The sequence below is a fragment of the Pseudomonas sp. NPDC090755 genome (genome assembly GCF_044769005.1).
GTDB lineage: Bacteria > Pseudomonadota > Gammaproteobacteria > Pseudomonadales > Pseudomonadaceae > Aquipseudomonas.
Genome location: NZ_JBIVXC010000017.1, coordinates 1 through 56,383, shown reverse-complemented (window position 1 = coordinate 56,383; position 56,383 = coordinate 1). Strand labels below are relative to the sequence as shown.

Here is a 56,383-nt window from a genome sequence, read left to right as displayed (position 1 = left end):
TGCACCGAGTAGTTGACTACGGTCATCATCGGCACCACGGCGCTGAAGGCCACCAGCAGGAACACCGGCAGCACCAGCCACCAGGCCTTGTTGTTGGGCACCTTGTTCATGGCCCGGCCTCCAGTAACACGTCATCGGCATAGAGCATCAGCCACTGCGCCGGAAAACTGATCCAGGCTTCCTCCAGCGGCACCACCCGGTCTTCGCCCAGGCGCACCTTGAGCGCCACCCCCTCAAGGTCCAGGGTCAGGATCCGGTAGGTGCCCAGGTCTTCGACATCCACCACCCGGGCCCGGAAGGCATCGTCGAAGGCCGTCTCGCGCACCTGCACGAACTCCGGACGGATGCCGACCTGCAGGCGCGCTGCCGGCGTACTGGCCAGGCGCGCTTGCAGGTCGGCTGGCAACGCCAGGTGGACTGCGGCGAAACCGACCCCGCCCGGCTGCGGCTGCACCTCGATCAGGTTCATCCCCGGGCTGCCGATGAAATAGCCGACAAAGGTGTGCCGTGGACGCTCGAACAGCTCCCGAGGCGTACCGAACTGGACGATCTGCCCGCCATACATCACCGCGATCTTGTCGGCGAAGGTCGAGGCCTCCAGCTGATCGTGGGTGACGTAGATCATGGTGATGTTGAACTGCTCGTGGATCTGCTTGAGCTTGCGCCGCAGCTTCCACTTCAGGTGCGGGTCGATCACCGTCAGCGGCTCATCGAACAGGATCGCCGAGACATCGTCGCGCACCAGACCGCGGCCCATGGAGACCTTCTGTTTTTCGTCGGCGCTGAGGTTGCGAGCCTTTTTCTTCAGCGCCGCCCCCAGCTCCAGCACTTCGGCGATTTCCTCGACCTTGCGGCGCACCTGCGCTTCGTCCAGGCCCTGGTTGCGCAGCGGGAAGGCCAGGTTGTCGAACACCGTCATGGTGTCGTACACCACCGGGAACTGGAACACCTGGGCGATGTTGCGCGCCTGGGGCGACAGCGCGTTGACTTCCTTGCCATCGAACAGCACCTGGCCCTGGGACGGGCTGAGCAAGCCGGAAATGATATTGAGCAAGGTCGACTTGCCGCAGCCCGAAGGCCCGAGCAAGGCATAGGCGCCGCCCTGGGCCCAGACATGATCCAGCTCGCGCAAGGCGTAGTCATCGGCGCCTGCCGGTGTACGGCTGTAACTGTGGGCCAGGTGCTGCAGGCGAATCTCGGCCATCAGGCGACCCTCGCTTCACGGGCACCCGGCGCCTGAACCAGTTGCCCGGCACTGTCGAAGACGAACAGTTTGTGGGTCGGGATGAACACCCGGATCGGCGCATCGACGTTGTACTCGTGCACGCCGGGCAGGTGCAGGATGATGCGAAAGTGCTCGTTACGCACATGCAGGAAGGTTTCCGAGCCGCTGATTTCCGCCAGCTCCACCACCACCGCCAGCTCCAGGTCGTCGTCATTGGAGGGCACCAGGCTGATATGGCTGGGGCGCACGCCGAAGCGGTACTCGCCATCACCGATGCGCTGCAGGTCGGCGTTCATGGCGAAGTGCACGGCGCCGGCAAAACTCACTTCATTGCCGCTGATGCGTCCGGGAATCAGGTTGATCGGCGGCTCGGAGAACAGCTCGGCGGCCAGCACCGAGCGCGGCTGGTGATAGACCTGGGCCGTCGGCCCGCTCTGCACGATGCTTCCTTCATGCAGGATCGTGGTGGTGCCGCCCAGGGCCAGGGCCTCATTGGGCTCGGTGGTGGCATACACGGCAATGCAGCGGCGCTGGGCGAACAGCGCGCGCATTTCCTGACGCAGCTCTTCGCGCAGCTTGTAGTCCAGGTTCACCAGTGGCTCGTCGAACAGGATCAGCTCGGCATCCTTGACCAGCGCCCGGGCCATGGCCGTGCGCTGTTGCTGACCACCGGAGAGCTCCAGCGGCAAGCGCTCAAGAAACGGTTCGATACGCAGCATCCGGGCCGTTTCATGGACTTTGTGGCGGATCTGCTCCTCGCTCACTCGCGCCTGGCGCAAGGGCGAGGCGATGTTCTCGAAGACGCTGAGCGTCGGGTAGTTGATGAACTGCTGATAGACCATCGAGACATTGCGTTGGCGCACCGGCCGGCCGGTCACATCCTCACCGTTCATCAGCACCCGCCCGCGATCCGGGCGGTCCAGGCCGGCCATCAGGCGCATCAGGCTGGTCTTGCCGGACAGGGTCCGACCGAGCAGGACATTGAAGGAGCCTGGCTCGAAACTGAGGGTGGCATCGACGATCCAGTCCTGGTTGTCGACGGTGCGACTGACGTGTTCCAGCGTAAGCGACATGGGCGGCCCTGATTGTGGCTATCGGACAGGCACAGACTTTGGAGCCAGATTCGTGCCAGGGTGGCATCCAATCGCCAAGTCGTTGAAACAGTTACATTTTCGTCTCGCCCATGACAGCCCGTGATTCGCTACTGAACACAAATGAACAAGGTTCGCTGAACAGTTGAACAGCCGTGAATTGACAATGAACAGGACTGAACAACACTGGATCACACAAAAACAACAACACTGCCCCGGCAGAGGACAGGCCCATGGCCGCACCCATCCCGACCCATGCCCAACTGATCCAGGCGTCCTGGGCGCGCTGCCGCGACTATGGGCTGGAGCATCAATCGGCGCCCGACTTCGGCAACCTGGACGGTGCCAGGCTCAGCGAACTGCTCGAACGCCAGCAAACCTTGCTGCACACCACCCGCGACGAGGTCATGCCTCAGTACCAGCACCTGCTGGGCAACTCCAGCTACCTGATCATGCTCAGCGATGAACAGGGCCAGCTCCTGGAAACCTGGGGCACCCGGCGCTTCATCGACCCGCGCCAGCAGCATGGCTTCGAGGCAGGTGCCCGCTGGCTCGAGCAAGGCGTCGGCACCAACGCCATCGGCACCGCCCTGGCCTGCCTTGAGGCCGTGCATGTGAGCCAGGATGAGCACTTCCTCAAGCTCAACCGCTACATGGCCAGCGCAGCGGCGCCACTGTTCGATGCCGAGCGGCGGCTGATCGGTGTGCTGGATGCCTCCAGCGACAGCTACCTGCCCGCCTCGCAGACCCTGGGCATGGTGCGGATGATGAGCCAGAGCCTGGAGAACCACCTGATCCTGACCCGTTATGCCGGGCACTATCGACAACTGAGCTTCAATACCGGCTCGAACAACCTCGACAGCCCATGGGCCGGGCTGCTGCTGTTCGATGACCGTGGCCGTATCCAGGCCGCCAACCACCGGGCCGACAGCCTGCTCGGCAGCACGCCCCTGCAGCAGAACCTTGAGCAGGTGTTCCAGACACCGCTGGCCGAGCTGCTCAAGCATGCCCAGGGGCAGCCCTTCGCCGTGCAGGTGACCGGGCGCAACCGTTTTCACTGCCTGCTGCATGAGCCGCTGGCCCGCCCCTCGTTGCCTTCGCCGCAACGTCCGGCGAGCGACTGTGATCCACGTATCGACAAAGCCCTGCGCCAGGCCCGGCTGCTGCTGGAAAAGGACATCCCGGTGCTGATCCAGGGTGAGACCGGCGTCGGCAAGGAAGTCTTCGTCAAGGCCTTGCATGAAGCCAGCAGCCGCTGCGACCAGCCGCTGATCGCGGTGAACTGCGCGGCCATCCCGGCCGAGCTGGTGGAGTCGGAGCTGTTCGGCTACGAGAAAGGCGCCTTCACCGGCGCCCATCACAAGGGCAACGCGGGGCTGATCCGCAAGGCCGAGCGTGGCATTGTGTTTCTCGACGAGATCGGCGACATGCCGCTGCCGACCCAGGCTCGCCTGCTGCGTTTTCTCCAGGAACGCAGCATCCAGCCCCTGGGCAGCGGCGAGCCGGTCGCGGTGAATATCCGCGTGGTCTCGGCCACCAACCAGGACCTGCAAGCCCAGGTGCGCGCCGGGCTGTTTCGCCAGGACCTGTATTACCGTATCGCCGGCCTGAGCCTGGTGCTGCCGCCGGTGCGCGAGCGCAGCGATCGACGGGCGTTGATCGAACAGTTGTACCAGCGCTATCGCGAGCCGGGACAGCCGAGGGAGCTGAACACGAAAGTGCTTGAGGTCCTGATGCGTCATCCCTGGCCAGGCAACGTGCGGCAGATGGCAAGTGTGCTGCAGATCGCCCAGGCACTGGCAGGCGACCGTGCAGTGGCCCTGGAACATCTGCCGGACAGCTTCTATGCCGAATTGCCTGGAAGTGTGCCCGCAGCACCCACCCCGCCTGCCAGCGATGACCTGCAGGCGCAATTGCGGGCAGCCGACGGCAATGTCTCGCAACTGGCGCGGCAGCTGGGGGTCAGCCGTACCACCCTGTACAAGCGCTTGCGTAGCGTCTGAGGGCGCTGTGGGAGCTGGCGAAGCCTGCGATCGAGCGCATAGCGCTCGCCATCCCTGGGTTGTGTCAGTGCCGCCCTCTCGCCGGCTACACCGGCTCCCACAGTAATCCAATCGCCCCGGCATGCGGCTACGGCAGCAGGGAAATCATCAACAGCCGAATCCGCTGTCAAACCCCGCTTTTCAGCTTTCCCGGCTGGGCGCCCACTGCGCTTCAGCCGGGATTTATCCGCCTTCGCATCGACAATAGTCACACCGCCAACCCCGGATGCGTGCCTCGATGCAAACAACAAATACAGTCTTGATGATCCGCCCGGCGCGGTTCGCCTTCAACCCGGACACCGCCCTGAACAACCGCTTCCAGCAAGCGCTGCTCGACCCTGAACAGGCGCAACACAAAGCGCTGGAAGAATTCGATGGTTATGTCGACACCCTGCGCCAGCATGGCGTCGAGGTGCTGGTGGTGCAGGACACCCCGGCGCCCCATACCCCCGACTCGATCTTCCCCAACAACTGGTGGAGCAGCCACGCCGACGGCAGCCTGGTGCTCTACCCGATGGAGGGCCAGAACCGCCGCCTGGAGCGCAGCAAAGGCGTGCTCAAGGTGCTGGAAGAGCGCTTCGCCGTCCGTCAGACCATCGATCTGAGCCCCCTGGAACAGCAGAGTATGTATCTGGAAGGGACCGGCAGCATGGTCCTAGACCGTGAGCACCGGATCAGCTACGCCTGCCACTCCGGGCGCACCCACACCCAGGCCTTGCGCCAGTTTGCCGAACAGCTCGACTACCGCCTGTGTGTGTTCCATGCCCTGGACCGCCACAAGGCGCCGATCTATCACAGCAACGTGATGATGAGCGTCGGCCGCGGGCTGTCCCTGGTCTGCCTCGATGCCCTGCCCGACGCCGACGAGCGCCGAGCCCTGGAGCATTCGTTGCGCGACACCGGCAAGGACATCCTGGCCCTGGACTTCGACCAGCTCGAAGGCTTCGCCGGCAACATGCTCGAGGTCCACGACAAGCAGGGCCAGCCGCTGCTGGTGATGTCACGCAGTGCCTGGCGCGCCCTGTCCGCCGGGCAGCGTCGGCAAGTCGAGCAGCACAGCCATCCGGTGGTGGTGAACATCGACCATATCGAGCGCATCGGTGGCGGCAGCGCCCGCTGCATGCTCGCCGAAGTGCACTTGCCCGTCCGTCACTGATTACAACAAAGGAGTTCATCATGACCCGCTATATCGACGTTACCGACCTCAGCCACCTGGTCGCGCGCAAAGGCCTGAGCACCTGCATCAGTGAGATGGCCGAGTACATCCGCGAGGACTACCTGCGCTGGCAGGAGTTCGAGAAATGCGCGCGCCTGGCCAACCATTCGCCCGATGGCGTGATCGAGCTGATGCCGGTGTCGGACGCCAACCTGTATGCCTTCAAATACGTCAACGGCCACCCGAAGAACACCAAGCGCGGCATGCTTACGGTCATGGCCTTCGGCGCCCTGGGCGATGTCGATACCGGCGCACCGGTACTGCTCAGCGAAATGACCCTGACCACGGCGATCCGCACCGCCGCCACCTCGGCCCTGGCCGCACGCTACTTGGCCCGCCCGGAGAGCCGTCGCATGGCGCTGATCGGCAACGGTTCGCAGAGCGAATTCCAGGCCCTGGCCTTCCATGCACTGCTGGGCATCGAAGAAATCTGCCTGTACGACCTGGACCCCAAGGCCAGCGCCAAGCTGGTGGCCAACCTCAGTGCCTTCCCACAGCTGCGGGTGAGCGTCGCCAGCTCCGTGGCCGAAGCGGTACGCGGCGCCGACATCGTCACCACGGTCACTGCCGACAAGGCCTACGCCACCATCCTTACCCCGCAGATGATCGAACCGGGCATGCACCTCAATGCCGTCGGCGGCGACTGCCCGGGCAAGACCGAGCTGCACCGGGACATCGTCGAGCGCGCCCGGGTGATCGTCGAATACGAACCGCAAAGCCGCATCGAAGGCGAGATTCAGCAAATGCCGGCCGACTCGCCGACCACCGAGTTCTGGCAAGTGGTCAACGGCCAGGTACAAGGCCGCGAGAATGCCGAGCAAGTGACCCTGTTCGACTCGGTCGGTTTCGCCCTGGAAGACTACTCGGCCCTGCGCTACGTGCTGGATGTGGCCAAGGCCCTGGACATCGGCCATGACATTGCCCTGGTGCCCGAGCTTGCCGACCCCAAGGACCTGTTCGCCCTGCTGCGCCAGCCGCTGGCCAGCGTACAGAAAAAACGTGCCTGAGTGACCCCGGATCCGCCGTGCACCGGCGCGGCGGATCGGAAACCGCTGTATGTCGAACCAAAACAGGAGATAGCGCAGCAGATTCCGCTGCAACCCACCCGTTAACAGCAGAATCCGGCAGCCGACGCCGGCAGAAACGACAAAAAAAACTCGGCGCCATCGCGCATTCTGATCCCGACCAAAGAGTCATTAACGGACCTGTGCGCTCCACTGCCCTACATCAATCATAAAAATCAGGGATACCTCCATGACTTCACTGCGCAAGCTCCTCGGCGTGCTGCTTCTTCCTCTGTGTGCAACCAGCGTCCAGGCCAAGGAATGGACCGAAATCCGCTTCGGCGTCTACCCCGAGTACCCCCCCTTCGAGTCCGTGGCCGCCGATGGCAGCCTGCAAGGTTTCGACATCGAACTGGGCAACGCCATCTGCGCCAAGCTGCAGGTCAAGTGCACCTGGGTGCACAACGAATTCGACGGCATGATCCCGGCCCTGCGTGCGCGCAAGTTCGACGCCATCATGTCGTCCATGGCCGTCACACCGGCGCGACTCAAGCAGATTGATTTCAGCGCGCGGCTTTTCCTCAGCCCGACGTCGGTGATCGTGCGCAAGGGTGCCGACTTCGGTGACACCCCCGAATCGCTCAAGGGCAAGCAGGTCGGCGTGCTGCAAGGCTCGCTGCAGGAAGCCTACGCCCGCGCCAAGCTGGCGCCGCTGGGGGCCCAGGTCAAGGCCTACCAAGCCCAGGACCAGAACTACGCCGACCTGATCAACGGCCGCCTGGACGCCACCCTGACCGACAAGCTCGAAGCCCAGCTCAATTTCCTCTCCCGCCCCGAAGGCGCCGACTTCCAGAGCGGACCGGCGATCAAGGACCCGAGCCTGCCGTTGGACATCGCCATGGGCCTGCGCAAGAACGACACCGAACTCAAGGCCCTGATCGACAAGGGTATTGCCATGGTCCACGCCGACGGCACCTTCGCCGCGATCCAGAAGAAATACGTCGGCGACCTGGATATCTACAACGATTGAACCGTCGACCACCGGCCAGGGCTGACCTGGCCGGTGCCGTTGCTTGTCTTGCGCCTTTGACGAGATTTCTCCCGTGAACGACTTCCTCCATGCTACCGGCTTGCATGCCTTGAGCCTGCAGGGCTTCGGCCCGCTGTTGCTGCAAGGCACCTGGATGACCCTCAAGCTCGCACTGCTGTCACTGGTGCTGAGCCTGGCCCTGGGCCTGCTCGGTGCCAGCGCCAAGCTGTCGCGCCTGCGCCTGTTGCGCGTGCCGGCCACCCTCTACACCACCCTGATCCGCAGCGTGCCCGACCTGGTGCTGATCCTGCTGATCTTCTACACCCTGCAACTGTGGCTCAACGACCTGACCGAGCTGCTGGGCTGGGATTACTTCGAGATCGACCCCTTCACCGCTGGCGTCATCACCCTGGCCTTCATCTATGGCGCCTACTTCACCGAAAACTTTCGCGGGGCGATCCTCAGTGTCCCGGCCGGGCAACTGGAAGCGGCGACCGCCTATGGCCTGAGCCGCGTGCAGCGGTTTCGCCTGGTGCTGTTCCCGCAGCTGATGCGCTTCGCCCTGCCGGGACTGGGCAACAACTGGCTGGTGTTGCTCAAGTCCACCGCCCTGGTCTCGATCATTGGCCTGGCCGACCTGGTCAAGGCCGCGCAAAACGCCGGCAAGACCACCAACAACACCCTGTATTTCCTGATCATCGCCGGCCTGGTCTACCTGCTGATCACCACCTTGTCCAACCGCCTGTTCAAGCACCTTGAGCGGCGCTACAACACCGGCATCAAGGAGCTGGCACGATGATCGAGCTCATTCAGGGGTACGGCCTGGCCTACCTCTACCACGATGGCGCAGGGCTCTCGGGCCTGGCCATGACCATGTGGTTGTTCATCGTCACCATGGTCCTGGGATTCGTGCTGTCGCTGCCCCTGGCCCTGGCGCGGGTGTCGCGCTGCCTCTGGCTGCGCTGGCCGGTGGAGTTCTACACCTTCGTGTTTCGCGGCACGCCGCTCTATATCCAGCTGCTGATTTGCTACACCGGCCTGTATGGCCTGGAAGTGGTGCGCGATCACGCCCTGCTCGACCAGTTCTTTCGCAACGCCCTGAACTGCACGCTGCTGGCCTTCGTGCTGAACACCTGCGCCTACACCGTGGAGATCTTCGCCGGGGCCATCCGCAACATCCCCCACGGCGAGATCGAGGCGGCCCAGGCCTACGGCCTGCACGGCTGGCGGCTGAACCTGTTCGTGGTGCTGCCCGCCGCCCTGCGCCGCTCGCTGCCGGCCTACAGCAACGAACTGATCCTGATGCTGCATGCCACGTCGCTGGCCTTTACCGCCACCATTGCCGACATCCTCAAGGTTGCCCGCGATGCCAACGCCGCCACCTTCCTGACCTTCCAGGCCTTCGGTGTCGCGGCCTTGCTGTACATGTTGCTGTCCTTTGCGCTGGTCGGCGGTTTTCGCCTGGCCGAACGACGCTGGATGCGTTTCCTTGTCCCTGCCCGAGGCTAATCCATGACCACTTCCGCACACGCCTTGTCGACCGGCACCGCCAGCCGTCCAGCCCCCCGCCTGAACACCGCAAGCCTGCAGGCCTCGGTCAAGCTGAGCGTCCAGGACCTGCACAAGAGCTATGGCGAGCACCAGGTGCTCAAGGGCGTTTCGCTCAATGCCCGCAAGGGCGACGTCATCAGCCTGATCGGCGCCAGCGGCTCGGGCAAAAGCACCATGCTGCGCTGTGTCAACTTCCTCGAACAACCCGACGCCGGGGTCATCACCCTCGACAACCAGCGCATCGAAATGCGCCAGGGCCGCGCCGGCACCCGCGCTCCGCACCCGGCGCAACTGCAGAACCTGCGCACCCGCCTGGCCATGGTATTTCAGCACTTCAACCTGTGGAGCCACATGACGGTACTGGAAAACATCTGCCTGGCGCCCCGCCGTGTGCTGGGTGTCAGTGCCGAGCAAGCGCAGGCACGGGCGCGCAAGTACCTGGACAAGGTCGGCCTGCCGGCCCGCGCCGCCGACCAGTACCCGGCGTTCCTCTCCGGTGGCCAGCAACAGCGGGTGGCCATTGCCCGGGCCCTGGCGATGGAGCCGGAGATCATCCTGTTCGACGAGCCCACCTCGGCCCTGGACCCGGAGCTGGTCGGTGAAGTGCTGAAAGTCATACAGACGCTGGCCGAGGAAGGTCGTACCATGCTCATGGTGACGCACGAGATGGGCTTTGCCCGTCAGGTGTCGAGCCAGGTGCTGTTTCTGCATCAGGGCCGGGTCGAGGAACAAGGAAGTGCCGAGATACTCGACCAGCCGCAGAGCGAGCGCCTGCAGCAATTTCTCTCCAACCGTTTGAAGTGAAGCCGAACCTGCATGGATACCAAGGTCAACAGCCCACACACCGCACCGCCCCTGGACCGGATTGATGAAGCGATCATCGACGTGCTGCGCCACAACGGGCGCATCACCTACGAGAAGCTCTCCTCGCTGGTACACCTCACCCCCCGCCCCTGCCTTGAGCGGGTGCGCAAGCTGGAACGACGCGGGGTGATCCGTGGTTATGGCGCGATCATCGATGTGCAGATGGTCTCACCGGGGTTGTCGCTGCTGGTGCTGGTGGCCTTGTCCAACCAGAGCGGGCGCGCCGCGCAGAAAGCCTTCGAGGCCTGTGTGCGCGCCTGCCCGCAGGTCTTCGACTGCCAGCTGATCAGTGGCCATTTCGACTACAGCCTGCGCATGCGCTGTCGCGACATGGAGCACTACCGGGTGCTGACCGAGACCTGGATGAACAACGACGAACTGCACATCGACAAGCTGGTGGCCCACCCGGAGCTGGCGGTGGTCAAGAACACCGCCCCACAGCTCTGACAAACAGCGACGACCTCAGGCCCGCGGCGTAGCCGGCGGGCCACTGCGCGACCAGTCCAGCAACAGGCTATAGGCCACGGCCAGCAAGGTCGGGCCGATGAACAGGCCGATGAAACCGAAGGCCAGCAAGCCGCCGAACACCCCCAGCAGCACGATGACCAACGGCAGATCGCCGCCCCGGCTGATCAGGTACGGTTTGAGCACGTTGTCCACACCACTGATGATGAAGGTACCCCAGATCCCCAGGAACACCGCCATGCCGTACTCGCCCTGCCACACCAGCCACGCCGTGGCCGGCACCCAGGCCAGCGGCGGGCCCATGGGGATCAGGCTGAGCATGAACGTGACGATGGCCAGCACCAGCGCTCCCGGCACACCAGCGATCAGGAAGCCGATCAGCGCCAGTACCGCTTGCGCTGCGGCCGTACCGATCACGCCGTTGACCACCCGCTGCACGGTGCCGGCGACCAGCCCCAGGTAGTAATCGGCACGGTCGCCGACCAGCCGCTCCAGCAAGCGCAGTACGAAGGCGGCCAGACGCGGCCCGTCACGGTAGAAGAAAAACACGAAGACCAGGCTCAAGGTCAGTTCGAGCACACCGCCGCCGATCTGCGCACTGCGTGCCAGCAGCCAGTTGCCGACCTGGCCCAGGTACGGCTTGACCGTGGTCAGCAAGGCGGCGCCCTGATGATCGAGGGTGTCCCACCAGCTCACAAAGCGCGGCCCCACCAACGGCACCCCGCCCAGCCAGGCCGGGGCATCCGGCAGGCCATCGACTTGCACATCGCGCACGAACGTGGTGGCATCGCGCACGTGATCGGCCAGGTTGAAACCCAGCCACACCAGCGGCAGAGCCACCAGCAGGATCCACAAGGTGGTCAACAGGCTGGCGGCGAGGGTCTCGCGCCCACCCAGCAGACGGGTCAAAAGGCGCATCAGCGGCCAGCTGGCAAAGGCCAGGATGGCCCCCCAGAGCAGTGCGGAGATGAACGGGGCCATCACCCACAGCCCCGCTCCGAGCAGGCCCAGGAGAACGATCTGTACCAGCAGGCGGTCATGATTAGGCATGCTGTTCTCGCTCATCGAATCAGTTCGACGTGGAAACCGTCAGTCTTGGCATCGCCCACTTCCAGGCGAGCGGTGCGCACCCCGGCCTTGCCCAGTTGCTCGCGCCAGGCCTCGGCCTGGTCGCCGCTCAGGCTGACCCGCAAGGTGCTGTCCAGGTTCAGGCTGCGTCCCAGCAACGTCACCCAGGCCGGCTGCGGCTCGCCCGTCAGATCAGGGTAGTCGAGCTTGCCGGTGTCCCGCAGCTCTCGCAGCACGGTCGCCGGGGTCGGCAGCAGTTCGCCCAGCGGCGCCTGGGCCACGAATTCCTCCACATGCAGGTAGGCACGCTTGTTGCCGCGGGTGATGCTGTACAAGGCCACCAGGGTGTTGTTCTGCTCGGCCGAACGACGCAGGAGGATGAATGCCTGCTGGTCGTCCGATCCGCCCAGCCGGTTGTTCTTGAACACTTCGTTGGCCCACAGGCTGTTTTCACCGCAATCGCGGGCCTGGCACCAGAAAAGCGGATAGCCGCCGTCTTTCTGCAGGGCTTCGCGGGCCGTGGTGAAGGCTTCGTTGGCGGTACGCTCGCGCGGCAGCTCATAGGTGACCGAGCTGACCTGGCCACGGCTCTCGATCTTGCCTTCGGCGCGCAGCTGGCCGCTGATCTTGCGCAGGGCGCCGAGCGGATAGATCCGCTCCTGATCTGCCGCACTGTTCTGGACCACCACCTTGGCGTCGACAGGTACCGGCAGGCCATCGGCCAGCAACGAGGTGCTCAGGCTCAGGGCCAGGCCGGCCAGCGCCATGTGCAGGGTACGCTCGATAGTCATCGGCAGACCACGCTGTACGACGCGCTACGGCTGGAGTGGAGTGAAGCGGTGTCTTGCTTGTTCATGGTTGTCTCCCTGTTCAACCCGCCAAGCCTCGACAGTTGCCCGCCTCAAGTCAAGAAATGCCAAAGAAGCGATTGAAACAGTCTGCAACAAGGGTTGCGCCGGATTCGTCGTTCAGGTGCAGGTGGTGGCCGCCAGGCAGTTGCTCATGCCCAAAGGGTAGCTGCTCGAGCAACTCGCCGTGGCGGGCCAGCATGCCGTCGGCCGCAACGATCAGGTGCGCCGGACACGCGATGCGTTTGACGAAGCTCAACGCCTGGGCTTCGTTCAGACGGGTGGGCGACGGCAGGGTCAGGCGGCTGTCGCTGCGCCAGGTGTATCCACCCGGCACCGGCATCAGGCCACGCTGGCCCAGCAACTCGGCGGCCTCGCGGCTGACCGCGACCAGGCCCTTCATCCGTGCCTCCACCGCCCGCTCCAGGGTCGGGTGCACGGCCTTGCGTTTGCTGTCCAGCTGCAACTGCGCCTGCAGGGCCATGCCCATGCGTTCGGCGGCATCCTGGGGGCCGCTGGTAGGCGGAATCACCCCGTCGATCAGGGCCAGGTGCGTTACCCGTTCGGGCAGCGAACCGGCCAGCACCACCGAGATGATCGCCCCCAGCGAGTGACCGAGCAGGGCAAAGCGCTCCCAGCCCATTTGCTCGGCGACCCGCAGCACGTCATGGGCATAGTCCCACAATGCGTAGCCGGCGCCGGGCGGACGATGGTCGGAGTGGCCATGGCCGGCCAGGTCCAGGGCCAGGATGCGCAGGCCGCGCAACTTCGGCGCCAGGCGGATGAAGCTGTTGGCGTTGTCCAGCCAGCCATGCAGGGCGATCACCGGCAGCCCGTCGGCGGGACCGAACAGGTGCGCGCCCAGCTCGATATGCCCCAGGTTCAGGCGGATCTCTTGTATTTCAGTACTCATGCGGGCTCCTGCTGCCAACGATCGAACAGGCCCTTGATCAGGCTCGCCGTATCGACCGGCCGCTCCAGGGGAAACATGTGGCTGCCGGGCACGCTATGGTACTCGCCCCGGGGCAGGCTGCGCACGGCCAGGGCATGATGACGCCGGACCACGTCGCTGCGGCTGCCCCGGACCATCGCCAACGGCACTTCCAGGCGTTTGGCCGGCACCGGACGGGTATGCGGCAGGTTGCGGTAGATGCTGATTTCGGTGGCCGGGTCAAAACGCAGGCGCAACCCCTCTTCACTGGGTTGCAGGCCATGGTCGATGTAGGCGTCCAGGCACTCCGGATCGAAATGGCGGAACAGGGTCTTGCCGGCAAAATAGGCCCGGGCAGTGTCGCGGTCGGCAAAGGCTTCGCGCCGCCCCAGGGTGCGTCCGGCCGGGGTGATGCGGTCGATGAAACCCATGCGCTTGGCCGCCTGGATCAGCCACTGGTCGACGCGGGTCAGCACCGGTGAGTCGAGCATCACCACGCCCCGGTAGCACTCCGGATGACGTAGCGCCGCATGCAGGTGCAGCAGCCCCCCCAGGGAGTGACCGACACCCCAGACCGGACCGGGTTGCGCGTGCAGGTGGTGGATCAGCTCATCGACCAGGCTCTGCCAGTTGTCGTTGACCGGAAAGCGCGGGTCATGGCCGTGCTGCGGCAGGTGCGTCACCTGGTAGTCAGGTGCCAGCGCCGTGAAGAGCTTGCCGTAGGTCCCCGAAGGAAAGCCGTTGGCATGGGCGAAGAAGATGCGCTGCGACATGGCCGCCTGTCCGTGGGAAAGTGTCGGTCCATTGTCTGCAAGCCGGTCACGCCCGGCAATGTCCGGAAAAGCCATCGACGAGGGCAATCAGGTCAATACTCGCCGAAACTGACCATGGAACGGCGCAGGCACGCCTGGATATAGGCCAGTTGATGCTCCAGGGCGTCCCGGGAACGGCGCTTGTCTTCGGGGTCCAGGTCGAGCCGACGCAAGGCCAGGCAACTGGTCTGCAGCAGATGCGCCATGCGGATACCGGCCTGGCGCAGTTGCTCCAGTTCCTGCGGCTCGTCGAACTTGCGCAGCAGGTAGTCGAGCTTGGCCTCGGCGCTGTCCTGCAGCAGGCGGTACTCGGCGAAATCCAGGACCTGGTCGCCCTGCACCTTGTCCAGCGTCGGTTGCAGGTTCGCCGAGTACACCAGTTGCAGATAGCTGTTGCTCATTGCCCGTCCCCCGGAAGCCCCCTGCCCCTTGACGTGTGGCGAACGCTAGCAAGCCTGCGCAGGCATCGACAACTGACAAAAATACCAGGTCGGTCAGCGCGCCGGCGGCTCTTCACCCAGGGCGATCACCGCGATGGTCAGGCGCGAGATGCAACTGGCCTTGCCCTGGTCATTGCTCAAGCGGATGTCCCAGACATGGGTGCTGCGACCGATATGCACGGGGTGGGCAGTGGCCGTCACCCGGCCGCTGCGAATGCCGCGCAGGTGATTGGCGTTGATCTCAAGGCCCACGCAGTAGTATTTGCGCGGATCGATGCACAAGTAGCTGGCCATGGAGCCGACGGTTTCGGCCAGCACCACCGAGGCCCCGCCATGCAGCAGGCCGAATGGCTGGTGGGTGCGGTGGTCGACCACCATGCTGGCGCTCAGCGTGTTGTCGGTGAACGCCTCGAAGCGGATGTCCAGCACTTCGCCGATGGTGTTCTTGTTCAAGGCGTTGAGCTGGTCGAGAACGGGTTGGGTGTGCCACAGGCTCATCGGTCGTTCCTCTTCTTCATGGGGGCCCACCCCCGGCCACTCATGGGTGGGACAGGCTGCTCAAGGTCATCAAGCCGGCCAGCGGCCAGTCGCCTTCAAGCTCGGCCAGGCTGGCGGTGCTCATGGACGGCAGGTCCCTGCAGTGCCCGTGCGTCAACAACCCCACCAGATTACTCACCAACGGTTGGTGACTGACCACCAACACCTGTTCCAGGTCCAGCTTGTCCAGCTCACCGATCACCTTCTTAGGATCAGTGCCGGGCGTGAGCCAGGGCACGGTCTGCACCGGCTTGTCGAATCCCAGCGCGTCGTGCACCAACGCAGCGGTTTGCTGGGCGCGCACATAGGGGCTGGCAAGGATCACCTGCGGTGGCTGGCCGAGCAACACTGCCGCACTGCGCAGCACCTGCTCGCGCCCGTGCGCGGTCAGGTTGCGCTCGGCGTCCGTGCGGGCATTGGGCTCGGCCTCGCCATGGCGCAGCACCCAGAGCTTCACAGCTTGGGCTCCTCGTCACGCACCGGGTGCGGCGCCGGCGCAACGCTGTGGGCGGCTTCGCCTTCCGGTTCGCGCGGCGTCGGCCAGTCGGCGAACGGCCAGGGCTTCTGGTCGCTGTGGAAGCTGCCGAAGCGGCCGATCTGGGCGAGGAACTGGCTGAGGCTGTCGCCAAAGTTCATCAGGCTGGCACTCGGCGCGCCGTAGATCAGTCGGTAGACCAGCTGTACCAGCACCAGGCCGCCCAGCAGCAGCTCGGCCAGTTGCCAGACCACCAGGAACACCAGCATCCACAGCACGCGAAGGATGATGGATTCGCGCTGGGCCTGGTTCGGGGATTCGTTCATGTCTTGCTCCTGTACTCAGTTGAAACCGCTGGTGGAGATGAAATCGACGTCGGTTTTCGGTTCGGCGCGCATCAACAGCTCGATCACCTGGGTCAGGGTCCGGCCTTCGAACAGGATAGCGTGCAGGCCGGCCACCAACGGCATGTAGACCTGGACCTCCTGGGCCTTGACCTTGAGCACCTTGAGCGTGTTGACCCCTTCGGCGACTTCGCCCAGGCGATTGACCGCCTCTTCCAGGCTCAGCCCCTGGCCCAGGGCATGTCCCACCTGGTAATTGCGACTCTTGGGCGAGGAGCAGGTGACGATCAGGTCGCCGACCCCGGCCAGGCCCAGGAAGGTCATGGGGTTGGCCCCCTGGCTCACGGCAAAGCGGGTCATCTCCGCCAGCGCCCGGGTGATCAGCATGCTCTTGGTGTTCTCACCCATGCCCAGGGCGACCGCCATGCCGGCGATGATGGCATAGACGTTCTTCAACGCCCCGCCCAGTTCGACGCCGAAGCGGTCGTTGCTGGCGTAGACGCGGAAGGTGCGCCCGTGCAGTACCGCCTGCACGCGCTGGCAGAGCGCTTCGTCTTCACTGGCGACCACGGTGGCGGTCAAGGCGTGCTCGGCCACTTCGCGGGCCAGGTTCGGTCCGGACAGCACGCCGATGCGCGCCGCTGGGGCGATTTCTTCGAGAATCTGGCTCATCAGCTTGAAGCTTTGCGCCTCGATCCCCTTGGTCAGGCTGACCAGCATCTTGCCGCTCAACAGTTGCGCGTGCGGCGCCAGTACGCTGCGCAGGGCACTGGAAGGCAGGGCGACGAAGATCAGCTCGCAGTCGCTGAGGGTCGCCAGCAGGTCATTGACCGGCGCGACCCGTGCATGGATCTTCACCCCTTTGAGGTAACGCGGATTTTCCCGGTTATCGCGCATGGCCCGGGCCTGCTCGGGATCGCGCATCCACTGGCGTACCCCGAATCCATTTTCCGCCAGCAGATTCGCCACGGCGGTGCCGAAACTCCCGCCTCCAAGCACTGCAACAGGCTGCTGTTCAGTCATATCCAATCCGTTAAAACCAAAAAAGTGGCGACTCCCGCATTATACGGAGCGGCCGTGCCAGAGCCAGCGCCAGATGCGCGATTTGACCACGGCATTGGCCGGTCCACGACTGAAAAATGCTGGCCACTCGGTTAACATGCCCGGTTTGAACCTGCAACCAAGGCCGCACCGTGCCATCCGGCTCTCCAGCTTCTCGCCCTCTGATCCTGCTGACCGCCCTGTTGAGCGGCCCCACGGCGGCCGACGACCTGTTCGTCGATAGCCAGGCCATGCCACAGGTGCTGACCGCGACCCGGCTCAAACAGTCGCCGGCAGCCGTGCCCGGCAGCATGACCGTGCTCGACAACGAGCTGATTCGCGCCAGTGGCGCCCGCGACGTTCCCGAACTGCTGCGCCTGGTCCCGGGCATGATGATCGGCTACGGCGCCGCCAATCAGCCCACGGTCAATTACCACGGCAGCAACGTCAACTTCGCGCGGCGCATGCAGGTGCTGATCGACGGCCGCTCGGTGTACCGCGCAGGCCTGGCCACGGTGGACTGGAGCGATATTCCGCTGGCCATGGAGGACATCGAACGCATCGAGGTCTTTCGTGGCCCCAACACCGTCAGCTATGGCGCCAATGCGCTGATGGCGGTGGTCAACATCCTCACCCGCAAGCCGGCCGACAGCCACGGCACGCGCCTGAAAGTCACCCGTGGCCAGCGCGGTATCAACGATTGGTACGCAAGCCAAGGCAGCGGCTGGGACGGCGGCGACCTGCGCCTGTCGCTCTCCGGCATGCAGGACGACGGCTTCGATGAACACAAAAACGGCCAGGACTACCGCGACAGCCGCCGGCTCAACCGCCTGAACATCAGCGCCAGCCATACCCTGGCGAGCGACCAGAGCCTGGACTGGCAGTTCGCGGCCAAAGAAGGCAGCAACCAGCGCCCCTACACCTATCAGCCAGTGTTCTACGGCGTGACCGCCAACGGTGACAACTCCGATGTCAACGCAAAGGACTATGCCGGCTCAGTGCGCTGGAACCTCGACCTGAGCCCCGAGCACAGCCTCTACCTGCAGGGGGCGGCCCAGCACTGGGACCGTCAGCAGGTCTGGCGCGCCTGTGACGCGGCGCTATCGTTCAGCCCGGAACTGACCCGCCTCTGGCAACTGGACCCCAACTTCACCGAGCAAGTGGCGCGCAACATCCTCGCCCCCCTGCCGGCCAGCGCGGGTGAACGCCAGGCACTGGCCGCCAGGGTCAAGGAGCAGTGGCGCCTGGGCGGCTCCCGCCAGGTCTGCGGCGACATCGACCAGAGCACCCGCGAAACCCGCTACGACCTGGAATTGCAGGACACCCTTAGCCTGTCCGACAGCCTGCGCCTGGTCAGCGGCGCCAATTACCGCTACGACCGCGCCGATTCGCAGACCTACTTCAACGGCAGCGTCGATGACAGCACCTGGCGCCTGTTCGGCCACCTGGAGTGGCGAGCGGACGAGCACTGGATCCTCCAGGGCGGGGCGATGTTCGAGGACGCCCAGCTCTCCGGCAGCTCGCTGACCCCGCGCCTGGCGGTCAACTACCTGATCACACCGCGCCACGGCTTGCGTGCGGTGTATTCCGAGGCTGTGCGCTCGCCCGACATGTTCGAGAACAACGTCAACTGGAGCTACCGGGTCGATAACCTGACCCCGGCGGCCTTCGGCCAGCGCAGCGCCCAGTACTTCGTCAAGACCCGCGGCCCCGGCGACCTGGACCAGGAACACATGCGCTCGCGGGAACTGGGCTATAACGGTTACTTCGCAGGCGCCGACCTGAGTATCGACCTCAAGCTGTTCTACGACGAAATCACCGGCATGATCAGCGAGCCCTTGCGCAACAACCAGTACATCGCCAGCAACAGCAACAAGGCCCGCTACAGTGGCAGCGAGGCCCAGCTGGACTGGCAGTTGAACCGGGCCGACCGCCTGCGCCTGACCTACGCGTACGTCGATGCCTGGGCCAGCAACCCCGCCGACAGCGACCTCAGTGCAAGCAACAGCGGCTCGGCCGGCTGGCTGCGCGACTGGGGCCAGGGCTGGTCCAGCGCCCTGTTCTACTACGGTGACGATGCGCTGAACCAGTACCGTTTCGAACGCGTGGACCTGCGCGTGGCCAAGCGCCTTCGCTGGCAACGCACCCAACTGGAACTGGCAGGCATGCTGCAACAGCGCCTGGACGACGAACCCACCACCCATGACGACAACCGTTATGACAGCCGCCATGTCCTGTATTTCAGTGCGGAGCTGACATTCTGATGCGCAGGCTGCGGCGCTGGCTGCTGCTGGCCTGTCTCTGGCCGCTGGGAGGCCTGTCGGCGAGTGAAGTCCTGCTCACCGGTAGCCAGGACAGCCCCGGTGTCGAGCATTTTGTCCAGGCCCTGCGTGAGCGCCGCCCAGCCGATACGGTGCGATTCGTACCGGTAAACGAACTGCCCCGCCCCGCCAGGCTGAGCCCGAACATCCGCCTGATCCTGCTGGACAACACCAGCCTTGAGTGGCGCCTGGGTGAAACCGCCGGACCACCGGCGCTGGCCTTGCGTGTCAGCCGGGTCCAGGCCGAAAAGCGCCTGGGCAGCCTGCGTCCGGCCTACCTGAGCCTGTTATGGAGCGACCCGCCGCTGGACCGCCAGTTGCGCCTGACCCGCTACCTGCTGCCCCAGGCCCGGCGCGTTGGCGTGCTCTATGCCCAGCACAGCCAGTTCCTGATCGAGGAGCTGCGTCGCGCCGCCAAGCCCATGGGCCTTGAGATCGTCGCCGAAGCCTGGCCGGACCTGCGTGACAGCCGTCCGTTGCAAACCCTGCTGCAGCACAGCGACGTACTGCTGGGCATCGACGATCCCCAGCTATACAACTCAAAGACCGCCAAGAACCTGTTGCTCAGCAGCTACGCGCGGCAGATGGCCTTGATCGGTCCGAATGCCGGGTTCGTCAGGGCCGGCGCCCTGGCCAGCACCCTGAGCGACCAGAACGACTGGCTGGCGGTGCTCGACCGCCTGCTCGACCAACCGCCAGGCCGATGGCCACGAGCCCTCTACCCTGATCATTTCAGTGTCGTCGGCAACCAGCAGGTCGCCCGCGCCCTGGGCATCGAAGCCATCGACCCCGAGCGAGCCGCGTTGGCACTGGCTGAAGGAGAACGCAGACCATGAGGCGTCGTCTGAGCTGGGACATCCACACCCGTACGCAGATCATCAGCTTGGGCCCTGCCCTGCTGCTGACCCTGCTGCTGATCAGCTTCTTTACCTTCGTACGGATCCAGGACCTGCGCCAGGAGCTCAATCACACCGGCCAGTTGATCGCCAACCAGTTGGCGCCGGCATCGGAATACGGGGTGATCGCCGGCAACGACGAAGTGCTCGAAAGCCTCATGCGTGCCACCTTGAGCATTCCCCACGTGCGCTTCCTGGAAGTACAGGACAGCAGCAACCATATCCTGGTGTACGTCGAGCAACCCGACGAGCACACCAATCGCGCGCAGCAGGTCGAGGTCTTCCAGGCCCCCATTCGCCTGCAGCAGATCCGCCTGGACAACGACTTCCTGCACAACGGCGGGCAACCTGCGAAGAACATCGGTGACGACTACCTGGGCAGGGTCATCGTCGGCATGTCCAACGATGCGTTCAGCGAGCGCCAGCAGGAAATCATGATCAAGGCCGCGATCCTGGCCTTGTTCGCCCTGCTGTTCACCTTCCTTCTGGCCCGGCGCCTGGCCAAGAGCCTGGCCCAGCCGATCAGCGAGATGGGCCATGCGGTCAAGGCCATCCAGCAGGGTGAATACAACGCCCCGCTGCCGGTGGTCGACGACAGCGAACTGGGCCACCTGGCCCGGCACATCAACAACCTGGCCAGCGCCCTGGGCCAGGCCAGCCACGAACAGCAGCAAGCCATGTCGCAGCTGATCCAGGCCCGTGAAGAAGCCGAGCAGGCGAACAGGGCCAAGTCCGACTTCCTGGCCATGATGAGTCACGAGTTGCGCACGCCCATGAACGGCGTGATGGGCATGCTGCAACTGCTGGAAACCACCCCCTTGAGCGAAGAGCAGGCCGAGTACACCGCCGTGGCCAGCGAATCGACCGGGCACCTGCTCAAGGTGATCAACGATATCCTCGACTTCTCGCGGATCGAGCGCACCCACCTGGAACTGGAGCAGATCAACTTCAACCTGGGTGAACTGATCGGCAGCAGCGTGCAGTCCTTCCAGCACCTGGCTGTCCAGCGCGGCCTGGACCTGCACCTGCAATTACCGGCGGGCATGGCGCAACTGCAGGTGACAGGCGACCCGACGCGGATCCGCCAGATCCTGCTCAACCTGATCGGCAACGCCCTGAAGTTCACCGAACGCGGCAGCGTGCGTATCGAACCACGCTGGCAAGTGCTCGATACGCAGCTGATCTGGTTTACCTGCGCGGTACAGGACACCGGCATCGGCATCGACAACGCCCACCTGGAGATGATGTTCGTCGCCTTCCAGCAGGCCGACAGTTCGATTTCCCGGCGCTACGGCGGCACGGGCCTGGGACTGTCGATCGCCCGCACCCTGGCCGAACGGATGGGCGGCACCCTGCGCGCCGAAAGCCGTGAAGGCCTGGGCTCGACCTTCACCCTGGAGATGCCGCTGGCCCTGTCGACGGCCCAGGCGCCGCAGCTGCCGGTCTCGAACAGCGCCAAAGCAAGCGAAGGCCAGGGTCGGCGGGTCCTGCTTGTGGAAGACAACCCGGTGAACCAGACCGTGATCGAAGCCATGCTGCGCAGCCTTGGTTTCGAGGTATGCACGGCCGTCGACGGCGCCCAGGCGGTGGCCCAGGTCGCCCGCCAGCGCTTTGCCGCGATCCTGATGGACTGCCGCCTGCCGATCATCGACGGCTATGAGGCCACCCGGCGCATCCGCCAGTTGCCCCTGGCCGCCGCCACGCCCATCATCGCCCTGACCGCCAATGCCTTGCAGGGTGATCGTGAGCGCTGCCTGGGTGCCGGGATGAACGATTACCTGGCAAAGCCGTTCAAACGTACTGATCTGCAGCAGATTCTGCAGCGATGGCTGCCCGATCAGTCAGCTGCGACTGGCGATTAATCTGAAATTGCGGCAGTCTTATGGACTGGACAGGTCCGTCGTAGGACCTGAAAATAAAATTTCAGTGCACAAGTGTACTTCTTTGCCCCGTGCGCTGTGACTTTCACTACAACGCAATAGTCTATGTGTAGGCTACCGCCCCAAGCACAAGGGTCTTGGGTCGGCCGGGAAGATTTGCCCCCTGCCGCACGGGGACTATTGAGGAGCTCGCATGACCAAACAAAACGCCTTTACTCGGGAAGACCTGCTGCGCTGCAGTCGCGGTGAGCTGTTCGGCCCAGGTAACGCGCAATTGCCCGCCCCGAACATGCTGATGGTGGATCGCATCACCCACATCAGCCAGGAAGGCGGCAAGTACGGCAAAGGTGAATTGGTCGCCGAGCTGGATATCACCCCGGACCTGTGGTTCTTCGCTTGCCACTTCGAAGGCGATCCAGTGATGCCGGGCTGCCTGGGCCTTGACGCCATGTGGCAGCTGGTCGGGTTTTTCCTTGGCTGGCAGGGTCTGCCAGGCCGTGGCCGCGCCCTGGGTTCGGGCGAAGTGAAGTTTTTTGGCCAGGTGCTGCCAGAAGCGAAGAAAGTCACCTACAACATTCATATCAAGCGCGTCCTCAAAGGCAAACTGAACATGGCCATTGCCGATGGTTCGGTCAGCGTCGACGGTCGCGAGATCTACACCGCCGACGGCCTTCGTGTCGGCGTGTTCACCTCCACTGACAATTTCTAAGGGTTATTCGCATGCGCCGCGTCGTAATCACAGGTCTGGGCATCGTTTCTTGCCTGGGCAATGACAAAGAGACCGTCTCCGAAAACCTGCGTAAAAGCCGTCCGGGCATCCGTTTCAACCCGGAATACAAGGAAATGGGGCTGCGCAGCCAGGTTTCCGGTTCCATCGACCTCAACCTCGAAGAACTGATCGACCGCAAGGTCTACCGCTTCGTCGGCCACGCCGCCGCCTACGCCTACCTGGCGATGCAGGATGCGATCAAGGATTCGGGCCTGACCGAAGAGCAGGTGTCCAACCCGCGCACCGGCCTGGTTGCCGGCTCCGGCGGCGCCTCGACCCTGAACCAGATGGAAGCGCTGGACACCCTGCGCGAAAAAGGCGTCAAGCGCGTCGGCCCGTACCGTGTAACCCGTACCATGGGCAGCACCGTATCGGCGTGCCTGGCCACCCCGTTCAAGATCAAGGGTATCAACTACTCGATCTCCTCGGCCTGCGCCACCTCCGCACACTGCATCGGCACCGCCATGGAGCAGATCCAGTGGGGCAAGCAGGACATCGTCTTCGCCGGCGGCGGTGAAGAAGAGCACTGGAGCCAGTCGTTCCTGTTCGACGCCATGGGCGCCCTGTCGACCAAGCGCAACGAAACCCCTGAACTGGCCTCGCGCGCCTATGACGCCGACCGTGATGGTTTCGTCATTGCTGGCGGCGGCGGCATGGTGGTGGTAGAGGAACTGGAGCACGCCCTGGCCCGCGGCGCGAAGATCTACGCCGAAATCGTCGGCTACGGCGCGACCTCCGACGGCTACGACATGGTGGCCCCGAGCGGCGAAGGCGCAATCCGCTGCATGCAGCAGGCGCTGTCCACCGTCGACACCCCGATCGACTACCTGAATACCCACGGCACCTCGACCCCGGTCGGCGACGTCGCGGAAATGAAAGGTGTGCGTGAAGTGTTCGGCGACAAGGCCCCGGCCATCAGCTCGACCAAAAGCCTGTCCGGTCACTCCCTGGGCGCCGCTGGCGTTCATGAAGCGATCTACTGCCTGCTGATGATGGAAGGCGGCTTCATCGCCGGCTCCGCCAACATCGACGAGCTGGATCCGGAAGTAGCCGACCTGCCGGTTGTGCGCGAAACCCGCGAGAACGCCAAGATCGACACCGTGATGAGCAACAGCTTCGGTTTCGGCGGCACCAACGCCACCCTGGTGCTCAAGCGCTGGGAAGGCAAGTAAGGGCTAGCCCCTTATGATGAAACGCCCCGACTTGTCGGGGCGTTTTTGTTTCTGCCGGCTCCCACAACTGCTGCAAACACCGCATCCTGTGGGATGCCGGCGTAGCCGGCGATGGGCAGCCCCCACAGCGAGCGCTACCAGCAACCTGCCCTCAACGCACGGTGAAGCGCTGCTCGGCAAGCAGGCGATCACCCTGGAACACCATGAAATGCCATTGGCCCGGCACCACTTCATGGTTCTCGGTGAACTCATAGGCCATCACATCCTGGCTGGCACCGGGCACCAGTTTCTGCACCACTTCGAACTTGTCATGGCGCTTGCCATCGGGGGTGCGCACGCCCGGGGTGAGATACAACAAGGTCAGCGGCGTGTCTTCGGCAAGCTTGCCTTGCAGGCGATAGCGCATGCCGAACTTGGCGCCCAGGCGTGCCGGGATCTCGTCGGTCTGCTGGATGGTCTGGTTGCTCTGGGTCAGCACCCGCTCGCCCGGCTGGAAGTTCTGGTGACGGGTTTCGAACACGCCGTACTCGATCGGGCCTTCGACGCGGACTTCGGCACTGGCCAGGCCACTGACCAGCATGAGCCCGCACACAGCACTGAAACGACTGGAAAACATGGTGCACTCCATCAAGGTTGATGGCGGCAGGCTATGACGCTGGCATGACAGGCTGATGACAGCTTGGCAACTATCGCGGCTTGGGCAGCACGGCCAGGAAGTTGTCCCGGGCAACCTTGCGCGCCACCGCCTCGGGCAAGGCATCGAGGAAGCGATCGAAACCGTGCAACTGCTCACCCAGGCTGGCAAACCGCCCCACCACGTCGGAACCGAGCATGAAACGCTCAGGGAAGCGCGTGACCAGCTCGACCCACTGCGCCCTGGGCTTGCCCTGCTCGTCCAGCAGATAGGGCTGCAGGACGCTCCAGGACAGGTCGATGTACAGGTTCGGATAGTCCTCGAGCATCCGCGCCAGGGTCGGCAGGAGGAAATCCAGCTGCGTCTGGTGGCGATGGATCTCCAGACTGGTGCCGGCATGGGCCCAGATGAAGCGGGTATGCGGGTGGTTGCGCAGCGGTTCTTCGATTTCCGCCAGGTACAGCGGATTGCGTTCGCGCTTGGAGGTGATGTTGGAATGGATCAACACCGGCAGATCCTGCTCGGCGGCCAGGTGATAGATGCGGGTCATCGCCTCGTTGTTGGCCCGTGGGGTATCGCCGGTGGTCAGGGCGGTCAGATCGTCGTGACGGGTGAACACTTCGCCGATGCCTTGCCAGAGCCCCGGGTACAGCGCCAGCATGCGCTCGATGTGGGCCACGGCGTTCTTGTCCACCGGGTTGAAGCCGGCCAGAAACGGATGAAAGCGCTGGCGCTGCACGGGTTCGAGTTTTTCCAGCGCTGCCGCGACGTAGAGATCGGTGGCGCTGTACCAGTAGGCATCGGCATCGTCGCCGGCGTAATAGCGCGGGCGCTTGGGTTCGTCTTCATGCCATTTTTTCGCCACCGGGATGCCGGCGATCATCGACTGCTCGATACCCGCCTCATCCATGGCCTTGAGCAGCGCCTCCATACCCTCGCTCTCCTGGAAGAAGTCGACGTAGTGCAGGTGCGCATCGCTGTAGCGGTACTCGCGCGCCTGCACGCCCTGCAGGCTCAATCCCAACAGCAGAATCCAGGCCAGGCCCCTGACAAACATCGCACACTCCTTCCGGTCGTCTCAGACAGGGTAGACCGGCGCGCCGGCGGCACAGTTCAGCCGCTGCCTGTTACAGGGTATGCTCAAGCCATCCCTTCCCGGCCTGGAGCCTACCGTGAGCAATCCCCTGGTCATCCGCCCTCGCGCCGAATCCGTCGAAGGCCAGCCCATCCTGCGTCCGTTGCCCTCGGCGCAATCGCGCAGCGTCGGGCCCTTCGTGTTCTTCGATCACATGCTCGCAACCGACTATGCCCCGGGCACGGGCATGAACATCCGCCAGCACCCGCATATCGGCCTCTCCACCCTCACCTACCTGTTCGAAGGTGAACTGCAACACAAGGACAGCCTCGGTTCGGACCAACGGGTCGAAGCCGGGGACGTGAGCTGGATGACCGCCGGCGCCGGTGTCGCCCATGTCGAGCGCACCCCTGCCGATCTGCTGGCACGCGGCTCGCGACTGCACGGGCTGCAGGTCTGGCTGGCCTCGCCCAAGGACGCCGAGCAAGGCGATGGGCACTACAGCCATCATCCTGCGGCCAGCCTGCCGAGCAGCGATAGCCTGGGCGTGAACATCCGCATGATCGCCGGTAGCGGCTTCTGCCTGGAATCGCCGGTGCCAGTGCTCTCACCGACGCTCTATGCGCTGGTACGGATGCAGGCGGCCACCACCCTGACCATCCCCACCGAACACGCTGAGCGTGCGCTCTATGTGCTGGAGGGCGAGGTCAGCCTGGACGATGAGGCCGTCGAACCTCGTAGCCTGGTGGTGCTGGCGCAGGGTGAGGAGATGAGCCTGTACGCCGAGGGCGAATGCCTGTTGGTACTGTTCGGCGGAGCGCCACTGGACGGGCCGCGGCGGATGAACTGGAATTTCGTCGCCAGTGACCCGGCGCTGATCGAGCAGGCCCGGGCGCGCTGGGCGGCCGGAGACTGGCCGAAGGTGCCGGGGGAAACCGAGCGGATCGAGTTGCCTTGAGGTACTGATCGCGGGGCAAGCCCGCTCCTACAACAGGCGGCTCGGCCACACAGGCTCCCACAAGAACAGATGCTGAACCTGTGGGAGCCGGCATAGCCGGCGATGGACTCAGGCCTTGAACACCTCATCCAGCAGGTTGAACATCGCCCGGAACGCCCGCTTGGAGGTGCGCGCGTCGTATTTCATCTTGCCCGGCATGTTCGCCGCGGTGTCGGTAAAGGAATGCACCGCACCGCCGTAACTGATCAGCTGCCAGTCGACCTTGGCAGCGTCCATCTCGGCTTCGAATGCCGGCAGTTGCTCCTTGGGTACAAGCGGGTCGGCCGCGCCATGCAGCACCAGCATCGACGCCTTGACCTTGCCTTCCTGGGCCGGCATTGGCGTATCCAGAGTGCCATGGAAGGACACCGCCGCCTGCAGCCGCACATCTTCGCGAGCCAGCTCCAGGGCACAGCAACCGCCGAAACAGAAGCCGAAGGTGGCCAGCTTGCCCGGCTCCAGCACCGCCCGCGACTGGCCCAGCAGCTGATTGAGCGCCTCCTTCATGCGCTTGCGCAGTTCAACGCGGTTGTCCTTGAGCGGCATCATCGCCGCCGCCGCCTCATCCATGTTCGACGGGCGCAGGGTCTGCCCGTAGAGATCGGCGATCAGTACCACATACCCTTGGGCGGCCACTTCCTTGGCAATGCGCTCGGCGCCCTCGCCGATGCCCATCCAGTTGGGTGCCATCAGCAGCCCGGGCTGCCCCAGAGCACCCTGGGTGTAGACCAGGCGACTCTCATAGGCCTTGCCGGCAACATGATAGACCAACGACTCGATTGTAACCTTGCTCATGCACTCCTCCTTGCCCCATGAAAAAAGCCCGCCGAAGCGGGCTTTCCTGACTCTACTTAAGCCGACAATTCGACCAGCAGCTTGTTCAGGCGACGAACGTACGCCGCCGGGTCCTTCAAGCTGTCACCCGCCGCCAGGGCGGCCTGATCGAAGAGGATGTGCGAGAAGTCGACGAAACGGTCTTCGCTCTGCTCGTTGTCCAGCTTCTCGATCAGCGGATGGCCCGGGTTGAATTCGAAGATCGGCTTGGAGTCCGGCACCTTCTGCCCGCTGGCTTCGAGGATCTGGCGCATCTGCAGGCCCAGGTCCTGTTCACCGATGGCCAGGATCGCCGGCGAATCGGTCAGGCGGTGCGACACGCGCACTTCGCTGACGCTTTCACCCAGGGCGGCCTTGAGGCGCTCGACCAGGCCTTCTTTTTCCTTGGCCACTTCTTCCTGGGCTTTCTTGTCCTCTTCGGAGTCCAGCTTGCCCAGGTCCAGGTCGCCACGGGCGACGTCGACGAAGCTCTTGCCGTCGAACTCGCTCAGGTAGCTCATCAGCCACTCGTCGATGCGGTCGGTCAGCAGCAGCACTTCGATGCCTTTCTTGCGGAAGACTTCCAGGTGCGGGCTGTTCTTGACCTGCGCGTAGGACTCGCCGGTGAGGAAGTAGATCTTGTCCTGGCCTTCCTTGGCACGAGCCAGGTAGTCGGCCAGGGCAACGCTCTGCTCGCCGCTGTCATCGCTGGTGGAAGCAAAGCGCAGCAGACCTGCGATTTTTTCCTTGTTGGCGAAGTCTTCGGCCGGACCTTCTTTCATCACCTGGCCAAAGTTCTTCCAGAAGCCCTTGTACTGCTCAGGCTCGTTCTTGGCCAGCTTCTCGAGCATGTCCAGCACGCGCTTGGTCAGGGCCGATTTCATCGAGTCGATGATCGGGTCTTTCTGCAGGATTTCGCGCGACACGTTCAGCGACAGGTCGTTGGAATCGACCACACCCTTGATGAAGCGCAGGTACAGCGGCAGGAACGACTCGGCCTGGTCCATGATGAACACGCGCTGCACGTACAGCTTCAGGCCGCGCGGTGCTTCGCGCTGGTACAGGTCGAACGGGGCGCGGGCCGGCACGAACAGCAGCGAGTTGTACTCAAGCTTGCCTTCGACCTTGTTGTGGCTCCAGGCCAGCGGGTTCTCGAAATCGTGGCCGATGTGCTTGTAGAACTCCTGGTACTCCTCGTCCTTGATCTCGGTACGCGGACGGGTCCACAGGGCGCTGGCACGGTTGACGGTTTCCCATTCTTCGGCCGGCTTTTCTTCACCTTCGGCGGCCTCGGCCTGCTTGGGCAGCTCGATCGGCAGAGCGATGTGATCGGAGTATTTCTTGACGATGTTGCGCAGGCGCCAGCCGTCGGCGAATTCTTCTTCACCTTTTTTCAGGTGCAGGACGATGCGCGTACCACGCTCGGGCTTGTCGAGGGTGGACACTTCGAACTCGCCTTCGCCCCTGGACGACCAGTGCACGCCCTCGGCGGCTGGCAGGCCGGCGCGGCGGCTGAAGACGTCGACCTTGTCGGCGACGATGAACGCGGAGTAGAAGCCCACACCGAACTGACCGATCAGGTGCGAGTCCTTCTTCTGGTCGCCGGTGAGGTTCTTCATGAAGTCGGCTGTGCCGGACTTGGCGATGGTGCCCAGGTGCGCGATCACGTCTTCGCGGCTCATGCCGATGCCGTTGTCTTCGAGGGTGACGGTATTGGCTGCCTTGTCGAAGCTGACGCGGATCTTCAGCTCGGCGCCACCTTCGAGCAACTCAGGCTTGGCCAGGGCTTCGAAACGCAGTTTGTCGACCGCGTCGGAGGCGTTGGAAATCAGCTCCCGCAGGAAGATTTCCTTGTTCGAGTACAGGGAATGGATCATGAGGTGCAGCAGTTGCTTCACCTCGGTCTGGAAGCCCAGGGTTTCTTTTTGAGTCTCCACACTCATGGTCTTCAACACTCCAATCTGATGGCAGTTTCGCTTGGCAGGCGGCCCCACGGTCCGGGCCTGCTTTCACGACGGGATGTCCTGCAGATGGGGGCATGCGAGGCTATTTCAAGGGCGACGGCATCTCTTCGATCTTGAAATGTGCCCGGGCGGTGGCGATCGGCTCGTCCTCGCTGCCCTGCCAGGCGGTGATCGCCACGTTCGTCACCCGCCGCCCCTGGCGCCACAGTTGGCACCTGGCGTAGGTGTCGCGGTAATGTCCGGCGCGCAGGTAGTCGATGGAGAAATCGATGATTTTCGGAATGGCCGCGCTTTCGCTGAAGATCATCAGGTACAACGCCGCCGACAGCTCCATGAACCCGGCGATGACGCCCCCATGGATCGCCGGCAGCAACGGGTTGCCAATGTTGTCCTTGTTGGCCGGTAGGCAGAACAGCAAGTCATCGCCCTGACGGCTGCACTGGATGCCGATCAGGCCGGCATAGGGAATCAGCGCCAGCAGAGGCTGGTAATTGCCCTCGGCATGGGCCTGGCGCAGCTGCTGGTGGACTTCTGGCGGAATCATTGCGTGCGCCCCTTGAGACTGTTACCGAAATTCAGGCCGCCCTTGATCCCCTTGCCCAGGCGCATGAAGGTGCCCACCACCTGGGCGATAGGCTGCTCGGGGTCATCCTGGTAGGCCATGCCGCGGGTAAAGATCACATCCCGGGTCACCCGGTAGCACTGGGCGTAGCCATAGATGTCCTGGCCGGCCTTGGCCGGGTGCATGTAGTCGATGCGCAGGTCCAGGGTCGGGCAGACTTCGAACTCCGTCAGCGCGCAGAGGGTGGCCATGCCGCAGGTGGTATCCATCAATGTGGTCAACGCGCCGCCATGAATGGCACCGGTCTGCGGGTTGCCGACGATCTTCGCCGAATAGGGCAATAGCAGGGTCATGCCCTGCGCATCAACATGATGAACACGCATCTGCAATAACTGGCAATGGGGTAATGCACAAAGAAACCGTTGCGCCATTGCCTGCAAAGAAGTCTCGCTCATATCACTAACGCCTTCGTGGTTATCAAGGCAATGCACAAGCCCGGGAAAAAGTCCATATAGATCCGGCAGTTATATATCTTTAACAACCGTGGAACTTCTCTTGGCTACTTGTGTTCAAAGGTACAAGTAACTTATTTCCACGAGGAGAAACACCCCATGCGTAAACCTTTTGCCTTTGCCGTAATGCTGGCCGCCGCCCTGGGTCTTGCTGCTTGCGATAAAGCCAGCGAAGACAAAGCCCAGGATGCAGCGCAACACACCGAGAACGCCCAGCAGAAGATGGACGAAGCTCAGGATAAAGTGAACGAGGCTGCAAAAGAAAACGCCGAAGCCGCCAAAGACAGTGCTGAAGCGCAACAGAAAGCCGCTGAAGAAGCCGCGCCTGCTGTACCGGCCGCTCCAGCTGCTCCGGCCGAGCCTGCCAAGTAAGCTCGCTGCCTGGAATGAAAAAACCCGACTTCGGTCGGGTTTTTTTATGGCTGTTAACAACAGATTAAACGATTCAGTTAATAACACCTTCTTTAGTGCTGTCTGCCACCGGCGCCTCGGTGGGGGTAAATACCATCACATCGAGTACATCGGAGTGGAACTCGCGGCGGTACAGCACCAGCACCACCCCGGTACTCATCAGCATGAACAACCACGGGCCGATAAACCAACTGAGCATGGCCATGCCGAAGTAATACGAACGCAGGCCGAAGTTGAACTGGTTGGCTGCCATGGAAATCACCCGGGCGGCGCGCTGGGCGAAGGCCTTGCGCTCCAGTTCGCTGACGTGGCGCTCGCCGATCATCGGTGCCGACCCCACCAGTACGGCGGCAAAGTTGTACTGGCGCATACACCAGCTGAAGGTGAAAAAGGCGTAGACAAACACCGTGGCCAGGCACAGCAGCTTGATTTCCGACATACCCTGGGAGGCCTGCTGCACCAGCGGCAGGTCAGCCAACAGCGAAACAGCCCGATCCGAGGCACCGAGCACGGTGAGGATACCGGCGAGGATAATCAGCGTGCTGGAGGCAAAGAACGACGCGTTGCGCTCCAGGTTGCCGATCACACTGGCATCGGCAATACGGTTGTCGCGCATCAGCATGCGCCGCATCCAGTCTTCGCGGTACAGGTGCAACACACTGGCCAGGCATGCGGTGTCGCGGCCCTTCCAGGTGGCATAGCGGGTATAGCCGCCCCAGCAGATAACGAACCAGCAGGCCGCCAGCAGATGTATCAGATTGCTTTGTACGAAGCTCATTCAAGGTTCCGATAAAGGGTTGCGTGCACAGTAAAGCGCTTTGACCGGCTTTCGACGCTTAGCAGCAGAAAAAGACACGTCTGAACCCGATAAACGAAAAAGCCCCGCATCCTTTCGGACACGGGGCTTGGAATCTGTCCTGCCCGGCATGCTATGGCTTGTGGCCCATGCCAGGTCGGGACCTATTCTCAGGCCAGCGCTTCGCGCGGCTTGCCCAGCATGCGGTCACAGACCACGGCCGCAGCCAGGGTCAGCACCGAAGGGATCAGCCAGGCCAGGCCCTGGTCGCTCAACGGCAGGTGCGACAAGATGTCAGGCAGCATGGCCGCAAGACTGGTGCCTTTGATGGCGTCGATTATGCCGAACAGCAGCGACACCAGCATCACCGGTGCCAGGATGCGTGTCTGGGAGTTCCACAGCTCTTTGACGAAGCTCAGGCCTACCACCACGATGCAAGGCGGATAGATCGCGGTCAGGACCGGAATCGAGAACATGATCAGCTTGGTCAGGCCCAGGTTGGAGATCAGCAGCGAGAACGCGGCCAGGATCACCACCAGGGTGCGGTAGGACAACGGCAGCACCTGGCTGAAGTACTCGGCGCAGGCGCAGGTCAGGCCCACGGCGGTGACCAGGCACGCCAGGGCGATCAGTACGGCGAGGAAGCCGCTGCCCAGCGAACCGAAGGTGTGCTGCACATAGGCGTGCAGTACCGCCGCGCCGTTGGTGGCACCGGCAGCGATTTCATGGCTGCCCGCGCCCAGGCGGAACAGGCTGATGTACACCAGCGCCAGACCGACTCCGGCGATCAGGCCGGCGATGATGGCGTAGCGGGTGATCAGCTGCGGCGACTCGACACCACGGGAGCGGATGGCGTTGACGATGACGATACCGAACACCAGCGCGCCCAGGGTATCCATGGTCAGGTAGCCATTGATGAAGCCCTGGGAGAACGCCGAAGCCTCATAGGCCGGCTGCGCTTCACCCATGGTGCCGGCTGGCAGCATGAAGGCAGCGATGCCCAGGGCCGCCAGGGCGATGATCTTCAGTGGCGCCAGGAAGCGGCCAACGGTATCGAGCAGCTTGCCGGGGTACATGGACACGGCCAGCACCACCAGGAAGTACACCAGGCTGTAGATGAACAACGCAGTCGGGCTTTCACCGGTCAGCGGGGCCACACCGACTTCGAAGGAGACCGTTGCCGTACGCGGGGTGGCGAACAGCGGGCCGACCGACAGGTAGCACACGGCGGCCAGCAAGCCACCGGCAACTTTGCCGATCGGGCTGCTCAGCGCATCCATGCCACCGCCGACCTTGGCCAGGGCGACCACGGTGATGACCGGCAGGCCGACTGCGGTGATCAAGAAGCCCAGCGCCGCCATCCAGACATGAGGACCGGACTGCAAGCCGACGATAGGTGGGAAGATAATATTGCCCGCTCCGACGAACAACGCGAACGTCATAAAACCAAGCGCCAGGATGTCCTGGCCTTTCAACACTTTCATTAAGGAAATACCACACTTCTGAAATCGGGATTTAGAGAGGGATTTCCCCTTGGGTGAGGGAAATGCTGCCTGGCTGGATGAGCCAAGCCCGTTTAGCGTGTCGTTCCCTTTTGGGGTCCGGGCACAAAATGAACGCATAGGGTAACGAAATTGGCGGGGAAACGCGATGCTAGAGCGGTGCTTGTCCGATGAGCGAATATGCGTGTCGCCTGGGTGAACGGATCGCGGGGCAAGCCCGCTCCCACAGGGACCGAGCAAACCTGCAGAAGGCAGAAAGCACAAAGGCCACCCGAAGGTGGCCTTTGTGGCTAAAAAGCGAAGGTCAGCCGAAGCTTACTTCTTCACTTCCCAGCCAGTCAGCTCGGCCAGGGCCTTGCCGATGTCTGCCAGCGAACGCACGGTTTTCACACCAGCGTCTTGCAGGGCAGCGAACTTCTCGTCTGCAGTGCCTTTGCCGCCGGAGATGATGGCGCCAGCGTGGCCCATACGCTTGCCCGCAGGAGCGGTAACACCAGCGATGTAGGAAACCACAGGCTTGGTGACGTTGGCCTTGATGTAGGCAGCTGCTTCTTCTTCAGCCGAACCGCCGATCTCACCGATCATGACGATCGCTTCGGTCTTCGGGTCTTCCTGGAACAGTTTCAGGATGTCGATGAAGTTGGAGCCCGGGATCGGGTCGCCACCGATACCAACGCAGGTGGACTGACCGAAACCGGCGTCAGTGGTCTGCTTGACCGCTTCATAGGTCAGGGTGCCGGAACGGGAAACGATACCGACCTTGCCTGGCAGGTGGATGTGACCTGGCATGATGCCGATCTTGCACTCGCCTGGAGTGATGACGCCTGGGCAGTTAGGGCCGATCAGGGTAACACCCAGTTCGTCGCACTTGACCTTGGCGTCCAGCATGTCCAGGGTAGGAATGCCTTCGGTGATGCAGACGATCAGCTTGATGCCGCCGAACGCTGCTTCCAGGATCGAGTCCTTGCAGAAAGGAGCCGGAACGTAGATGACCGAAGCGTCAGCACCGGTCGCCGCAACGGCTTCCTTGACGGTGTTGAACACTGGCAGGCCCAGGTGAGTGGTGCCGCCCTTGCCTGGAGTCACGCCGCCAACCATCTTGGTGCCGTAGGCGATGGCTTGTTCGGAGTGGAAAGTACCCTGCGAGCCGGTGAAGCCCTGGCAGATGACTTTGGTGTCTTTATTGATCAGGACGCTCATTACTTGCCCTCCGCAGCTTTGACAACTTGTTGAGCAGCGTCGGTCAGGCTGGTTGCCGCAATGATGTTCAAACCGCTTTCTGCCAGTACTTTAGCACCCAGTTCAGCGTTGTTACCTTCCAGGCGAACAACAACCGGTACTTTAACGCCGACTTCTTTCACCGCGCCGATGATGCCTTCGGCAATCATGTCGCAGCGAACGATGCCGCCGAAGATGTTGACCAGAACGGCCGCGACATTGCTGTCGGACAGAATGATCTTGAAGGCTTCGGTAACGCGCTCTTTGGTAGCACCACCACCTACGTCGAGGAAGTTGGCTGGCTTGCCGCCGTGCAGGTTGACGATGTCCATGGTACCCATGGCCAGGCCGGCACCGTTGACCATGCAGCCGATGTTGCCTTCCAGGGCCACGTAGTTCAGCTCGAAGCTGGCAGCGTGGGCTTCACGAGGATCGTCCTGGGACGGGTCGTGGAAGGTTTTCAGCTTGGGCTGACGGTACATGGCGTTGGCGTCGATGTTGATCTTGGCATCCAGGCAATGCAGATCGCCGTCAGCCTTGATCACCAGCGGGTTGACTTCCAGCAGGGCCAGGTCGTGGTCCTGGAACAGCTTGGCCAGGCCGACGAAAATCTTGGCGAACTGAGCAACTTGCTTGCCTTCCAGACCCAGCTGGAAAGCCAGTTCACGACCCTGGAACGGCTGAGCGCCGACCAGTGGATCGATAGTAGCCTTGATGATCTTCTCAGGAGTGTCGTGAGCGACTTTCTCGATGTCCACGCCACCTTCGGTGGAAGCCATGAACACGATGCGACGGCTCGAACGGTCGACTACAGCGCCCAGGTACAGCTCTTTGGCGATGTCAGTGCAGGATTCGACCAGGATCTTGGAAACCGGCTGACCGTTGGCGTCAGTCTGGTAGGTGACCAGACGCTTGCCCAACCATTGCGCAGCGAACGCCTTGGCGTCTTCCTTGCTGCGAACCAGCTTGACGCCGCCCGCTTTACCGCGACCACCGGCGTGGACCTGGGCTTTGACAACCCACTCGGTACCGCCGATTTTTTCGCAGGCTTCTGCTGCAGCTTCAGGGGTGTCGACTGCGAAACCCTTGGAAACTGGCAGGCCGTATTCAGCGAACAGCTGCTTACCCTGATACTCGTGAAGATTCATGCTTTTTACCGTCTTCGTTAGGTACTGCGCTTCGGCGCTGCGCCCCGGAGGGGTGCCGCGCCACCTGTGACCACTTGCCCCCGGTATGCTCCGGGAGTTCGAGTCCGGCGGACGTTCCGCGGTGAGCCATGCACGCAAGACTCACGACGGGCTGTCCGCCGTGGTTTCTTATTGTTTAACGCTTCTTACGGTTGGCAACGTGAATGGCACCGCCATTCACAGCCAGCGCGGCTTCATGCAGCGCTTCGGACAGGGTCGGATGGGAGAAAACCATCATGCCCAGGTCTTCGGCGCTGGTGCCGAATTCCATTGCGATTGCACCCTGCTGCACAAGTTCCGCAGCCGATGGGCCAATCACATGCACACCCAGGACGCGGTCGGTCTTGGCATCGGCGATGACCTTGACGAAACCACCGGTGTCGTTGGCCGCCATCGCACGGCCGCTGGCCGCGAACGGGAAGGTGCCCACGTTAACCTCAACGCCCTCGGCCTTCAAGGCCTGTTCGGTTTTACCGACCCATGCGATTTCCGGGTGGGTGTAGATAACCGACGGGATCAGGTCGTAGTTCATCTGGGCTTTGTGGCCCTTGATGCGCTCGACGACCATGATGCCCTCTTCCGAGGCCTTGTGCGCCAGCATCATGCCGCGAACCACGTCACCGATGGCGTAGACGCCCGGTACGCTGGTAGCGCAGTGATCGTCGACGAAGATGAAACCACGCTCGTCGATGGTCACGCCGCTGTCGGCAGCCAGCAGATCGGTGGTCACCGGACGACGACCGACCGCAACGATCAGCTTGTCGAAGGTGATCTTCTGCTCGCCGTTGGCGTCGGTGTAGGTCACTTCGACTTCAGCGCCGTTGACCTTGGAGCCGGTCACGCGAGCGCCCAGCTTGATGTCCAGACCTTGCTTGGTCAGGGTCTTGAGGGCTTCCTTGGAGACGGCGGTGTCAGCAGCCATCAGGAAGGTGTCCAGGGCTTCCAGGACGGTGACTTCGGCACCCAGGCGAGCCCAGACCGAGCCCAGCTCCAGACCGATGACGCCGGCACCGATGACGCCCAGGCGCTTCGGCACGGCCTGGAATTCCAGGGCGCCGGTGGAGTCGACGATGACATTCTGGTCGACCGGAGCCGGTGGAATGTCGATCGGACGCGAACCGGAGGCCAGGATCACGTTCTCGGCTTCGATGATTTCGGTGGTGCCATCAGCCTTGGTGACTTCGACTTTCTTGCCGGCCAGCAGCTTGCCGTGGCCCTGGATCGAAGTAACGCCGTTGGCCTTGAACAGGGTGGCAACACCGCCGGTCAGGTTCTTGACGATGCCAGCCTTGCGGCCAACCATCGCAGCGACGTCCATCTTGACTTCGCCGGTGGAGATACCGTGAACGTTGAAGCTCTCTTTGGCTTCCTTGTACTTCCAGGAGCTGTCCAGCAGCGCCTTGGATGGAATGCAACCCACGTTCAGGCAGGTACCGCCGAGGGCCAGTTTGCCTTCGCCATCAGTGTACTTCTCGATACAGGCAGTGCTCAGACCGAGTTGGGCGGCCTTGATTGCAGCTACATAGCCGCCAGGACCTGCACCAATCACTACCACGTCGAATTTCTGGGTCATAAAAGATTCCTTTTAGCTTCAAGCCACAAGCTGCAAGCTGCAAGACGACCCGCTTCTACCCGAAGCTTGTCGCTTGCACCTCGCAGCTGTTTTTTTAGATGTCCAGCAGCAGACGAGCCGGGTCTTCCAGCAGGTTCTTGATGGTCACCAGGAAGGTCACGGCTTCTTTACCGTCGATCAGGCGGTGATCGTAGGACAGTGCCAGGTACATCATCGGGCGAATAACGACCTGGCCGTTGATGGCCATAGGACGCTGGATGATGTTGTGCATGCCCAGGATAGCGGCCTGAGGCGGGTTGACGATCGGGGTCGACATCATCGAACCGAAGGTACCGCCGTTGGTGATGGTGAAAGTACCGCCGGTCATTTCGTCGATCGACAGTTTGCCGTCACGGGCTTTCTTGCCGAAAGTGGCGATGCCGTTCTCGATTTCAGCCAGGCTCATCAGCTCGGCGTTACGCAGTACAGGCACAACCAGGCCACGGTCGCTGGAAACGGCAACGCCGATGTCCGCGTAGCCGTGGTAGACGATGTCGGAGCCGTCGATCGAGGCGTTGACAGCCGGGAAGCGCTTCAGCGCCTCGGTGGCAGCCTTGACGAAGAACGACATGAAGCCCAGGCGCACGCCGTTGTGGGTCTTCTCGAACAGGTCCTTGTACTTCGAACGCAGGGCCATGACTTCGGTCATGTCGACTTCGTTGAAGGTGGTCAGCATGGCCATGTTCGACTGGGCTTCGACCAGACGCTTGGCCACGGTGGCACGAACGCGGGTCATCGGCACGCGCTTCTCGGTGCGATCGCCAGCGGCGACAACCGGAGCAGCAGCGGCAGCGGCTGGCTTGGCGGCAGGTGCGGCAGCCGGAGCGGATTTCTTCGCTTCGATGGCAGCAACCACGTCTTCCTTGGTGATGCGACCGTCTTTACCGGTGCCCTTGATGCTGTTCAGGGCGATGCCGTTCTCTTCGGCCAGCTTGCGGGCAGCTGGCGCGCCGATGGCGTCTTCGTCCAAAGCAGCGGCTGCAGGTGCAGCAGCGGCAGCTGGAGCGGCGGCAGCGGCAGGCGCAGCGGCAGCAGCGCCACCCTCTACGATCGAGCCCAGGACTTCGTCGGACAGGACGGTGTCGCCCTCGCCCTTGACGATTGCACCCAGTACGCCGTCGGCGGTAGCCAGTACTTCCAGCACGACCTTGTCGGTCTCGATGTCGACGATCAGCTCGTCACGCTTGACGGCTTCGCCCGGTTGCTTGTGCCAGGTGGCAACGGTGCCATCGGCAACCGATTCCGGGAAAGTAGGGGCTTTGATCTCGATAGCCATTATCAGTGGTTCCTTAAATTCGGTTTCTGGTGCGCGATGGCATTAAACAGTGAAGGCATCTTGCAGCAGTTTTTCCTGCTGCTCGGCGTGCATCGAAGCGTAACCACAGGCTGGCGCTGCCGAAGCATCACGACCGGCGTATTCCAGGACCAGCTCTTTATTGTGGCGGGTCAGGATACGACGCATGTGGTGCTGGCTGCTGTACCAGGCGCCCTGGTTCATCGGCTCTTCCTGGCACCACACCACATCCTTGAGATTGGTGTACGGCGCGAGGATCTCGACCAGATCGTCCTCAGGGAATGGATACAGTTGCTCGATACGCACGATGGCGATGTCTTCGCGGCCTTCGGCACGACGTTTTTCCAGCAGATCGTAGTAGACCTTGCCCGAGCACAGGACCAGGCGAGTGACCTTTTTCGGATCGAGGGTATCGATTTCCGGGATCACAGTCTGGAACGAGCCTTCGGCCAGTTCTTCCAGGGTCGAGATGGCCAGCTTGTGGCGCAGCAGCGACTTCGGTGTCAGTACGATCAGCGGCTTACGCAGCGGACGGATGACCTGGCGACGCAGCAGGTGGTAGATCTGAGCCGGCGTGGTCGGTACGCAGACCTGGACGTTGTGCTCGGCGCACAGCTGCAGGTAACGCTCCAGACGTGCCGAGGAGTGCTCAGGCCCCTGCCCTTCATAACCGTGTGGCAGCAGCATGGTCAGACCGCACAGACGGCCCCACTTGTGCTCGCCGCTGGTGATGAACTGGTCGACAACCACCTGGGCGCCGTTGGCGAAGTCGCCGAACTGGGCTTCCCAGATCACCAGCGCGTTCGGCGTGGTGGTGGAGTAGCCGTATTCGAAGGCCAGTACCGCTTCTTCCGAGAGGAAGGAGTCGTACAGGTCGAACTTTGGCTGACCGTCGAACAGGTTCTTCAGTGGCAGGTAGGTGCTGGCGTCCTTCTGGTTGTGCAACACCGCATGGCGGTGGGAGAAGGTGCCGCGACCGATATCCTGGCCGGTCATGCGGATCGGGTGGCCTTCGAACAGCAAGGTCGCGTAGGCCATGGTTTCGGCGTAGCCCCAGTTGATCGGCAAGCCACCGGCCTGCATCTTCTGGCGGTCTTCGTAGATCTTCGAAACCTGGCGCTGAACCACGAAGCCTTCCGGCAGTTCCAGCAGCTTGGCCGACAGTTCCTGCAGGGTCTTCAGATCGAAGCGGGTATCGTGACGCGCGGTCCAGGCATGGCCCAGGTACGGACGCCAGTCGACGAACAGCTCTTTGTTCGGCTCCTTGACCAGGCTCTTGACCACGTGCAGACCGTTGTCCAGCGCATTACGGTACTCGTCGATCTTGGCCTGGACGCGCTCGGCATCCAGACGGCCGGCCTTGATCAGGCTGTCGGCGTACAGTTCACGGGTGGTGCGCTGCTTGGTGATCTGCTGGTACATCAGCGGCTGGGTGCCGTTCGGCTCGTCGGCCTCGTTGTGGCCGCGGCGACGGTAGCAGACCAGGTCGATGACCACGTCACGCTTGAACTGCATGCGGTAGTCGACCGCCAGCTGGGTCACGAACAGCACCGCTTCCGGATCGTCACCGTTGACGTGCAGGATCGGCGCCTGAATCATCTTGGCGACGTCGGTGCAGTACTCGGTGGAACGCGAGTCCAGCGGGTTGCTGATGGTGAAACCAACCTGGTTGTTGATCACGATGTGCACGGTACCGCCGGTCTTGAAACCGCGGGTCTGCGACATCTGGAAGGTTTCCATGACCACGCCTTGACCGGCGAATGCCGCGTCACCGTGGATGGAAATCGGCAGAACCTTGTCACCGACGGTGTCGTTGCGGCGATCCTGACGGGCGCGAACCGAACCTTCCACCACTGGCGAGACGATTTCCAGGTGGGAGGGGTTGAACGCCATGGCCAGGTGAACTTCACCGCCACTGGTCATCACGTTGGACGAGAAGCCCTGGTGGTATTTAACGTCACCGGAGCCCAGCTCGACCTTCTTCTTGCCTTCGAACTCGTCGAACAGGTCGCGCGGGTTCTTGCCGAAGGTGTTGACCAGCACGTTGAGACGGCCACGGTGGGCCATGCCGATGACAACTTCCTTGGTGCCATAGGAACCGGAACGTTGAATCAGCTCGTCCAGCATTGGAATCAGGCTCTCGCCGCCTTCCAGGCCGAAACGCTTGGTGCCCGGGTATTTGGTACCCAGGTATTTTTCCAGACCTTCAGCAGCGGTCACGCGCTCGAGCAGGTGACTCTGCACGTCTGCCGAGACGGTCGGACGCCCACGGACGCTCTCCAGACGCTGCTGGAACCAGCTGCGCTGCTCGGAGTCGACGATGTGGGTGAACTCGGCGCCAATGGTGCGGCAATATGTCTGCTGCAAAGCGTCGAAAATTTCGCGTAGGCTCGCTTCCTCTTTGCCGATGAACAGGTCGCCGGCACGGAAGGTCGTATCAAGATCGGCATTGGTCAAGCCGTAGTGATTGATCGACAGGTCTACGGGCGCAGGGCGCTGCCACAACCCCAGGGGGTCGAGCTTAGCGGCTTGGTGGCCGCGCATACGGTAGGCCTGGATCAGTCGCAGTACTTCAACCTGCTTCTTCTCGTGTTCACTGCTCACGCTCCCGGCGGAAACCGGTTGGGCGCGGCGCTGGTTCTTTGCCAGCAGTACGAAATGGTCGCGGATTGTCGAGTGCGATACATCGGTAGCGGTGCTGCCTTCGGCGGGCAACTTCTGGAAGTAAGTGCGCCACTCTTCTGGCACAGCGTTAGGGTCGTGCAGGTAGAGCTCATAAAGCTCTTCCACATATGCAGCGTTACCACCTGAAAGGTGGGCGCTTTCCCACATGCGCTGCATCACGCTTTCTTGCATGCTTGGTCACCCTCGGTTAGGGGACGGATCGGCGAGAGCCATAGCAAGCCTGGAAAAGTCCTGATGCAGCGACCGAACCAAGCCACCAAGGATCCCACAGATTTTCCGGGTACCAGCCCGGAAGCCCCTGCTGGTCTCATATCTTCATAGGTAAAAGCTCAGGCATTGTGCGCCTTCGCTCGGGTTGCACCTTGGTGCGGGCAAGGGCCCGCACCTCGGCGTACTACGGGTACAACACTTTTAAAATCAGGTACCGCTTTGCAGCAGCATGTTACGTACGTGACCGATTGCCTTGGTCGGGTTCAGACCTTTAGGGCAAACGTTCACGCAGTTCATGATTCCGCGGCAACGGAATACGCTGAACGGGTCATCCAGTGCAGCCAGACGCTCCTGGGTCTTGGTGTCACGGCTGTCGGCCAGGAAACGATAGGCCTGCAGCAGTGCAGCTGGACCGAGGAACTTGTCAGGGTTCCACCAGAACGACGGGCAAGAAGTCGAGCAGCAAGCGCACAGGATGCACTCGTACAGACCGTCCAGCTTGTCACGTTCTTCCGGCGACTGCAGACGCTCGATGGCCGGAGCCGGCGTGTCGTTCTGCAGGAAGGGTTTCACCTTCTCGTACTGTTTGTAGAAGATGCTCATATCGACGACCAGGTCACGAATGACCGGCAATCCAGGCAACGGGCGAATGATCAGCTTGTTGCGCTTGACCACTGCCGACAGCGGCGTGATGCACGCCAGGCCGTTCTTGCCATTGATGTTCATGCCGTCGGAGCCACAAACGCCCTCGCGGCAGGAACGACGATACGAGAAACCTTCATCCTGTTCTTTGATCAGTGCCAATACATCCAGCACCATCAGGTCTTTGCCACCGGTATCGACCTGGAACGTCTGCATCTTCGGCGCAGAGTCGGTATCGGGGTTGTAACGATAGACTTCGACTTGCAACATAGCGACCACCCCTTAGTAAGTCCGGACTTTTGGCTCGAACGCCGGTACGGTTTTCGGCGCGAAGTTGACAGCGCGCTTGGCAACGCGTTTTTCGCCCGGGAAGTACAGGGTGTGGCACAGCCAGTTTTCGTCGTCACGGTCTTCGAAGTCTTCACGGGCGTGAGCACCGCGGGACTCTTTACGAACTTCTGCAGCGATTGCAGTGGCTTCAGCGACTTCCAGCAGGTTCTGCAGCTCCAGCGCTTCGATACGCGCGGTGTTGAAGGCCTGGGACTTGTCGTTGATCTTGACGTTGGCGATACGCTCACGCAGCTGAGCCAGCTGCTCGATACCCTTCTGCATGTATTCGCCAGTACGGAACACACCGAAGTAGTTCTGCATGCAGCTTTGCAGCTCGCGACGCAGGGTGGCGACGTCTTCGCCGGTGTTGCGCTCGTTGAGCTTGTTCAGGCGGCTCAGGGCAACATCGATGTCGGTGTCGCTGGCGTCGAGGTATTCGATACCGTCGGACAGCGCTTTTTCCAGGTGCAGGCCGGCAGCGCGACCGAAGACAACCAGGTCGAGCAGCGAGTTACCGCCCAGGCGGTTGGCACCGTGAACCGATACGCAGGCCACTTCACCTACCGCGAACAGACCCGGGATGACCTGATCTACGCCGTCGGCGTCCTGGGTCATTGCCTGGCCATGGATGTTGGTGGCAACGCCGCCCATCATGTAGTGGCAGGTTGGAACGACTGGAACCGGCGCAACCACAGGGTCGACGTGAGCGAAGGTCTTGGACAGCTCACAGATGCCTGGCAGGCGGCTGTGCAGTACTTCTTCACCCAGGTGATCGAGCTTGAGCATCACGTGGTCGCCGTTAGGGCCACAGCCGTTGCCGGCGATGATCTCTTTAACCATGGAACGGGCCACAACGTCACGACCTGCGAGGTCCTTGGCGTTTGGCGCGTAACGCTCCATGAAACGCTCGCCGTGCTTGTTGATGAGGTAACCACCCTCACCACGGCAGCCTTCGGTAACCAGTACACCGGCGCCGGCGATGCCGGTCGGGTGGAACTGCCACATCTCGATGTCCTGGACCGGAACGCCTGCACGCAGGGCCATGCCGATACCGTCACCGGTGTTGATCAGGGCGTTGGTGGTGGACGAGTAGATACGACCTGCACCGCCAGTGGCCAATACGGTGGCCTTGGCTTTGATGTACAGGGTTTCGCCGGTTTCGATGCAGATCGCGATCACACCGACGAACGCGCCTTCCTGGTTTTTCACCAGGTCTACGGCGTAGTACTCGTTCAGGAAGGTGGTACCTGCCTTCAGGTTGCCCTGGTACAGGGTGTGCAGCAGCGCGTGACCGGTACGGTCGGAAGCGGCGCAGGTACGGGCAGCCTGGCCACCTTTACCGTAGTCCTTGGACTGACCACCGAACGGACGCTGGTAGATACGGCCGGTTTCGGTACGCGAGAACGGCAGACCCATGTGGTCCAGCTCGAAGACCGCAGCCGGACCTTCCTGACACATGTACTCGATAGCGTCCTGGTCACCGATGTAGTCGGAACCTTTGACGGTATCGTACATGTGCCAGCGCCAGTCATCGTTCGGGTCGGCCGAAGCGATGGCGCAGGTGATGCCACCCTGGGCCGATACAGTGTGCGAACGGGTCGGGAAGACCTTGGTGATCACGGCAGTCTTGTGACCGCCCTGGGCCAGCTGCAGCGCAGCGCGCATGCCGGCACCGCCGCCACCAATGATGATGGCGTCGAAAGTAATCGTAGGAATGTTAGCCATGAATCAGATACCCCAGAGAATCTGCACACCCCAGACGAAGTACGCGAACATCGCGACACCACATACCGCCTGGAACAGGAAACGTACGGCAGTCGCCGACTTGCCCAGCGCCATCGGCGTCAGGTAGTCAGTGGCAATGGTCCACATGCCGACCCAGGCGTGAGCGCCCAGGGCAACGAGGGCCAGCAGACTGAAGATACGCATCGCGTTGTTGGAGAACAGAGCGTGCCACTGGGCAAACTCGATGCCCGGGTGCGCGACCAGGTATCCGATCAGGAAAATGAAATAAGCCGCGAGAACGACCGCAGAAACGCGCTGCGCCATCCAGTCATAGAGGCCCGAACGCGAGAGGTTCGTGACGTTGGTTACCATATCCAAACTCCTGCCAGCACAATCACCACCACGGAGACGGCGATGATAATTTTCGAGCCCAGTCGGCCGCCTTCCAGCGTTTCACCGATGCCCATATCCATGATCAAGTGGCGCACACCGGCTACCAGGTGATACAGCAAGGCGGACAGGAGGCCCCATGCCACGAACTTGGCCAGCGGACTGGTCAAGCATGCCTTCACCTCGGCAAAACCTTCCTCGGAACCCAGGGATTTGCCCAATGCATAAAGCATGAAGCCAAGGCCCAGGAAGAGGATGATGCCGGAAACACGGTGAAGAAATGACGTAACGCCGGTAATGGGGAGTTTGATGGTCCTTAGGTCTAGGTTTACAGGTCGTTGGCTTTTCACGGCTTTTTTCACACTGAAGAGCCCCTAGCAAGCAGGGCAAAGTTGTTGGTAAGTGTACTGGTCAGGTACCCACCACCCAGGGAGTGACGACCCCAGCAACACGGGCTTGTAAGCCCCTGGCGGTCGGGGGCCGATTATAGACAGTTAGGCTACTAATGACAACGCAAGCCCCTAGCCCAAATAGCGCATTGCCTTTAGCGCATAAAAGGCGTAAATGGCCGTCAATTTCGCGGAAAAATGGCGCCCAAAGCCCATTACAACCGTGCTTTAGGCAAATTGACATTCGAATTTATCTCACTATAGTGGTGCGGGCCCTGCGTGGGGGGTCTGTCTGATGATTTCAAGCATTAATAGGAGGCCACATGGCTGACAAAAAAGCGCAGTTGGTCATCGAGGGCGCAGCCCCCGTCGAGCTGCCCATTTTAACCGGCACCGTTGGTCCCGATGTTATCGACGTTAGAGGGTTGGGGGCCACGGGTCACTTCACTTTCGACCCTGGTTTCATGGCGACCGCATCCTGCGAGTCGAAGATCACCTATATTGATGGCGACAAGGGCATCCTGCTGCATCGCGGTTACCCGATCGAGCAACTCGCCGAGAAATCCGACTACCTCGAGACCTGCTACCTGCTGCTCAACGGCGAACTGCCGAACGCCGAGCAGAAGGCCCAGTTCGTCAGCACCGTGAAGAACCACACCATGGTGCACGAGCAGTTGAAGTCCTTCTTCAACGGCTTCCGCCGCGACGCCCACCCGATGGCCGTCATGTGCGGCGTGGTCGGCGCCCTGTCGGCGTTCTACCACGACTCGCTGGACATCAATAACCCGCAGCACCGTGAAATCTCCGCGGTCCGCCTGGTCGCCAAGATGCCGACCCTGGCAGCGATGGTGTACAAGTACTCCATGGGTCAACCCATGATGTACCCGCGCAACGACCTGTCGTACGCGGAAAACTTCCTGCACATGATGTTCAACACCCCGTGCGAGATCAAACCGATCAGCCCGGTACTGGCCAAGGCAATGGACCGGATCTTCATCCTCCACGCCGACCATGAGCAGAACGCATCGACTTCCACCGTCCGTCTGGCAGGTTCCTCGGGCGCCAACCCGTTCGCCTGTATCGCCGCCGGCATCGCTGCACTGTGGGGCCCTGCCCACGGCGGCGCCAACGAAGCGGTACTGACCATGCTCGATGAAATCGGCGATGTCTCGAACATCGACAAGTTCATCGCCAAGGCCAAGGACAAGAACGATCCGTTCAAGCTGATGGGCTTCGGTCACCGCGTCTACAAGAACCGCGACCCACGCGCCACCGTGATGAAGCAGACCTGCGACGAAGTCCTGCGCGAGCTGGGCATCAAGAACGACCCGCAGCTGGAACTGGCCATGCGCCTGGAAGAAATCGCCCTGACCGATCCGTACTTCATCGAGCGCTCGCTGTACCCGAACGTCGACTTCTACTCGGGGATCATCCTCAAGGCGATCGGCATTCCAACCAGCATGTTCACCGTGATCTTCGCCCTGGCGCGGACCGTCGGCTGGATCTCGCACTGGAAGGAAATGCTCTCCAGCCCGTACAAGATCGGCCGCCCTCGCCAGCTGTACACCGGCTACGAGTCGCGCGACATCACCAAGCTGGAAGACCGCAAGTAAGCCATTGTGCCGAACGCAAAAAGGCTGCCCTCGGGCAGCCTTTTTTGTTTCTGTATCCCAGCCTGACTGGAAGGTTTCCGTAGCCGCTGCCGCCAGGCTGCGATCGACTGCGCAGCAGTCGCAATCCTGCCACCTCGGTGGCACTCCCTTCTACGACCGCTTCGCGGCCGATCGCAGCCTGGCGGCAGCGGCTACATTGGGTACGCCGGCAGCACCCTCAAAGCTCAACAGTTATCAGCCAGCACCGAAAAGCTGGAACTGTTACCCTCGGACTATGGCTTCTGCGCCTTCGCCCTCAACCCCTTCAAGGTATTGAACGGCGCATCGACGACGAACTTGTTGGCCACCATCGACGGCACGCTGCCACCTGGCTCGGTGTGCACCTGGTAGGTCACTTCAGTCGTGTCGCCTTTAGGCACCAGCTTCCAGAATCCCTCCACCTTCGCCACCCGCACAAAGCCCTTCTCTTCAGGCAGGTACTTGGGCACACCCTCGAGCTTGCGGGTCAGGCTGCCGTCGGCATCCTGGGTGGTGGTCACGTGCAGGATCGAATCACGCGCGGTCACCGGCCATGGCGCGTTGAACTGGGTATAGGTCCAGACCTGATCACCTTCCTGCTTGAGCAGCTTCTGCGTCTTGCACTCATGAATCCAGGCGCAGGCGCCCGCGATGTCTTCCTGCAAGGCCTTGACCCTGGCCAGTGGCGCCTTGATGACCGTCACGCCGCGGTAGGCCTTGTAATCCGACCCCTCGACGTCGGCCAGGGAAATCTTGATCCCCTCCTCGTCCTTGGCCACCTTCCAGTCCTCGGCATGCGCCACTTGCGCCAGTACGGCACTCAGGCCAACCACCATTGCCACCTGCTTAAACGATCCCATTCTCTTGTTCCTTATTATCGAAGACCACGTTTCAAGCTGCCGTCACTTGCTCCAGCCACCCCAGGATCCTGATCGCTTCATCGCGGTCACTGCCACACACCTCCACATCCGCCTTGAAACCGCCACACACCGCCGGGCGCTCGGGCTGGCCGAACAGCTCACAGAGATTGGCAGGCGACAAATGCAGGCAGCGCTCGCCTGCCGGCTTGCCCTTGGGCATGCGCGGCATGGGTGAGCTGATGGAGGGCGCAATGCAGCAGGCGCCACAACCTTCACGGCAATTCATGACAACAGGATCCTCGGTACAGCAAATGATGAATGAACCCGGATAGTAACCGGTTAAACAGTCGTTTGAAATTGCCAGCAGACTGAAAACCGCTACACCCGGCAATGACCGACAAGTCAGCCCCGACTACTGCTTGAACTCGAAATCGATGGCGGCGCCCTCGACCTCCTGGCGAGCATCGTTACGCAATTGCAGCTGCATCTCGTTGCTCAGCAACCGGCCATTGAGCTGGAATGGGCTGTCAGCCGGCGGCTTCTCGCCAAACAGGTAAGGCAACAGGGGTTTGGGCGTGGGAACCGGATCCTGGGAGGCCGGTTTGAGGTCCTTGACCATATCGGTCGGCAAGCTCAGGTCCAGCTTCGCCTTGGGCAAGGGCTCGGGGGCAGCCTTGGCCGGCTTGCGCGCCTTGTTGCGCACTGCCTTGGCGGCGGGCTTTTTCTTCTCGGCGACAGCCTTGTCCTGCTTTTGCCTGACAACCGGCTTAGCCTTGGCTGCCGGCTGGGCCTGCCTTGCCGGCGACGGATGGGTCGTCGGTGCCGTTTGAGCCATGAGATTGCCCGCAGCCGCCGAAAACCCCAGCAGACAGAGAAACAAGCCAACCCGACGCAAGGCTTTCATGGACACCGACAATCATCCGCAAATAGGTCTATGCTCCCCGTTCCAGAGAGGGCTGGCAAGTCTAGAAAAAGCTTGCCGAACCCGACTCCTGGCACAACTGGCTGGCCAGCATCCCCAGGGTCATCAGGGCGCGCTCCGCCTCACGGTTCCAGGGGATGCCGCAGTTCAGGCGAATACAGTGGTTGAACTGCTCGGTGTTACTGAAAATCAGTCCCGGTGCAATGCTGATGCCTTGCTGCAGTGCACGCACATGCAGCTCCTGGGTGTTGACCCGCCCAGGCAGGCTCACCCACAGGATGAAGCCACCGGTCGGCCGGGTCATCTGCGTCCCCGCCGGAAAGTGCTGCTGCACAGCCAACTGGTAGGCACTGAGATTCTTCCGGTATTCCTGCCGGATATAGCGCAAATGCCGGTCGTAGCCACCATTCTCCAGGTAGGAGGCGACCCCCATCTGGGTCACGCTACACGCCGAATGGGTGGTGAAGGTCTGCAGGCGCTGGATTTCCGCCTGGTACTTGCCGGCGATCATCCAGCCAATGCGCACACCCGGCGACAATGTCTTGGAAAAACTCGAACAGTAGATCACCCGCCCCAGCCGGTCGAAGGCCTTGAGCGCCTTGGTCTTGCCTTGCTCGAACATCAGTTCGCCATAGATATCGTCTTCGACGATCTGGATGTCGAAGTCGTTCGCCAGGCGCAGCAACTGTTTCTGCCGATCCTCAGGGATGGTACCGCCCAGCGGATTGCTCAAGCGCGCGGTCAGCACCAGCGCCTTGATCGGCCACTGGTTGGCCGCCAGTTGCAACGCTTCCAGGCTGATACCGGTGGAAGGATCACTGGGAATCTCGATGACCTTCAGCCCCAACAGGTCGGCCAGTTGCAGCAGGCCATAATAGGTGGGCGACTCGGCCGCGATCAGGTCGCCAGGCTTGGTCAGCACCCGCAACGACATCTGCAGCGCATCGACGCAACCATGGGTCACCACCAGCTCACTGGGATCCACCACCACCCCGGCATCGCGCATGCGGATGGCAATCTGCCGACGCAAAGGCTCGAAGCCCGGGCTGAACATATAGCTGAAGGCCCGCGGACTTTGAAAACGGGTGACCTTGGCCAACTGCTGGTGCAGGGCACGCACCGGCAGGTAATCCACATGCGGCACCGCCGCACCGAACGGAAACACGCCATCGCGCCGCGCTTCGGTCAGCACCTGCTGGATGATACTGCTGCGGGTGACCAGCCCGGGGCGCTCGACCCGGGCGATGTCCGGGGTCTGTGCGGTCAAGGCCGGCGTCTGGTGCACGTAGTAGCCAGACTGGGGCCGGGCGCGAATCAAGCCCTGGTCTTCCAGGTTGGCATAGGCCTGCAATACCGTGGCGTGGCTGACATTGAGCTGCGAGCTCATCTTGCGCACCGACGGCACTCGCTCACCCGGCTGGTAGACACCCCGGCGGATATCCTCGGCCAGTTGCTGGGCAATGCGCTGGTAGAGCAACAGGTTGGTCATGATCGGTTCTCGACACGCAGGCAATCTAATTGTTGTTGTACGACTCGATAATGGAGCCAGAATACCGGAACAGTTGCGAAGTGTACTGGGACAGATTGCAGAATAGTCGACAATACAGTTGCGTGACAGCCCCTGCTGCCCTGGCGATCAAACGCCCATAAAAAAACCCGGCAAGCCGCACTTGCCGGGTTTGTTCAGGATCGCCTCAGCGTGCTGCGCCGAGCTTGCCCTTTTCGTCGGAGAAGACGATCTCCACCCGACGGTTCTGCGCCCTGCCCCGCTCCGAGGCATTGGCCTCGACCGGATACTGGTCACCATAGCCTTCGACCTGGATGCGCTTTTCGTCGACTCCGAGGTCGACCAGCATGTCGGCCACTGCCTGGGCCCGGTCGCGGGACAACTTGAGGTTGTCTTCCGGCGTGCCGGTGCTGTCGGTGTAGCCCTCGATGCGTACGACGCGGCGAGGATTGAGCTGCAGGAACTGCACCAGCTTGAGCACGGTACGGCTGGCCGAGCTCTTCAACTCCGCCTGACCGGTATCGAACAGCACATCCCCCAGGGTCATCACCAGACCGCGATCGCCCTGATTGGTCGCCAGGCTGACGATCTGCGCCTCCAGCCACTGACCCTGCTGTTGCACACTGACCAACTTGGCTTCACGCAGTGCCAGTTGCAGACGCTGGCGCTCGAGCTCGAGCTTGGCCAGGCGCTCCTGACTGAGCATCAGGGTGCTGTGCTCGCGGGCGATGTCGCTGTAGCGCTGGCTCAGGTAGGCGTAATGACGCACATCGGCACCGGTGCCCAGGTAGCTGGACAGCCGCTCCGCACGGGCCAGGGATTCACCGGCACGGATGACGTCACGCGGCGCGCTGCGCAGCACGTCAGAGTCGTCCTTGACGGTCTGGAACTTGGCCGCTGCTTCATCCAGTGCCGACTCGCTGCGCTGGCTGGCACACCCCTGCAGGCCGACCAGGCCAACCAGCAGCAGGGCCGCCATAGGTTTGATCGAACTCACGGCTGCTCCCCCAACTGTTTGCGCAGGCGATTGACCCGCGATTGCAGCAGTTCAAGCTGCTCCTGGCTCTTGCTGGTCAGCACCCGCGCCTCGGCCAGGCGTGCATCGAGCTCGGCCTGTTCGGCGCGCATGCGGGCATCGCGGTAGTCTTGGGTGGCCATGTTGACCCGGGCCCGGGCCAGCTTGTCCTCGGCCATCTTCAACTCAGCCACCTCATCGGTCGCACCGACGGCCTTGGCCTGCTCCAGCGCCTGCTCGGACAGGCGCAGTTGTTCATTGGGCGCCGGATCATTGGCACATCCGGCCAGCGCCAGCAGCGCCAGGGCTGCGAATAGTGGTTGGATTCTCACACCATCTTCCTACTGTTTAGGGGCATCCAGCGGTGCCTGCATTTGCGCCTTCCAGCGCTCGACATTGCGTTGCAGCACCGCCTGGGACACGCCGGAGGCCGGCAATTCTGTCAGCTTTTGAGCCAGTTGTCCGCGTATCCACGCGTCATTGCAGGCGGAATTATGCGACAGCGCCAGGTACAGGCCCGGGCGATCCAGCGGCAGGCCGCGGGCGACCAGTTCATTGCTCATGCCCAGACTCTGGGCCATGGCCATGCCCGAGTACCGTCCGGCCAGTACATATTCCACCTGCCCCAGCAGCAATTTCTGGAATGCCTGGGTCAGGTTCTGGGCCGGCGCGAGCTTGAGCTGGGTTTTGGCGAAGGCTTCGAAGTCGGGGGTCAGCCGGGCCTTTTCCGACAGGCTGCCCTGGCGCTGGTGCAAGTCGGCCAGCCCCTCATAGACCAGGGGCGAGTCATGACGGGTCCAGACCAGGTATTCATTGAGCATCAACGGCGGATGGACATAGTCCATGGCCGTAAGGTCGGCGGTGGTCAGCGGTGCATCGACCAGCATGTCGACACGCCCGCTTCGCACCTCTTCAACGGCATCGCTGCGCTTGCCGCTGTACAGGATCTCGACCTTCACCCCAAGCTGTGCCGCAACCTGGTTGAGCAAGTCGGCATTGGCGCCGATCAGGTGCCTGGGGTCTTTTGGATCGCGCCACAGATAGGGCGGCGCATCGGGGCTGCCGGTGGCCACCAGGCGCTCGCACTTGCCCACCGCCATCACCTGCGACGGCAGCAGCACCGCGGCGAACAACAGCGCCGAATTCACCCGGCCAAGCCATCCCATGCAAACGACTCCTTTTTTCAATAAAAAAGCCCGATCCACAGGCTGTGCAAGACTGGCTCGCACAACCCGCCCGGATCGGGCCCTTTATAAGTGAAGCAGCCGGATTAAACCAGCTTCTCCAGCTCAGGTACGGCTTCGAACAGGTCAGCGACCAGGCCGTAGTCGGCCACCTGGAAGATCGGCGCTTCTTCGTCCTTGTTGATCGCAACGATCACTTTGGAGTCCTTCATGCCGGCCAGGTGCTGGATCGCGCCGGAGATACCGACGGCGATGTACAGCTGTGGCGCAACGATCTTGCCGGTCTGGCCGACCTGCATGTCGTTCGGTACGAAGCCTGCGTCGACCGCAGCGCGGGAAGCACCGACGGCAGCGCCGAGCTTGTCGGCCAGGGCGTACAGGTGCTTGAAGTTGTCGCCGTTCTGCATACCACGACCGCCGGATACGACGATCTTGGCAGCGGTCAGCTCAGGACGGTCGGACTTGGCCAGCTCTTCACCAACGAAGGCCGACTTGCCGGCGTCGTGGGCAGCGGCAACGGCTTCGACAGCAGCCGAACCACCTTCGGCGGCAACGGCGTCGAAGCCGGTGGCGCGAACGGTGATGACCTTGATGGCAGCGCTCGATTGCACGGTGGCAATGGCGTTACCGGCATAGATCGGACGCTTGAAGGTGTCAGCCGATTCAACCGAGATGATCTCGGAGATCTGGTCGACGTCCAGCAGCGCGGCAACGCGTGGCAGCACGTTCTTGCCGTTGGAGGTGGCAGGTGCCAGCACATGGCTGTAACCCTTGCCCAGTTCGGCAACCAGCGGCGCTACGTTTTCTGGCAGGACGTGTGCGTAGGCAGCGTTGTCGGCGACCAGGACCTTGGCGACGCCAGCGATCTTGGCAGCAGCTTCAGCCACGCCACCGACGTTCTGGCCTGCGACCAGCACGTGGATGTCGCCACCGATCTTGGCGGCAGCAGCAACAGTGTTCAGGGTGGCCGGGGCAACGGCACCGTTTTCGTGTTCAGCGATAACCAGGATAGTCATTTAGATTACCTTCGCCTCGTTCTTCAGTTTCTCGACCAGTTCAGCAACCGACTTGACCTTGATACCGGCGCTGCGGGCAGCCGGCGCTTCGACTTTCAGGGTCTTGTTGGTGGAGGCGGTGGAAACGCCCAGCGCATCTGGAGTAACGGTTTCCAGTGGCTTCTTCTTGGCCTTCATGATGTTCGGCAGCGACGCGTAGCGTGGCTCGTTCAGGCGCAGGTCGGTGGTGACGATGGCTGGCAGGTTCAGCGCAACGGTCTGCAGGCCGCCGTCGATTTCACGGGTGACGTTAATCTTGTCGCCAGCGATTTCGACCTTGGAAGCGAAGGTGCCCTGGCCGAAACCGGTCAGTGCCGCCAGCATCTGGCCGGTCTGGTTGTTGTCGCTGTCGATGGCTTGCTTGCCAAGGATCACCAGCTGAGGCTGTTCCTTGTCGACCACGGCCTTGAGCAGCTTGGCCACGGCCAGGGAGTTCAGCTCGTCGGCGGACTCGACCAGCACCGCACGGTCGGCACCCAGTGCCAGGGCAGTACGCAATTGCTCCTGGGCAGTGGCCGGGCCGACGGTAACGACGACGATCTCGCTCGCGACACCCTTTTCTTTCAGGCGTACGGCTTCTTCTACGGCGATTTCGCAGAAGGGGTTCATGGACATCTTGACGTTAGCAAGGTCGACGCCGGAGTTGTCCGCTTTGACGCGAACCTTGACGTTATAGTCGACCACTCGTTTGACAGCTACAAGAACCTTCATGGATTCCTCGTTACTCTCCGGTGAAAAGAATGTCGCCTGGGGCAAACCCGGCGATTGCGCGTGGGTACAAGGGCACCTCTAAAAACGATTGCAGCCGATCCAATTTAACCCTGACCCAGCAGTCTCAATTTGACCTTGCAGAAGCAAAACCCGTGGTTCATTTTCTGTTGTGGTGTGTAAACTCCACTACAAAGCGGGTTATGGCCTTTCTGCCCTGCTTTTCGCCTGGTCTTTAGGGGTGCACCTGCATCCGGCGGTTAGCCTACGGCGAGCGCAAAACCGCTCGTATCTTGACCGTAACACCCAATCCGGTCAATACGGCAAACCGGTCAGCTTCAAGCCGCACTTCAGTGATTTTACTGGCCTGCGACAAATTCAAACAAACGTTTGTATTGGACCCCGAGAGTGGTGTAGATATAATGCGCCACCAAGAGAAAGCGGTGTAGTCCGTCATCACTCAGGCTACAGCACCAGCGTGTTGAAAATGACCGCCTGACACCCGCCAACAATGAAAAACCGATGAGCCTTGAGTAGGAGAGAACCTGTGGAACGCGAATACATGGAATTCGACGTGGTCATTGTCGGCGCTGGCCCGGCGGGCCTGTCCGCCGCCTGCCGACTGAAGCAGAAGGCCGCCGAAGCCGGTAACGAAATCAGCGTCTGCGTGGTTGAGAAAGGCTCGGAAGTCGGTGCCCACATCCTCTCCGGTGCAGTGTTCGAACCGCGCGCCCTGAACGAACTGTTCCCGGACTGGAAAGAGCTCGGCGCCCCGCTCAACACCGCCGTCAAACGCGACGACATCTACGTGCTCAAGGATGCTGGCAGCTCGGTCAAGGTCCCGGACCTGTTCGTGCCCAAGACCATGCACAACGAAGGCAACTACATCATCTCCCTGGGCAACCTGTGCCGCTGGCTGGCCCAGCAGGCCGAGAACCTGGGCGTGGAGATCTACCCGGGCTTCGCCGCCCAGGAAGCCCTGTTCGACGAAAACGGCGTGATCCGCGGGATCATCACCGGCGACCTGGGTGTCGACCGTGAAGGCAACCCGAAAGAAGGCCTGTACACCCCGGGCATGGAACTGCGCGGCAAGTACACCCTGTTCGCCGAAGGCTGCCGTGGCCATATCGGCAAGCAGTTGATCAAGCGCTTCAACCTCGACAGCGAAGCCGACGCCCAGCACTACGGCATCGGCCTCAAGGAAATCTGGGAAATCGACCCGGCCAAGCACGAGCAAGGCCTGGTGGTGCACACCGCCGGCTGGCCGCTGGACGTGATGAGCGCCGAGAACACCGGTGGCTCCTTCCTTTATCACCTGGAGAACAACCAGGTGGTGGTCGGCCTGATCGTCGACCTGTCCTACAGCAATGCCTACCTGTCGCCGTTCGACGAATTCCAGCGCCTCAAGCACCACCCGGTGATGAGCCAGTACCTCGAAGGCGGCAAGCGCATCAGCTACGGCGCCCGCGCCATCTGCAAGGGCGGCCTGAACTCGCTGCCGAAGATGGTCTTCAACGGCGGCGCCCTGATCGGTTGCGACCTGGGCACCCTGAACTTTGCCAAGATCAAGGGCAGCCACACCGCCATGAAGTCCGGCATGCTCGCCGCCGACGCGGTGGCCGATGCCCTGCTGGCCGGCAGCGAAGGCGGCGACCAGCTCAACAGCTATGTCGACGCCTTCAAGGCCAGCTGGTTGTATGAAGAACTGTTCGCCAGCCGCAACTTCGGCCCGGCCATGCACAAGTTCGGCCCGATGCTCGGCGCTGCGTTCAACTATATCGACCAGAACTGGTTCGGCGGCAAGCTGCCGTTCACCCTGCACGACACCAAGCCGGACTACGCCTGCCTGAAGCTGGCGGCCGACTCGAAAAAGATCGACTACCCCAAGCCCGATGGCAAACTGAGCTTCGACAAGCTGAGTTCGGTGTTCCTCTCCAGCACCAACCACGAGGAAGAACAGCCCTGCCACCTGAAACTGGCCGACGCTGGCATCCCGATCGGCACCAACCTGCCGCTGTACGACGAGCCGGCCCAGCGTTACTGCCCGGCGGGCGTTTACGAAGTGGTCACCCAGGAAGACGGCAGCAAGCGCTTCCAGATCAACGCCCAGAACTGCGTACACTGCAAGACCTGTGACATCAAGGACCCTTCGCAGAACATCACCTGGGTCACCCCGGAAGGTGCCGGCGGCCCGACTTACCCGAACATGTAAGCCGGCGGCCAGAAAAAGCCCCCTCGCCTTCACGGCCTGGGGGCTTTTTTTTTGGTTCTTCATGGCATCCCGGGGACAATGGTCCTTGGGTTGGGTTGGGTTGGGTTGGGTTGGTGTTGAGGCTGTGAGCTTATCCATTCCATGTGGCGAGGCTGCCGGCCCCTTCCGCCTTTACGGCGGCCTACTTTTTTCTTGGAAAAAGTAGGCAAAACCGCCTGCTCCTGCATACGGCCCTACGCTGCGCTTCGGGTCCCTTCGCTCCGGCGTCTTCCGGGGCCACGCGGCCTACGACTTGCTTCGCCAAGTCTACGGCTCGCGC

At 62.3% G+C, this 56,383-nt stretch carries 55 protein-coding genes (1 of these 55 cut by a window edge); 17 read left to right on the top strand and 38 right to left on the bottom strand.

The window, feature by feature from the left end; all coding sequences use genetic code 11:
* The 3 genes in view from ACIQUS_RS21430 to ACIQUS_RS21420 are tightly spaced (each overlapping or abutting the next) and all read right to left on the bottom strand, a layout consistent with a single transcriptional unit that may run on beyond the window.
* On the bottom strand, positions 1-110 hold the 5' end (the start) of the coding sequence (locus ACIQUS_RS21430; protein WP_403051101.1) for a carbohydrate ABC transporter permease. It extends 754 nt beyond the left edge of the window; the window shows 110 of its 864 coding nt (coding positions 1-110); it begins with the start codon at positions 108-110; the stop codon falls past the left edge of the window.
* Positions 107-1,204 (bottom strand): ABC transporter ATP-binding protein, encoded by a 1,098-nt coding sequence (locus ACIQUS_RS21425; RefSeq protein WP_403051098.1) that lies wholly within the window; start codon positions 1,202-1,204, stop codon positions 107-109. The genes ACIQUS_RS21430 and ACIQUS_RS21425 overlap by 4 nt, the downstream gene beginning before the upstream one ends.
* The gene (locus ACIQUS_RS21420; protein ID WP_403051095.1) at positions 1,204-2,298 is read right to left on the bottom strand and encodes an ABC transporter ATP-binding protein; all 1,095 of its coding nucleotides are present in this window, start codon (positions 2,296-2,298) and stop codon (positions 1,204-1,206) included. The genes ACIQUS_RS21425 and ACIQUS_RS21420 overlap by 1 nt, the downstream gene beginning before the upstream one ends.
* Before the next feature lie 251 nt (positions 2,299-2,549).
* Between ACIQUS_RS21420 and ACIQUS_RS21415 the strand changes: the two genes are divergently transcribed.
* From ACIQUS_RS21415 to ACIQUS_RS21380, 8 genes are all read left to right on the top strand, one after another.
* Positions 2,550-4,319, top strand: coding sequence for a sigma-54-dependent Fis family transcriptional regulator (locus tag ACIQUS_RS21415; protein WP_403051092.1), 1,770 nt, complete (start codon positions 2,550-2,552; stop codon positions 4,317-4,319).
* Between the two features lie 277 nt (positions 4,320-4,596).
* A complete protein-coding gene (ctlX, locus tag ACIQUS_RS21410) occupies positions 4,597-5,514 on the top strand; it encodes a citrulline utilization hydrolase CtlX (protein ID WP_403051089.1) in 918 nt (305 codons plus the stop codon).
* A 20-nt stretch (positions 5,515-5,534) separates the two neighbouring features.
* Entirely contained in the window at positions 5,535-6,581 is a 1,047-nt protein-coding gene (locus ACIQUS_RS21405) for an ornithine cyclodeaminase (protein ID WP_403051086.1), read from the top strand.
* Between the two features lie 247 nt (positions 6,582-6,828).
* Entirely contained in the window at positions 6,829-7,608 is a 780-nt protein-coding gene (locus tag ACIQUS_RS21400; protein ID WP_285862291.1) for an ABC transporter substrate-binding protein, read from the top strand.
* Positions 7,609-7,681: 73 nt separating this feature from the next.
* A complete protein-coding gene (locus ACIQUS_RS21395) occupies positions 7,682-8,407 on the top strand; it encodes an ABC transporter permease (protein WP_403051082.1) in 726 nt (241 codons plus the stop codon).
* Entirely contained in the window at positions 8,404-9,117 is a 714-nt protein-coding gene (locus tag ACIQUS_RS21390; RefSeq protein ID WP_403051079.1) for an ABC transporter permease, read from the top strand. The genes ACIQUS_RS21395 and ACIQUS_RS21390 overlap by 4 nt, the downstream gene beginning before the upstream one ends.
* Positions 9,118-9,120: 3 nt before the next feature.
* Positions 9,121-9,963 (top strand): ABC transporter ATP-binding protein, encoded by an 843-nt coding sequence (locus tag ACIQUS_RS21385; RefSeq protein ID WP_403051076.1) that lies wholly within the window; start codon positions 9,121-9,123, stop codon positions 9,961-9,963.
* A 12-nt stretch (positions 9,964-9,975) separates the two neighbouring features.
* Positions 9,976-10,470 carry an Lrp/AsnC family transcriptional regulator gene (locus ACIQUS_RS21380; protein WP_403051073.1) on the top strand — a complete coding sequence of 165 codons (495 nt, stop codon included), beginning with the start codon at positions 9,976-9,978 and terminating at the stop codon, positions 10,468-10,470.
* Between the two features lie 15 nt (positions 10,471-10,485).
* Here the strand turns inward: ACIQUS_RS21380 and ACIQUS_RS21375 are convergent, their stop codons facing one another.
* The 9 genes from ACIQUS_RS21375 to ACIQUS_RS21335 form a co-directional block, all read right to left on the bottom strand.
* Positions 10,486-11,538, bottom strand: coding sequence for an AI-2E family transporter (locus ACIQUS_RS21375; protein ID WP_403051070.1), 1,053 nt, complete (start codon positions 11,536-11,538; stop codon positions 10,486-10,488).
* An 11-nt stretch (positions 11,539-11,549) separates the two neighbouring features.
* Positions 11,550-12,323: a DUF4892 domain-containing protein gene (locus ACIQUS_RS21370; RefSeq protein WP_403051303.1), complete on the bottom strand. Its 774-nt coding sequence runs from the start codon at positions 12,321-12,323 to the stop codon at positions 11,550-11,552.
* Positions 12,324-12,462: 139 nt separating this feature from the next.
* Positions 12,463-13,317 carry an alpha/beta hydrolase gene (locus ACIQUS_RS21365; RefSeq protein WP_403051067.1) on the bottom strand — a complete coding sequence of 285 codons (855 nt, stop codon included), beginning with the start codon at positions 13,315-13,317 and terminating at the stop codon, positions 12,463-12,465.
* Positions 13,314-14,108, bottom strand: coding sequence for an alpha/beta fold hydrolase (locus ACIQUS_RS21360; RefSeq protein ID WP_403051064.1), 795 nt, complete (start codon positions 14,106-14,108; stop codon positions 13,314-13,316). Before ACIQUS_RS21360 ends, ACIQUS_RS21365 begins: the two co-directional genes overlap by 4 nt.
* Before the next feature lie 92 nt (positions 14,109-14,200).
* Positions 14,201-14,548 carry a hypothetical protein gene (locus ACIQUS_RS21355; protein WP_403051061.1) on the bottom strand — a complete coding sequence of 116 codons (348 nt, stop codon included), beginning with the start codon at positions 14,546-14,548 and terminating at the stop codon, positions 14,201-14,203.
* Between the two features lie 93 nt (positions 14,549-14,641).
* A complete protein-coding gene (locus ACIQUS_RS21350) occupies positions 14,642-15,085 on the bottom strand; it encodes a hotdog fold thioesterase (protein ID WP_403051058.1) in 444 nt (147 codons plus the stop codon).
* Positions 15,086-15,125: 40 nt separating this feature from the next.
* Entirely contained in the window at positions 15,126-15,581 is a 456-nt protein-coding gene (gene sixA / locus ACIQUS_RS21345; RefSeq protein ID WP_403051055.1) for a phosphohistidine phosphatase SixA, read from the bottom strand.
* Entirely contained in the window at positions 15,578-15,925 is a 348-nt protein-coding gene (locus ACIQUS_RS21340) for a DUF4389 domain-containing protein (protein ID WP_403051052.1), read from the bottom strand. The genes sixA and ACIQUS_RS21340 overlap by 4 nt, the downstream gene beginning before the upstream one ends.
* Positions 15,926-15,940: 15 nt before the next feature.
* Entirely contained in the window at positions 15,941-16,966 is a 1,026-nt protein-coding gene (locus tag ACIQUS_RS21335) for an NAD(P)H-dependent glycerol-3-phosphate dehydrogenase (protein WP_403051049.1), read from the bottom strand.
* Positions 16,967-17,136: 170 nt separating this feature from the next.
* On the opposite strand from ACIQUS_RS21335, the gene ACIQUS_RS21330 reads away from it, so the two are divergent.
* The 5 genes from ACIQUS_RS21330 (at position 17,137) to fabB (ending at position 24,022) form a co-directional block, all read left to right on the top strand.
* A complete protein-coding gene (locus tag ACIQUS_RS21330) occupies positions 17,137-19,248 on the top strand; it encodes a TonB-dependent receptor plug domain-containing protein (RefSeq protein WP_403051046.1) in 2,112 nt (703 codons plus the stop codon).
* Positions 19,248-20,141 (top strand): ABC transporter substrate-binding protein, encoded by an 894-nt coding sequence (locus tag ACIQUS_RS21325; protein ID WP_403051043.1) that lies wholly within the window; start codon positions 19,248-19,250, stop codon positions 20,139-20,141. Before ACIQUS_RS21330 ends, ACIQUS_RS21325 begins: the two co-directional genes overlap by 1 nt.
* Positions 20,138-22,063 (top strand): response regulator, encoded by a 1,926-nt coding sequence (locus ACIQUS_RS21320; protein ID WP_403051040.1) that lies wholly within the window; start codon positions 20,138-20,140, stop codon positions 22,061-22,063. Before ACIQUS_RS21325 ends, ACIQUS_RS21320 begins: the two co-directional genes overlap by 4 nt.
* Positions 22,064-22,274: 211 nt before the next feature.
* Positions 22,275-22,790 (top strand): 3-hydroxyacyl-[acyl-carrier-protein] dehydratase FabA, encoded by a 516-nt coding sequence (gene fabA, locus ACIQUS_RS21315; RefSeq protein WP_403051037.1) that lies wholly within the window; start codon positions 22,275-22,277, stop codon positions 22,788-22,790.
* An 11-nt stretch (positions 22,791-22,801) separates the two neighbouring features.
* The gene (gene fabB / locus ACIQUS_RS21310; RefSeq protein ID WP_403051034.1) at positions 22,802-24,022 is read left to right on the top strand and encodes a beta-ketoacyl-ACP synthase I; all 1,221 of its coding nucleotides are present in this window, start codon (positions 22,802-22,804) and stop codon (positions 24,020-24,022) included.
* 151 nt (positions 24,023-24,173) lie between these two features.
* Here fabB and ACIQUS_RS21305 read toward each other — a convergent pair whose 3' ends face one another.
* The gene (locus ACIQUS_RS21305) at positions 24,174-24,638 is read right to left on the bottom strand and encodes a DUF3859 domain-containing protein (RefSeq protein WP_403051031.1); all 465 of its coding nucleotides are present in this window, start codon (positions 24,636-24,638) and stop codon (positions 24,174-24,176) included.
* A 70-nt stretch (positions 24,639-24,708) separates the two neighbouring features.
* The gene (locus tag ACIQUS_RS21300) at positions 24,709-25,713 is read right to left on the bottom strand and encodes an amidohydrolase family protein (RefSeq protein ID WP_403051028.1); all 1,005 of its coding nucleotides are present in this window, start codon (positions 25,711-25,713) and stop codon (positions 24,709-24,711) included.
* Positions 25,714-25,828: 115 nt separating this feature from the next.
* Here ACIQUS_RS21300 and ACIQUS_RS21295 point away from each other — a divergent pair, with 115 nt between their 5' ends.
* On the top strand, positions 25,829-26,689 hold the full coding sequence (locus ACIQUS_RS21295; RefSeq protein WP_403051025.1) for a pirin family protein: 861 nt from the start codon (positions 25,829-25,831) through the stop codon (positions 26,687-26,689).
* A 108-nt stretch (positions 26,690-26,797) separates the two neighbouring features.
* Here the strand turns inward: ACIQUS_RS21295 and ACIQUS_RS21290 are convergent, their stop codons facing one another.
* The 4 genes from ACIQUS_RS21290 to ACIQUS_RS21275 all read right to left on the bottom strand — a co-directional run bounded on the left by ACIQUS_RS21290 (position 26,798) and on the right by ACIQUS_RS21275 (position 30,522).
* The gene (locus ACIQUS_RS21290) at positions 26,798-27,523 is read right to left on the bottom strand and encodes a dienelactone hydrolase family protein (RefSeq protein WP_403051022.1); all 726 of its coding nucleotides are present in this window, start codon (positions 27,521-27,523) and stop codon (positions 26,798-26,800) included.
* A gap of 56 nt (positions 27,524-27,579) precedes the next feature.
* The gene (gene htpG / locus ACIQUS_RS21285) at positions 27,580-29,484 is read right to left on the bottom strand and encodes a molecular chaperone HtpG (RefSeq protein WP_403051019.1); all 1,905 of its coding nucleotides are present in this window, start codon (positions 29,482-29,484) and stop codon (positions 27,580-27,582) included.
* Between the two features lie 103 nt (positions 29,485-29,587).
* Complete coding sequence (locus ACIQUS_RS21280; protein ID WP_403051016.1) at positions 29,588-30,049, bottom strand: PaaI family thioesterase; 462 nt, start codon at positions 30,047-30,049, stop codon at positions 29,588-29,590.
* Positions 30,046-30,522, bottom strand: a complete 477-nt coding sequence (locus ACIQUS_RS21275; RefSeq protein ID WP_403051013.1) for a PaaI family thioesterase — start codon at positions 30,520-30,522, stop codon at positions 30,046-30,048. Before ACIQUS_RS21275 ends, ACIQUS_RS21280 begins: the two co-directional genes overlap by 4 nt.
* 156 nt (positions 30,523-30,678) lie before the next feature.
* On the opposite strand from ACIQUS_RS21275, the gene ACIQUS_RS21270 reads away from it, so the two are divergent.
* Positions 30,679-30,951, top strand: a complete 273-nt coding sequence (locus ACIQUS_RS21270) for a hypothetical protein (RefSeq protein WP_403051010.1) — start codon at positions 30,679-30,681, stop codon at positions 30,949-30,951.
* A gap of 73 nt (positions 30,952-31,024) precedes the next feature.
* Here the strand turns inward: ACIQUS_RS21270 and ACIQUS_RS21265 are convergent, their stop codons facing one another.
* From ACIQUS_RS21265 to sdhC, 11 genes are all read right to left on the bottom strand, one after another.
* Complete coding sequence (locus tag ACIQUS_RS21265; protein WP_403051007.1) at positions 31,025-31,768, bottom strand: DUF599 domain-containing protein; 744 nt, start codon at positions 31,766-31,768, stop codon at positions 31,025-31,027.
* A 188-nt stretch (positions 31,769-31,956) separates the two neighbouring features.
* On the bottom strand, positions 31,957-33,270 hold the full coding sequence (brnQ, locus tag ACIQUS_RS21260; RefSeq protein WP_403051004.1) for a branched-chain amino acid transport system II carrier protein: 1,314 nt from the start codon (positions 33,268-33,270) through the stop codon (positions 31,957-31,959).
* Positions 33,271-33,603: 333 nt separating this feature from the next.
* The gene (gene sucD / locus ACIQUS_RS21255) at positions 33,604-34,488 is read right to left on the bottom strand and encodes a succinate--CoA ligase subunit alpha (protein ID WP_038613108.1); all 885 of its coding nucleotides are present in this window, start codon (positions 34,486-34,488) and stop codon (positions 33,604-33,606) included.
* Positions 34,488-35,654, bottom strand: a complete 1,167-nt coding sequence (gene sucC / locus ACIQUS_RS21250; RefSeq protein ID WP_285862320.1) for an ADP-forming succinate--CoA ligase subunit beta — start codon at positions 35,652-35,654, stop codon at positions 34,488-34,490. The genes sucD and sucC overlap by 1 nt, the downstream gene beginning before the upstream one ends.
* Before the next feature lie 175 nt (positions 35,655-35,829).
* Entirely contained in the window at positions 35,830-37,266 is a 1,437-nt protein-coding gene (lpdA, locus tag ACIQUS_RS21245; RefSeq protein ID WP_403050999.1) for a dihydrolipoyl dehydrogenase, read from the bottom strand.
* Between the two features lie 94 nt (positions 37,267-37,360).
* On the bottom strand, positions 37,361-38,581 hold the full coding sequence (odhB, locus tag ACIQUS_RS21240) for a 2-oxoglutarate dehydrogenase complex dihydrolipoyllysine-residue succinyltransferase (protein WP_403050996.1): 1,221 nt from the start codon (positions 38,579-38,581) through the stop codon (positions 37,361-37,363).
* 42 nt (positions 38,582-38,623) lie between these two features.
* Positions 38,624-41,455 (bottom strand): 2-oxoglutarate dehydrogenase E1 component, encoded by a 2,832-nt coding sequence (locus ACIQUS_RS21235; protein WP_403050993.1) that lies wholly within the window; start codon positions 41,453-41,455, stop codon positions 38,624-38,626.
* A 246-nt stretch (positions 41,456-41,701) separates the two neighbouring features.
* The gene (locus ACIQUS_RS21230) at positions 41,702-42,406 is read right to left on the bottom strand and encodes a succinate dehydrogenase iron-sulfur subunit (RefSeq protein ID WP_403050990.1); all 705 of its coding nucleotides are present in this window, start codon (positions 42,404-42,406) and stop codon (positions 41,702-41,704) included.
* Between the two features lie 12 nt (positions 42,407-42,418).
* Complete coding sequence (gene sdhA / locus ACIQUS_RS21225; RefSeq protein ID WP_403050987.1) at positions 42,419-44,191, bottom strand: succinate dehydrogenase flavoprotein subunit; 1,773 nt, start codon at positions 44,189-44,191, stop codon at positions 42,419-42,421.
* 3 nt (positions 44,192-44,194) lie between these two features.
* Positions 44,195-44,563: a succinate dehydrogenase, hydrophobic membrane anchor protein gene (gene sdhD, locus ACIQUS_RS21220; protein ID WP_028945358.1), complete on the bottom strand. Its 369-nt coding sequence runs from the start codon at positions 44,561-44,563 to the stop codon at positions 44,195-44,197.
* Positions 44,557-44,943 (bottom strand): succinate dehydrogenase, cytochrome b556 subunit, encoded by a 387-nt coding sequence (gene sdhC / locus ACIQUS_RS21215; protein ID WP_174242293.1) that lies wholly within the window; start codon positions 44,941-44,943, stop codon positions 44,557-44,559. The genes sdhD and sdhC overlap by 7 nt, the downstream gene beginning before the upstream one ends.
* A 350-nt stretch (positions 44,944-45,293) precedes the next feature.
* On the opposite strand from sdhC, the gene gltA reads away from it, so the two are divergent.
* Positions 45,294-46,583, top strand: a complete 1,290-nt coding sequence (gene gltA / locus ACIQUS_RS21210) for a citrate synthase (RefSeq protein WP_038613122.1) — start codon at positions 45,294-45,296, stop codon at positions 46,581-46,583.
* 272 nt (positions 46,584-46,855) lie between these two features.
* On the opposite strand, the gene ACIQUS_RS21205 is transcribed toward gltA, so the two are convergent.
* The 9 genes from ACIQUS_RS21205 to ACIQUS_RS21165 all read right to left on the bottom strand — a co-directional run bounded on the left by ACIQUS_RS21205 (position 46,856) and on the right by ACIQUS_RS21165 (position 53,855).
* Complete coding sequence (locus ACIQUS_RS21205) at positions 46,856-47,461, bottom strand: START domain-containing protein (protein WP_403050982.1); 606 nt, start codon at positions 47,459-47,461, stop codon at positions 46,856-46,858.
* A 31-nt stretch (positions 47,462-47,492) separates the two neighbouring features.
* Positions 47,493-47,747 (bottom strand): YkgJ family cysteine cluster protein, encoded by a 255-nt coding sequence (locus ACIQUS_RS21200; protein ID WP_285862329.1) that lies wholly within the window; start codon positions 47,745-47,747, stop codon positions 47,493-47,495.
* 126 nt (positions 47,748-47,873) lie between these two features.
* Positions 47,874-48,365, bottom strand: coding sequence for a translation initiation factor 2 (locus ACIQUS_RS21195; RefSeq protein WP_403050978.1), 492 nt, complete (start codon positions 48,363-48,365; stop codon positions 47,874-47,876).
* A 61-nt stretch (positions 48,366-48,426) separates the two neighbouring features.
* Positions 48,427-49,872: a PLP-dependent aminotransferase family protein gene (locus tag ACIQUS_RS21190; protein WP_403050975.1), complete on the bottom strand. Its 1,446-nt coding sequence runs from the start codon at positions 49,870-49,872 to the stop codon at positions 48,427-48,429.
* 205 nt (positions 49,873-50,077) lie between these two features.
* The gene (locus tag ACIQUS_RS21185) at positions 50,078-50,869 is read right to left on the bottom strand and encodes an OmpA family protein (RefSeq protein WP_403051300.1); all 792 of its coding nucleotides are present in this window, start codon (positions 50,867-50,869) and stop codon (positions 50,078-50,080) included.
* Positions 50,870-50,883: 14 nt separating this feature from the next.
* Entirely contained in the window at positions 50,884-51,237 is a 354-nt protein-coding gene (locus tag ACIQUS_RS21180) for a DUF4398 domain-containing protein (protein ID WP_403050972.1), read from the bottom strand.
* A 9-nt stretch (positions 51,238-51,246) separates the two neighbouring features.
* Positions 51,247-52,005, bottom strand: coding sequence for a substrate-binding periplasmic protein (locus tag ACIQUS_RS21175; protein ID WP_403051297.1), 759 nt, complete (start codon positions 52,003-52,005; stop codon positions 51,247-51,249).
* Positions 52,006-52,175: 170 nt separating this feature from the next.
* Positions 52,176-53,105 carry an electron transfer flavoprotein subunit alpha/FixB family protein gene (locus ACIQUS_RS21170; protein ID WP_403050969.1) on the bottom strand — a complete coding sequence of 310 codons (930 nt, stop codon included), beginning with the start codon at positions 53,103-53,105 and terminating at the stop codon, positions 52,176-52,178.
* Entirely contained in the window at positions 53,106-53,855 is a 750-nt protein-coding gene (locus ACIQUS_RS21165; RefSeq protein WP_403050966.1) for an electron transfer flavoprotein subunit beta/FixA family protein, read from the bottom strand.
* Positions 53,856-54,399: 544 nt separating this feature from the next.
* On the opposite strand from ACIQUS_RS21165, the gene ACIQUS_RS21160 reads away from it, so the two are divergent.
* Complete coding sequence (locus ACIQUS_RS21160) at positions 54,400-56,064, top strand: electron transfer flavoprotein-ubiquinone oxidoreductase (RefSeq protein WP_403050963.1); 1,665 nt, start codon at positions 54,400-54,402, stop codon at positions 56,062-56,064.
* The last annotated feature ends 319 nt before the right edge of the window (positions 56,065-56,383 follow it).

Bases quoted from the DNA above. Each gene is read 5' to 3' on its own strand.
- htpG (WP_403051019.1), bottom strand. From the start codon at position 29,484: ATGAGTGTGGAGACTCAAAAAGAAACCCTGGGCTTCCAGACCGAGGTG.
- ACIQUS_RS21235 (WP_403050993.1), bottom strand. From the start codon at position 41,455: ATGCAAGAAAGCGTGATGCAGCGCATGTGGGAAAGCGCCCACCTTTCA.
- ACIQUS_RS21195 (WP_403050978.1), bottom strand. From the start codon at position 48,365: ATGAAAGCCTTGCGTCGGGTTGGCTTGTTTCTCTGTCTGCTGGGGTTT.
- ACIQUS_RS21350 (WP_403051058.1), bottom strand. From the start codon at position 15,085: ATGAGCCTGTGGCACACCCAACCCGTTCTCGACCAGCTCAACGCCTTG.
- ACIQUS_RS21280 (WP_403051016.1), bottom strand. From the start codon at position 30,049: ATGATTCCGCCAGAAGTCCACCAGCAGCTGCGCCAGGCCCATGCCGAG.
- ACIQUS_RS21230 (WP_403050990.1), bottom strand. From the start codon at position 42,406: ATGTTGCAAGTCGAAGTCTATCGTTACAACCCCGATACCGACTCTGCG.
- ACIQUS_RS21185 (WP_403051300.1), bottom strand. From the start codon at position 50,869: ATGGCGGCCCTGCTGCTGGTTGGCCTGGTCGGCCTGCAGGGGTGTGCC.
- ACIQUS_RS21170 (WP_403050969.1), bottom strand. From the start codon at position 53,105: ATGACTATCCTGGTTATCGCTGAACACGAAAACGGTGCCGTTGCCCCG.
- ACIQUS_RS21375 (WP_403051070.1), bottom strand. From the start codon at position 11,538: ATGCCTAATCATGACCGCCTGCTGGTACAGATCGTTCTCCTGGGCCTG.
- ACIQUS_RS21190 (WP_403050975.1), bottom strand. From the start codon at position 49,872: ATGACCAACCTGTTGCTCTACCAGCGCATTGCCCAGCAACTGGCCGAG.
- ACIQUS_RS21385 (WP_403051076.1), top strand. From the start codon at position 9,121: ATGACCACTTCCGCACACGCCTTGTCGACCGGCACCGCCAGCCGTCCA.
- sucD (WP_038613108.1), bottom strand. From the start codon at position 34,488: ATGAGCGTCCTGATCAATAAAGACACCAAAGTCATCTGCCAGGGCTTC.
- ACIQUS_RS21270 (WP_403051010.1), top strand. From the start codon at position 30,679: ATGCGTAAACCTTTTGCCTTTGCCGTAATGCTGGCCGCCGCCCTGGGT.
- ACIQUS_RS21415 (WP_403051092.1), top strand. From the start codon at position 2,550: ATGGCCGCACCCATCCCGACCCATGCCCAACTGATCCAGGCGTCCTGG.
- ACIQUS_RS21165 (WP_403050966.1), bottom strand. From the start codon at position 53,855: ATGAAGGTTCTTGTAGCTGTCAAACGAGTGGTCGACTATAACGTCAAG.
- ctlX (WP_403051089.1), top strand. From the start codon at position 4,597: ATGCAAACAACAAATACAGTCTTGATGATCCGCCCGGCGCGGTTCGCC.
- ACIQUS_RS21200 (WP_285862329.1), bottom strand. From the start codon at position 47,747: ATGAATTGCCGTGAAGGTTGTGGCGCCTGCTGCATTGCGCCCTCCATC.
- sdhD (WP_028945358.1), bottom strand. From the start codon at position 44,563: ATGGTAACCAACGTCACGAACCTCTCGCGTTCGGGCCTCTATGACTGG.
- ACIQUS_RS21305 (WP_403051031.1), bottom strand. From the start codon at position 24,638: ATGTTTTCCAGTCGTTTCAGTGCTGTGTGCGGGCTCATGCTGGTCAGT.
- ACIQUS_RS21380 (WP_403051073.1), top strand. From the start codon at position 9,976: ATGGATACCAAGGTCAACAGCCCACACACCGCACCGCCCCTGGACCGG.
- lpdA (WP_403050999.1), bottom strand. From the start codon at position 37,266: ATGACCCAGAAATTCGACGTGGTAGTGATTGGTGCAGGTCCTGGCGGC.
- ACIQUS_RS21360 (WP_403051064.1), bottom strand. From the start codon at position 14,108: ATGTCGCAGCGCATCTTCTTCGCCCATGCCAACGGCTTTCCTTCGGGG.
- ACIQUS_RS21335 (WP_403051049.1), bottom strand. From the start codon at position 16,966: ATGACTGAACAGCAGCCTGTTGCAGTGCTTGGAGGCGGGAGTTTCGGC.
- gltA (WP_038613122.1), top strand. From the start codon at position 45,294: ATGGCTGACAAAAAAGCGCAGTTGGTCATCGAGGGCGCAGCCCCCGTC.
- ACIQUS_RS21340 (WP_403051052.1), bottom strand. From the start codon at position 15,925: ATGAACGAATCCCCGAACCAGGCCCAGCGCGAATCCATCATCCTTCGC.
- ACIQUS_RS21400 (WP_285862291.1), top strand. From the start codon at position 6,829: ATGACTTCACTGCGCAAGCTCCTCGGCGTGCTGCTTCTTCCTCTGTGT.
- ACIQUS_RS21365 (WP_403051067.1), bottom strand. From the start codon at position 13,317: ATGAGTACTGAAATACAAGAGATCCGCCTGAACCTGGGGCATATCGAG.
- ACIQUS_RS21370 (WP_403051303.1), bottom strand. From the start codon at position 12,323: ATGGCGCTGGCCGGCCTGGCCCTGAGCCTGAGCACCTCGTTGCTGGCC.
- brnQ (WP_403051004.1), bottom strand. From the start codon at position 33,270: ATGAAAGTGTTGAAAGGCCAGGACATCCTGGCGCTTGGTTTTATGACG.
- ACIQUS_RS21405 (WP_403051086.1), top strand. From the start codon at position 5,535: ATGACCCGCTATATCGACGTTACCGACCTCAGCCACCTGGTCGCGCGC.
- sdhA (WP_403050987.1), bottom strand. From the start codon at position 44,191: ATGGCTAACATTCCTACGATTACTTTCGACGCCATCATCATTGGTGGC.
- fabB (WP_403051034.1), top strand. From the start codon at position 22,802: ATGCGCCGCGTCGTAATCACAGGTCTGGGCATCGTTTCTTGCCTGGGC.
- ACIQUS_RS21175 (WP_403051297.1), bottom strand. From the start codon at position 52,005: ATGGCGGTGGGCAAGTGCGAGCGCCTGGTGGCCACCGGCAGCCCCGAT.
- ACIQUS_RS21420 (WP_403051095.1), bottom strand. From the start codon at position 2,298: ATGTCGCTTACGCTGGAACACGTCAGTCGCACCGTCGACAACCAGGAC.
- ACIQUS_RS21355 (WP_403051061.1), bottom strand. From the start codon at position 14,548: ATGAGCAACAGCTATCTGCAACTGGTGTACTCGGCGAACCTGCAACCG.
- fabA (WP_403051037.1), top strand. From the start codon at position 22,275: ATGACCAAACAAAACGCCTTTACTCGGGAAGACCTGCTGCGCTGCAGT.
- ACIQUS_RS21425 (WP_403051098.1), bottom strand. From the start codon at position 1,204: ATGGCCGAGATTCGCCTGCAGCACCTGGCCCACAGTTACAGCCGTACA.
- ACIQUS_RS21275 (WP_403051013.1), bottom strand. From the start codon at position 30,522: ATGAGCGAGACTTCTTTGCAGGCAATGGCGCAACGGTTTCTTTGTGCA.
- ACIQUS_RS21300 (WP_403051028.1), bottom strand. From the start codon at position 25,713: ATGTTTGTCAGGGGCCTGGCCTGGATTCTGCTGTTGGGATTGAGCCTG.
- ACIQUS_RS21265 (WP_403051007.1), bottom strand. From the start codon at position 31,768: ATGAGCTTCGTACAAAGCAATCTGATACATCTGCTGGCGGCCTGCTGG.
- ACIQUS_RS21320 (WP_403051040.1), top strand. From the start codon at position 20,138: ATGAGGCGTCGTCTGAGCTGGGACATCCACACCCGTACGCAGATCATC.
- ACIQUS_RS21390 (WP_403051079.1), top strand. From the start codon at position 8,404: ATGATCGAGCTCATTCAGGGGTACGGCCTGGCCTACCTCTACCACGAT.
- ACIQUS_RS21290 (WP_403051022.1), bottom strand. From the start codon at position 27,523: ATGAGCAAGGTTACAATCGAGTCGTTGGTCTATCATGTTGCCGGCAAG.
- ACIQUS_RS21205 (WP_403050982.1), bottom strand. From the start codon at position 47,461: ATGGGATCGTTTAAGCAGGTGGCAATGGTGGTTGGCCTGAGTGCCGTA.
- sucC (WP_285862320.1), bottom strand. From the start codon at position 35,654: ATGAATCTTCACGAGTATCAGGGTAAGCAGCTGTTCGCTGAATACGGC.
- ACIQUS_RS21325 (WP_403051043.1), top strand. From the start codon at position 19,248: ATGCGCAGGCTGCGGCGCTGGCTGCTGCTGGCCTGTCTCTGGCCGCTG.
- odhB (WP_403050996.1), bottom strand. From the start codon at position 38,581: ATGGCTATCGAGATCAAAGCCCCTACTTTCCCGGAATCGGTTGCCGAT.